This window comes from Sporosarcina sp. P37, assembly GCF_002109365.1.
GTDB lineage: Bacteria > Bacillota > Bacilli > Bacillales_A > Planococcaceae > Sporosarcina.
In genome coordinates this window covers 1367208-1424878 of the sequence record NZ_CP015349.1, presented here as the reverse complement: position 1 = coordinate 1424878, position 57671 = coordinate 1367208, and the positions used below count along the sequence as shown (strand labels likewise).

Below are 57671 nucleotides of genomic sequence, written 5' to 3'. Positions count from 1 at the left end.
AATGCAGTAGCAGTAAAAGCGCCAGGCTTCGGCGATCGCCGTAAAGCAATGCTCGAAGATATTGCAATTCTGACTGGCGGCCAAGTAATTACAGAAGATCTTGGACTTGATCTGAAATCTGCTGACCTTACATCACTTGGACGCGCTGCGAAAATCGTAGTAACGAAAGACCACACGACAATTGTAGAAGGAAGCGGCGATGCGAATGCAATCGAATCACGCGTTGGGCAGATCCGTTCACAGTTGGAAGAAACAACTTCTGAATTCGACAAAGAGAAATTGCAGGAGCGCTTGGCGAAATTGGCTGGCGGCGTAGCAGTGATCAAAGTCGGAGCAGCAACTGAAACTGAACTGAAAGAGCGCAAACTTCGCATCGAAGACGCATTGAACTCTACACGTGCAGCAGTTGAAGAAGGAATCGTATCCGGTGGCGGTACGGCACTGGTTAATGTATACAAGCAAGTAGAAACATTATTGGAATCTACTGAAGGCGACGTAGCAACAGGCATCAAGATTGTACTTCGTGCACTCGAAGAGCCAGTACGTCAAATCGCAACAAACGCGGGCCTTGAAGGTTCTATCGTAGTAGACCGTCTGAAGCGCGAAGAAGTCGGCGTCGGCTTTAACGCAGCAGAAGGCACATGGGTCAACATGGTAGAAGCAGGAATCGTGGATCCAACAAAAGTAACACGTTCTGCACTGCAAAACGCAGCATCTGTAGCGGCTATGTTCCTGACTACTGAAGCTGTAGTAGCAGACCTGCCAGAACCAGCAGGCGGCGGCGGAATGCCTGACATGGGCGGTATGGGTGGAATGGGCGGTATGATGTAAGTCAAGCCGTTCTAACTATAAAGCGTCAACTCCAATTGTGGGGTTGGCTTTTTTATCGTTCATTCCACTTCAAGCGCTCCTTAACACAATAGAAGCAGTAGTCCAAAATAAAAACTACCCATAAAAAGAAAATGTAAAACTTTTGAAACTTTTCTCCATTTCTTCCGTCTGTACGCTGCCACATACAGACGGCAGCCTGCCTACAACTGGGGTGAGTTAGAGCAGAAGGGGAGAAATAACATGAAAAGAATACTTATGACCGTGCTCAGCGCATTGCTGATTGCATGCAGCTTGCCGCTATCAAGCGCGGCAGCAGACAAGCAGCTGTTCAAAGATGTACCGCCGGCAAAGCATTTCGCACAAGCGGTGAATGAGCTGGCAGAGCGTACTATTATCGGAGGATATCCGGATGGCACGTTCAAGCCAAGCCGTTCAATTACAAGAGGGCAGGCCGCGGCAATCATTGCGAAGATGATCAAGCTTGATATGGACAGTGTAAAGAATCCTCATTTTAAAGATGTGTCCACAGCGAACGGCTATTATAAAGCGATCGCTGCGATGGCGGAAAAAGGGATTATCGGCGGTTATGGGGACGGACGATACGGGCCGAATGATCCGATCAAACGAGGGCAGATGGCTTCCATTTTAGTGAAGGCGTTTGATTTGCCGCGTGACGGGGATATCAGCAATCCATTCAAGGACGTTGCGCCGAATACATCCCATGCGGCCAATATTATGATCATTTACAAGCTGGGCATTACAACAGGAACGACGCCTTCCACATTTAGCCCGAATGCGGCGATTACGAGAGGGCAAGCCGCGAAGATGATAAAAGCGACGGAAGATGCAAGACCGTCAAATGTCGTAACGCTTGAACCAAGTGATTTAGGATGGGAATTGATCCAGTCCATTACGGACAATGAAATGAATTCTGGATTATTCAAAGCGGTCTTGATTAAAGGAAAAGAAGGTTATACGAAAGATAAAGTGCAGCTGATTCCGTTGAAGGAAGGGATAGGGGCGATCGTTTTCCACGGAAGAGCTTCCAAAACTGCGGATTTGGAACATGACAAGAATTATGTGCATGTCAAAAAAGAAGACGGCGAGCTGAAACTGACGCTGGAAGAGACGGAGGATGTGCTGCCGACGATAGCACGGTTAAGTATGTTCGGCGGGTCAGGACAAGGCGATGATGTTCCGGGAGATGTACGGAATGTATCCCTGTCTGCGATGGACGGGAAGCTAATGAATGACAGCATGGCATTTAAAGTATGCGATAATTACTTCATCTGCATCGAGATTGACAACCCGGGCGAATATATTGCCGCAGTCCGCTTTGCGGACGGGAAGGAAGTTCGTTACGGAATCGAAGCCAAGGCCGCCGGAGACAAAATCTACTATACAATGCGCACGTTGAGGGAGCAGCCGACATTTTCATATGGAGAAAACGATAAATACACTATAGGAAAGTACAGCATCTCGCCTGAAAATTATGAACAGATTGCGGATGTGACGAGAGAGCCGGGCACAAATATGTTCCACTTCACCGGCAAAAAGGCAGGGAAATTTGAGATTACGTACGAGCACCCGATACACCTAGACAGATATTGTGAAGGCCCCAATGACACAGGTGAATGTTTTATGCCTGTGTATACAGGCATATTTATACATGTGACACAAATTGGGTCGATCATCAATGTATGGGGTTCGGCAGCAGCAGAGCCGGATCATTAAGAATAGTCAGTGACAATGAAATCAAAAACGGTTCCGATCATGTAAAAAATGATTAGAACCGTTTTTTGAAATGGCAGGTGAATACTGTAATCATTGAAAGTACTAATTAATTAACCCAGTGGCGGAGTACTTGTGTGAACATTTCATAAAGCTCTTACACAAGCGATGCATTACAGGACACATTGTGTTCTGCATAAGGCAACTCCAAGTTGTCCCGTAAGGTAGACCCTTCGTATTTTGTCCGGAAAATTCCGCGCTGCTGAAGGAGGGGAACTACTTTGTGAACAAATGCTTCCAGTTCGCTTGGCAAATTTGCGATGATCATGAAGCCGTCTGCTCCATTTTGTTTATACCACTCTTCAACTAGACTGGCGACTTGCTCCGGGGTTCCCATGAACGGCGTGCGCGGTGTGGCTTCTCTTAAGGCTACTTGGCGCAAGGTTAAGTTTTGCCTGCGTGCATCGGACTTAATACGATCTGTATCGCTTCTGAAACTATTTTTTCCGATCGATCCCAGTTCAGGGAAAGGTTCGTCCAATGGATATTGAGAAAAGTCATGGTGCTCAAACAGACGGCCTAAAAAAGCGAGTGCCTGCTCAATTGTCACCAGCCCGGCGAGTTCCTGGAATTTTCGTTCCGCTTCCTCTGCCGTATCTCCAATAATCGGACTGATTCCTTGCAGCACCATCACATCATCGGGATTACGCCCAACGGCAGCTGTTTGCTCTTTTACGTCTCTGTAATATTGCTGCGCTTCTTCTAAATCAGGCATAATGGCGAAAACTGCGTCTGCTTCTTGTGCGGAAAACGCAATGCCTGCTTTTGAAGAGCCCGCCTGAAAAATTACTGGCTGCCCTTGCGGCGAACGTCCGATATTTAACGGTCCCTGTACGGAAAAGAACTCGCCTTCATAATTCAATGTATGCAATTTATTTGAATCGAAAAATTGCCCGGTCTGTTTATTGCGGATAAATGCATCATCTTCCCAGGAATTCCATAAGCCTTTCATGACTTTGACGAACTCGGCGGCCATCCGGTAACGCGTGGCGTGATCTGGATGATCGGAAACTTCTTTGCTGAAATTTAATGCCGTCTTTTCTAGTCCTGACGTCACCGCATTCCATCCTGCGCGTCCGCCGCTCAGCATATCCAGTGAAGCAAACTGCCGTGCTGCAGAAAAAGGTTCGCTGTAAGTAGTCGATAACGTGCTGACTAATCCGATATTTGATGTCACCGCTGCCAGTGCAGACAGGATCGTCAGCGGTTCAAAACGATTTACATAATGTGGATTCGATTTTTCATTGATGTACAGAGCATCGGCGATGAAAACAAAATCAAATTTCCCGCGTTCTGACGTTTGGGCCTGCTGTTTATAAAATTCAAAGCTTACACTTGCATCTGATGGCATAGCAGGGTGCCGCCAGTCTGAAATCTTCTCCCCGACACCGTGGATCATCGTTCCTATTTTCAACTTCTTCCTCACATCCATCGCCCTCTCCCAAATCTTTTAAATGGTTATATCTCAACTATTCGTTATCTCAAATTATCCTGCGTGTCATGCCTGGTGTCAAGACAGTGTTTTATACACTCGTGTTCAGCGCAATGACTGTGCTTTTCTGACTTCATACAAACACTCCTGAGTAAGGCTAAAGGACAAGACGTTGACATTTATGCCAGCTCCGATTTCATATAAGACGCTGACTGATGTTAATCGATTGTTATATTATTTTTCAAAAATATATGTGAATACTCCGCTCATTGAAAGAACATAATAATAAATGATTGACTTATATGTTTGAAAGTAACATAATTATGTTTATAGAGAACAAATTATTGATGCTGATGAACATTGTGCGCAGGAGGTCATGGAATTGTCTCCAAAAGAACGAAGATCGAAAATAATGGAATCGCTTGCAACGGAAGGAAGAGTGGATATCATCCGGCTTTCCGAAGTGTTGAATGTAACGCCTATGACGATACGAAGGGATTTCGATGTGCTGGAGAAGCAGAACAAGCTGATTCGCACACATGGCGGCGCTGTTCCGTCACAAGCGCTGATTCACGAAAAGACGTTTGAACTAAAATCGAACATTTCTGTCCGGGAAAAGAAGATGATTGCAAAGCGCGCTGTCTCTTTTGTGACTGAAGGGATGACTGTGCTTATTGATTCAGGAACGACGACGCTTGAAATTGCACGGTTATTGAAAAATCACGAACATCTGACAGTGATTACGAATGATATTAAAATAGCAGCTGAGCTTATGGGCAGCAAATTAGAAGTAATTATTCTCGGCGGCCGTTTGCAGACGGAGACGGGGACACTGTACGGTTCGCTGACAGAAAACATTTTAAAATCAATTCATGTCGATCTGTTCTTTTTGGGTGCAAATGCAATCCACAGTTCGTTTGGGATTACTACACCTACAATTGATAAGTCTTCTCTGAAGCGGACGATGATCAGAACAGCCACGGAAACGATACTGGTCGCAGATTCAACAAAGTTTAATCAGAAAGCATTATCAAAAGTCTGTGATCTTGAAGATGTATCCACGATTATTACAGATGGGCAGTTATCTGAAGAACTGATGGAGAAATACGGCGAATTGGTGGAAATTATTATTGCAAAGTAGGTGAGTATATGAAGATCGGAATAATCGCAGATGATTTAACGGGTGCGAACGCTACAGGCGTCCGTCTTGCAGAAGTAGGATTTAAAAGCGCCACGATTATTTTTGGTGCTCAGGTGCCGAAATCGGATAAGTTCACATCGATTTGTGTAGATACAGACAGCAGGTATGTAGATGCTGCGGTTGCAAAAGAGCGGGTTCAAGATACGTTTAAGCAGCTTCGGTTGTGGGGAGCTGATGTAATCGCCAAGCGGATTGACAGTACGATCCGGGGCAATATAGGTTCTGAGATTGACGCATTGCTTACCAGTACCGGCGAAGAAAGCGTCGCTATTGTCGTGGCTTCTTATCCTGACTCAGGACGGGTAACGTCAGGCGGCTATTTGTTAGTGGAAGGCGTGCCGGTTCAAGAAACTGACGTAGCAAAAGATCCGATGAACCCAATCACTAAATCATTTGTGCCCGCAGTGATTGCAGAGCAGAGCCAGCATGAAATCGGACATATTGGGTTAGGCGATGTCTTACAGGGAAGAGCTAAAATTACTGCTTCTTTGACGGAGCAAATCAATGCCGGCAAGAGAATCATTGTCATCGACGCAGTGACGAATGAAGAAATCAGCAATATCGCCGAATCCATGGCAATGATGGAAGAGCGTACGTTATTCCCGGTGGATCCTGGCCCGCTGTCCGCAGCGTTTGCGCGTGTACTGGCCAGACGAAGCCTGTACGAGAACAGATATATTGTCACCGTGGGAAGTGTTACGAGTCTTACAGGGCGGCAATTGCGCTATTTAATGGATAAAACAAATTCTTCACCTGTTTACGTCGATGCCTCCCAATTGGCAACGATGACAGATAAATGGGACGCGGAAGTGAAGCGTGCAACGGATGAAGGGATCAAGAAGCTGAAAGATCAGGAAATATTAATCGTGACGACATTATCTCCAACCTCACAAATCCTGTCGCTGGCAGATATCGCAAGAGAAGAACACACGACTGAAGAAATGCTTGCGAAGCGTATTACGTCGGGTCTTGCGAAAGTAACACATACCATCGTACAAAATGGTGATATGAAAATCGATGGGACGTTTTCCAGTGGCGGTGATGTGACGGCAGCGTTATTTACCATTAGCGGTGCTGAAGCAATTCAGCTGGATGAAGAAGTAATACCGCTCGCTGCTTATGGAAAGTTCATCGGGGGGACGTTTGACGGGATCCCGGTAGTAACAAAAGGCGGCATGGTCGGTGAAAAGCAGTCGATCTATAAATGCCTGATTTATCTGCAGACAAAAAATGATGAAGGACGTGTGTAATATGACAAACGAACGTAAAATTATAGCAATTCCAATGGGTGACGCAGCAGGAATCGGCCCGGAAATTACCGTAAAGTCATTGGCGAAGCAAGAGATTTATGAAATGTGTAATCCGCTCGTCGTCGGCGATGCAGACGTGATTAAAAAAGCGATCGGCGTAACAGAAACCGGTTTAGAAGTGAACGTTGTTTCAGATCCGAAGGAAGGGAAATATGAATTCGGAACAGTAGACGTGTTAGATATGAACAATATTGATATCGATGCATTGGAGCCAGGAAAAGTTCAGGCGCAATGCGGACAAGCGGCATTTGAATTCATCAAGAAGTCAGTGGCACTTGCAATGGCAGACGAAGTGGCGGCAATCGCTACAACGCCTATCAATAAGGAATCATTAAAAGCAGCAAATGTTCCGTATATCGGTCACACGGAAATGCTGGAAGACTTGGGCGGAGCACCTGATCCATTAACGATGTTCCAAGTAAACGGCATGAGAATCTTCTTCTTGACGCGTCACGTGTCATTAAAAGATGCGATTTCTCAAATGACGAAAGAGCGTGTTCGTGATTACTTGAGCCGCTGTGATCAGGCATTGCAGCGTCTGGGTGTGGAAGATCGCAAGCTGGCAGTCGCTGGTCTGAATCCGCATAGTGGTGAAGGCGGTCTGTTCGGCATGGAGGAAGTAAACGAAATCGCACCGGGTGTCGAAGCAGCTAAAGCAGACGGCATTGATGCATACGGTCCCGTTCCGGCAGATTCTGTATTCTTCCAGGCACTGAATGGCAAATATGATGCAGTCCTTTCGCTTTATCATGACCAAGGGCATATTGCAGCGAAAATGACAGATTTCCACCGTACGATTTCTATCACGAATGGACTTCCGTTCCTGCGTACTTCTGTTGACCACGGAACAGCATTTGATATTGCGTGGAAAAACATTGCAGCAAGCGTGAGTATGGAAGAATGTATTAAACTGGCAGCTGAATATGCGCCGAAATTCACAAGAGAATCTCTATAATATAAACCGTTGAAAGAGGGGAAACCCTCTTTCAATAACTTTACTAAATCAGAAATTGGGGGGATACAGATGACACCCGAAATGCAAATGATTGTAGGACTCGTAGTCGGTGTAGCTGCATTAATATTTCTAGTGTTAAAAACGAAAATCCACGCATTTTTAGCTTTGATTATTGCTGCGTCGCTGACAGGCTTAATCGGCGGGATGAATCCGATCGAGGTTTCTTCTACTATATCTAAAGGTTTCGGAAGCACGCTTGGGTCTATCGGTATTGTTGTCGGATTTGGGGTAATGATTGGAAGAATTCTGGAAGTGTCAGGAGCTGCAGAACGTCTGGCGTATAGTCTGATCCGTGCTGTAGGGAAACGCAAAGAAGAATGGGCAATGGCGATTGCCGGATATATTGTCTCAATTCCTATATTCGTGGACTCCGCGTTTGTCATTTTAAACCCGCTTGTGAAAGCGTTGTCAAGAAAGACAGGGAAATCTGTCATCACTCTTGGTGTAGCGCTGGCCGTCGGTTTAGTTGCAACGCATCATGCGGTACCGCCGACACCGGGTCCGCTTGGCGTGGCAGGTATATTCGGCGTTGATATCGGTCTGATGATCGCTTGGGGTCTAGTATTCTCCATTCCCATTGTCATTTCTGGTGTGCTGTACGCTAAATGGGTAGGTAAACGAATTTATCAGATCCCGACAGAAGACGGTCTCGATTTTGAAAGACCTGATGAGCATATGGCCTATCAGGAACTTGTGCGTCTGACGGATGAACGGAATAAGGAGCTGCCTTCATTGTTCCGCTCTATGATTCCAATTTTATTGCCGATTGTTCTTATATTTTTAAATACAACATTCGTAGCCATGGATTTGACAGGCGGCTGGATTGACTATCTATTATTCTTAGGTCAGCCGATTATCGCGGTCGGTTTATCATTAGTCTCTGCCATCTATTTATTGGCAGGCCACTTAACGAGAGAAGAAGCACTTGGCCGTATGGAAGAAGGAATGGTGACGGCTGGTATTATCCTGCTTGTAACAGGAGCAGGCGGTGCGCTTGGACAAGTCCTTCGTGACAGCGGAGCGGGCGACTACATCGCACAGCAAGTGGCATTGCTTCCTTTGCCGGCGGTACTTGTTCCATTCTTCATCGCGACACTTGTTCGTTTAATCCAAGGAAGCGGAACAGTAGCAATGATTACAGCCGCATCCATTTCTGCACCGATTGTCGTAAATCTGGATGTTAACCTGGCTCTGGCTGCGCAAGCCGCTGCACTCGGTGCGATGATTTTCTCCTACTTCAATGACAGCATGTTCTGGGTTGTCAACCGGATGCTTGGCGTGAAGGAAGTGAAGGAGCAAGTCATGGTCTGGTCGATTCCAACGACCATTGCATGGGCAGTTTCATTAGTAAGTATTTTGATTGCTAATATGTTTGTAGGATAACCAGCGGCCGCAAGTATTTTGAATACAGTTTGCGGATGTTTTCCTGAACGAAAATAAAGAGGTCTTTCATTAAGTTATCGAACTTATGGAAGGCTTCTTTTTTGTTCGCTGTTATGTAATTTCGCGTGTATCATTGCATGATATGTAAAACTCTTATGAAATTATTGATGTGATTTGTATGTTTAATACATAGTTAAATATTCAAAATGCGATATTATTAGAAAGATACTCCAAGTAATTTGACTATTTTAAATTGTTTGACGCGACTTTATGAGTAAACGATAATGTGAAGAGGAATCCAGTGATGAAATTTCTTACGGTTATTCCGGCAAAGAATGAGAGGAGGAGAAGAAAGTGCTTTATGTAAAAATAGGACCGGTTGAAATTATGAGCGATAATGGAGGTCGTATTCCCTTATCCACTTCCTTGATTATCGCTGGAAATGAAGATTCTACTCTCATCGACTGCGGGTCAGGCACTAAAACGTTTGATTATATACAAAAAAATCATACAGTCCATACGATTTATTTGACACACCATCATATTGATCACGTGTGGGGAGCGCAATTGTTTCCGGACGCAGAAAAGCTGATTAACAAATATGATATAGAAAAAGTTACTGATTATCATGAACTCGCAAAATCAGAAGGTTTATATGCGGTATATGGAAAAGAAGGTGTAGATAAATGGATACAAGACCTTAAAGAAAAAACATACGGCAATACCGTTGTGGACCCCAAAATATTGCACGCTTCTGGAACGCATGAATACAACCAGGTGATTACTATGTCAGGGACAGACGTTATGTTTATTCATGCGCCCGGCCATACGCAGGGTTATTGCACGCCGTACGTCATGGATTATGGCATTTTACTGACCGGAGATATTGATCTGACTTCTTTCGGTCCGTATTACGGTGATGCAGAGAGTGATATCGATCAATTTATCCAATCAGCCAGAAAGACACTTGAGACAGATGCCAAATACTTTGTCACTTCGCATCATAAAGGAATCTTTTTACGTGAAGAGTATGAACGGGAATTAGAAAAATATCTATCCATCATCGAAAGAAAAGAAGAAAAAATTAAGCATCTGTTGAAAAATGGGTGTTCACCCGGTGATCTGATTCATCAAGAAGTTTTTTATTATAAAAATCAGTCTGCGCACAGTCCCGTGCGAAAGAAAACCGAGATCATCAGCATAGTTAAACATTTGAAACGGCTCATCGATCATGGGGAGCCTTTTGCAGATTACTTGGCAGATTTTATTCGAGCCAATAATTTACATGAAGAGTATCTGGAATACTCCAATGAACCGTGCAGGGGCAGATGTTAAAATCTAAGCAAATATAGGATGTACGGATGAATACAACTGTACGGGAAATGGCAATTACCTGATTCCGAGTATACAAAATGCGGGATTGGATCCGGCGAAGCTGGAAGATCTCAAAGAGTATGACACCAATCGGAATCAAACAAAAGCCAAGGCCTGGAAAGATATTTGGGGGGCAGGGCAGGGAGTTGGCTCAGTAAAGAACATTCAGCCCGTTGCCGATGTAATCAGTGAAATGAAAAAGGAATATGAACAGGCTGCAGTATCGCTGCTGGCGAAAAATAAGTAAAGCGGCAGTGAAATGCATACTAATATACTGTGTTTTGTGAAAAGATAGCGCCATGCAGGAAGTAACTGCATGGCGCTCCCTTTTTATCATGGGTAAAATTATGAAAAAGAATTGACTAACTGATGGATCGTTAAGGCTATTTGCAGATTTAATCGATTTTGTGCGTTAGACAGATCCAGCTGAATAATTTCTTCTACCCGTTCAATTCTGTATCGGAGTGTATTATAGTGAACGTGCAATTGTGTTGCAGATGCCTGATAGGCGGATTCGTTGTCTAAGAATACTTGTAGCGACAAGAGCAAGTCGGATTTATTCTGTCCTTCATAGTGAAGTAATTTACCTAAATATTTATCTTTAAATTCTATGATTGAAGCATAGTCAGCAGATTCAAATAGAAGACCGACAACACCGAGATCATTATAATATAAAACTCTTTTATTTCCTCCAATTAACTCTACAAATTGTGAGGCTCTTTTGGCTTCGTTATATCCAGTAGTATAGTCGGAAACTTCCGTAACAGCATTACTGACGCCTATTGAAATATCTACAGTGGGATAATGATCTTCAAAATAAGAAAAAATATTACTAGTCAGCTGATCTGTTTCCCCCACGGGTGCTATGATGATTAATTTTGTCCCATGGATGGTGCATAAATGCATTTTTGAAAAGCCGAGCTCATATTGAAGTTTCTCTGCAATCTGTGTGAGTCGCTTGGAGCCGATGTGTTCAGTATCCAAACGGTTTTTTGGATTCAGCATGATGACTTGACGGGGATGCTGAAAAGAAATTTTGAGATATCTGCCTCTTCTAATCAAATCTTCTTCAGTTTCCAAACCTAACAGTAAATCATGTACAAAATCGAGCCGCAGACGGTTTTCAACTTCCATACTGGTGTGTTCTTGAGTGAATTTTAAGGAAAGAATATTTTTCGCCTGTTCTATGGCGACCAAATCTAAGTGATCCCGTTCATTATAAACCTTAGGAATGAGTAAATACGCTGCGGCTTTCTCGTGAAGAAGAATGGGAATGAGGCTGTAAGAGTGCTCTTTGTTTACATGCAGCACCGCAGGCGACACATAAGGTTCTTTTTCTGAACAAAATGCATTACGCAGAAAAGGAAGGTCAAACACCTGCTCCAGTGGCAGCTTGCTGACAGATGGAGACATATGAACATCTATTACATCACCAAGCTCGCCTGTTAATAGTACGGGCTCACTCAGAAAAGCAGACAGCTTGGCGATGACTCCTGAATACCCTTCGTTAAAGGCTTCCTGAAAGAGTTCCTTGTGCATGCTGGATACACGCAGCTCATTTGCATATAATCTGGCATTATTTATGGCGATTGCAGTTTGATTGCAATATGTGCTCAAGACATCCAATAAAAAAGGGGATGAGTGATTAGGATAATCTTTGGCGATGATAAAAATGCCGATCAGCTCCTTATTGACAACGAGCGGTGCGCAAATTAATGAACGAATATTTTCTTTACGATGTAAAAGTGAAATGAGCGGATCATTCAAATTCTTTTCAAGTTCGACGTCAGGCAGCACATATATTTTTTCTGTTTGTATAACTGTACCGCAAATCCCGGCAGTTGCCGATTGCCTGAAATTCTGCAATACTTCGTCAGTAGAACCTGAAAGTGCTGTGACTTGTATCATTTTTTCACTGGCGTCAATTTGTGCGATCAATGCGATATTAGCCTTTGAAATAGTTCTGAGGCGGTCCGTGCTCAATTTTAAAATTTTATCAAGTGGTGCCAGGGAAGACACCTCGGTATTAATTTGCTGGATAATTTCCAATGTCTTCGTTGAGAATTTTAAGTCATGTTCCCGTTTCTTTGTGTCTTCTATAATGGACAGGCTCGTTTCTATCATTTCAAGTGAATTACCCGATAGTTTTGCGTGGATCATACTTCTGAATGTATTCCAAGTTTCGCTGTGATAGGGCTTTTCAGCAAGGGCAGATAGTTCATGCAAAATATCTTTATAGTCGGAAATGCCGTTGTATAACATCATTGAACACACTCCTTTGTTCACTGGGCAATTGCTTTCATTGATTGGATGCATTCACCGGAAAAGTCAAGATTGCACTGCGTGATGAAGAACCTTATCTTTTCTGCCGTGTAAGAAGTAATAAAGTGCAATGGACAAAAGTATAACGGAGACCATCAGTAAATAAACGCCGCGGTACCCTGTCAGCGTGACAAGAGATCCTGTTAAATAAGGGCCAAGTCCCAAGCCTAGATCAAAGAAGATGAAATAGGTAGATGTAGCAAGGCCCAAGCGGTGTACAGGCACTTTTTTTATGGCGATAGCTTGTGAAATCGACTGGAAGTTACCGTATCCTAACCCGATAAGCACGGCAGCCAATAGTATAGAAAAACCATGCTGCGCCTGACTGAACAGCAGCATCCCGATTGCATAAAGTATAAGACAAGGGTAGATAATAATATTAGCGCCCTTCAGATCCAGTATCCTCCCCGTGAAAGGTCTGGATATTAATATTACCGCGGCATAGATGATGAAAAAGATACTTCCAGACTTCACCAGTCCAATTTCTTCAGTGTAGAAAGAAATAAAGGACATAATGCCTGAATAGCTAAACCCTACAATCATTGCGACAAATGAAATGGGAATAGATGCAAATTCCAAATAGTTGCTGATGCCAGACCGTTTTTCATGATGCTCATCAGTTTTATGGGCAGTGCTTACTGCAGTCGTCTTCACCAGTAATGCAATCAGTAAACAGCTGCCTGCCAGAACTAGATTTAATGACAGGATGACATGGTAATTGCTGAACAATTGTAAAAAGAGAATACCCAGAAATGGACCGACGGCTGTTGCTAAAATAGAACTTAAACTATAGTAGCCGATACCTTCGCCCCGGCGGGAAACCGGAATGATTTGTGCAACAATCGTGCCTGTGGCAGTGCTGGCAATGCCTAAAGCGAATCCATGCACCAGCCGGGTTGTCAGTAATAACGGAACATTAATTGCAACGAAATACAGCGAGGTCGTAACGATAAAAGCGATCAGCCCAATGAACAGAATTTTCCTGCTGCCGATTGACTCAATGAACCTGCCTGTGATTAACCGCCCCATCAGTATGCCTATAATAAAAATACCTGAAATTAAACCGGCCAGACTGGTTGAAGCGTCAAGATTTTCGACCGCGTACGATGCGATCGTTGCAAGCAAAAGGAATAAAACTGTCGTCAATAATAAATTGATAACAGACACGATAATGAAGTTCTTAGTCCATAACTTTTCTTCCGCCATAACAATCCTCCTATTTTACTAAGTTGTTTTTTACTTTCTCCAATATGCGGCTGACTTCCATTTGTTCCTTGATACTGATTCCTTCCAAAGCATTCAGCTGAAATTGTTCAATAGTAATTTCAACGTCCGCAGACACTTGCCGGCCAAGTTCGGTCAATTGGATCTTTTTTTCACGTTTATCTTTTCCAGGAATCACTTCTACATAATGAAGTTCAATTAATTTTTGCACTGTCCGTGTAATGGTTGGCTTTTCAACATGCTGATAAGCTGCAATGTCAACGAGTGTGCGTGGTCCTGTGGAGATAATGTATTTCATTACAGCCCATTGTGCGGTAAACAGCTGATGCCTTCCCAAGCAGTCATTAGCTGCATTGATATAAGGACGATACATTGATCTGTATTGATGGAAGAATAGCTGATGTGGTGTCACGTAATGACTCTCCTTCAATAGTTAGTTAGTGAAAGTAACTATATAATATTACTAAATGAAAGTCCAGAAGTATTGTGCATAAAATCTGTAAGAAAGTTCCCGTGTTCCAGAATATTTTTTTCTGAAAGAACACAAGAATAAATATTATTTTTCATTGGTGAAAAATGAATAAGTTATAAAAATGCTTATTTAACAACGTTTTGAAAGCAATATTAACTTAATTCTTTGTTTTCTGAATACTATTGACAATTACTTTTTTTGCATGTAAAATGATGTTCAGAAGTTAAGAAAGATGTTTACATGTTCTGAAGACTAACTTTAGATGCTGTTGATTAACTATCGGTAATTTTCCTTTACTAGTAAAGAAATTACAGACGCCAGCCCTTTAGAACATTACTCTCCTTTCTTCAGCAAAACTTATTGAAATAGAATGATCGTACAATTTTGGAAATGGGCGAGGTGAATATGAATGGCATATGAAAAATATGAAGCTATTAGTGTACATGTCGAGAATGGCGTTTGCACAGTGACATTAAACAGACCGGAAATTAAAAATGCTCTTGTGCAAGAAATGCGGGACGAGCTGATGGAGTTCTTTTCTGTGGTCGGAAGTGATGACGACGTAAAGACGATTGTCTTAACTGGAAAAGAAAGCGTTTTCTCGGCCGGCGGGGATTTAAAAGCTTTACAGAATTTAAATTCGACACAAGTAAGAAACCGGCTAAAAACGAGTCAGGGACTGATCAGGTCCATTCTAAACTTGGAAAAACCGGTTATTGCAGTAGTGAATGGTGTTGCAACCGGAGCGGGCTTTAGTCTGGCGGTGGCATGCGATATCATCTACGCAGCTAAATCTGCAGTATTTATTCAAGGGTTTATAAAAATTGGTGTTGTGCCAGACATGGGATCTCTGTACTTCCTTCCGCGTCTGATCGGCCGTCATCGCGCAATGGAAATGATGCTGCTGGGTGAAAAAGTGCAGGCTGAACAAATGCAGAAGTTAGGCGTTGTGAATGCAGTGCATGAAGATGACAGCGTTCTGGATGAGGCGTTAATTACAGCCCGAAAATTGGCTGCAAGCCCCAGATTAGCAATGGGTCTTACGAAAAGACTGACGAACAGCAGTGTGTTATCTGATATTGAAGACACATTTGAGCTGGAAGCTTTCGCGCAAGGTATGTGTTTTGAATCAGATGATTTTAAAGAAGGCGTGCAGTCGTTCTTTGAAAAGAGAAAACCTGTATTTAAGTAATTGATGGCTAGGCACTTATATAGATAAAACATAGTGAAAGTAAAATTGTAGGTAAAAAATACATTAGTGGAGATGATGAAATGAGCACAGTATCCATGACGAAAAGCGGAAAGGCTAAGCGCCCGTTTTTCACTACGGAGCATGAAATGTTCCGTGAAACATTACAGAAATACCTTGAGAGAGAAGCGGTGCCGCACTATGATCAATGGGAAAAAGATCGTCTCGTTCCGCGTTCGTTCTGGGAGGGACTTGGAGAAAATGGTTTCTTATGCCCTGAGGTTGGAGAGGAATACGGCGGGCTGGGTCTGGACTTCGGATTCTCTAGTATTCTAGGAGAAGAGTTATCGAGAGTCGGTGCCGGAATTCTTGGAGTATCTACACATAGTAATATTGTTGTTCCGTACATCGATTCATTTGGAAGTGAGCAGCAAAGGAAAAAATTCTTGCCGAAGTTTGTTACAGGGGAAAGCATTGCGGCCATCGCGATGACTGAGCCGGGAACAGGTTCAGACTTGGCTAACATCAAAACGACGGCAGTAAGAGACGGCGATCATTATATCCTAAATGGTGAAAAAACGTTTATTACGAATGGTATTCATGCGGACGTAGTCATAGTGGCCTGTAAAACAGATACAAAAATCAAGCCTGCTCACCGCGGTATAAGCTTATTAATCGTTGAGAGAGGTATGCCAGGATTCTCACGCGGGAAAAAGCTGGATAAAATCGGAATGCACAGCCAGGACACTTCGGAATTGATTTTTGAAGATGTGCGCGTGCCGGTTGAAAATCTGCTTGGTGAAGAAGGCAGAGGATTTTCATACTTAATGCAAAAACTGCAGCAGGAGAGAATTGTATCTGCGAACAATGCGCTGGTGGCTGCAGAAGATATGCTTGAGTTAACTATTGACTATGTGACAAAGCGCGAAGCTTTTGGAGCACCGCTCAGCAAACTTCAAAATACCCAATTTAAAATTGCGGAGATTGCAACGCAAGTGCAGATTGGCAGAACCTTCATAGATACTTTGATTGTCAAACAAATCAATGAAGAAGAAATGGTGACAGAAGTATCCATGGCGAAGTGGTGGATCACAGATATGGCGAAACGAATTTCAGGAGAATGTATGCAGCTCCATGGTGGATATGGCTATATGGAAGAGTATAAGATTGCCAGACGTTATCGCGACATTCCGATTACAACGGTCTATGCAGGAAGTAATGAAATTATGAAAGTGATTATTGCAAAACAATTAGGTTTGTAATGATATGTGAAATGAAAGGGCTTACAAATAAAAAATAGAAGAGAGAAGGGTTTTATATGACAAATTTAACAGGCAAAGTAGCAATCGTAACAGGATCAGGAAGAGGAATTGGGCGTGACATCGCACTGCTGCTTGCAAAAGAAGGAGCAAGTGTAGTCGTCAACGATTTAGGTGCAAGTTCTGTCGGTGAAGGTGAAGATTCCAAAGTAGCTGATGAGGTAGTAAAAGAAATTACTGATGCGGGCGGAAAAGCAGTTGCAAACTATGATTCCGTAGCAGAATACGATAGCGCAAATAATATTGTTCAGACAGCTCTTGATGCGTTTGGACGAATCGATATTGTTGTAAATAATGCCGGAATTTTAAGAGACCGTATGGTGTTTAAAATGAGCGAAAGTGAATGGGATTCTGTCCTTCAAGTTCACTTAAAAGGCTGCTTCAACATGATCAGTGCAGCTTCTACTCACTTTAAAGAGCAGAAAAGCGGACGTTTTATCAACTTCACTTCAACTTCAGGATTGATCGGTAATATCGGGCAGTCAAACTATGCTGCTGCGAAGCTGGGGATTGTTGGTCTGTCTAAAGTAACAGCGCTGGATATGGCTAGATATAATGTAACTTCTAACTGTATTTCACCATTTGCATGGAGCCGCCTGATTGGAACTATTCCGACAGATACAGAGGCAGAAGAGGCACGTGTTAAGAAATTAAAGCAATTGTCACCTGCTCATATCGCGCCGCTTGTAGCATTCTTAGCTTCAGAAGATGCGTCAGACGTTTCGGGTCAAATTTTCGGTGTCAGAGGAAAAGAAATTATGGTATTCTCGCAGCCGCGTCCGGTGCGCTCTGTTTATAATGCTGAAGGATGGTCAGTTGAAAGCCTGAGTGACATCAAAGGCGCTCTTCAGTCAAGCTTCACTCCTTTAGAAGTCAGTTCAGATGTATTCCCGTACGAGCCGCTCGTTTAATGATGTGTGATTTTTAAATATATATTTTATGCTTTGCTAGATAAATTGAATGAATATCACTGTGAGAGAGGAGAGATTTGATTTGAACGATGTGGCGTCTAACTTGGAACGATTGAAAAGTATTAAACTGGAATCGTATACGTATACCATTGAAAAAGCGAAGATTCGGGAACTTGCAATTGCGATTGGGGATCAGCGGGACAGTTATCTAAACGGGGAGGCATTACCACCGACTTTTGCCGCGGTAGTTGAATATTGGGGCGGTCAGTCATCTGCTTCAGCACTTCTTGGCTTGGATGTTGCCAGAGTGCTGCATGGCGAGCAGGAATATGAATATGTAGGTGAAATGAATCCTGGGGATGAAATCACAGTTAACGCCATTATTGAAGATGCGTATTCAAAAGCAGCGATGACTTTTATTGTTATGAAGAAAGAATTTGTTAATCAGCATGGTGAATTAGTGTTAATTAGCCGGGCGACTATTATTGAAAAGCACTAGGAGGGAAAACGATGAACATTGGCTATCAATTTGCAACACTTGAAAAAGAGGAAATCACACATACCCAAATCGTTCGCTATGCAGGAGCGTCGGGAGATTTCAACCCAATTCACACTGTCGTTCCTTTTGCTCAAAAAGCCGGAATGGATGACGTAATTGCACACGGATTAATGGTTATGGGCTTTATCGGTCAGGCAATTGGTGACTGGGTGCCGGTAAAAGATCTGGCTAAATTTGGCGTGCGGTTCAAAGCTATAACAAAACCGGGAGAAAAGATTAATGTTACCGGCAGCGTTCTGGATGAAACAGAAGATCGCTGGATTTGTGAAGCTAAGGCAAGTAACGAAGCCGGAGAAGTCAAAGTTCAGGCCAAGTTTGAAGTTCGCAAGAAATAATCAGTCGGTGGAATCGGTTGTGGCCCAAAAAGGTTGACAGGACCTTTTTGGGAACAAACCATTCCGAGGATTATCTTTATTCAGCAGAAGCCCCCCTTTTTACAATAGATATAAAAGCGGCGTCCCGGAATGGTCTTTGTTGTAAGAGCAACAAAGTCAATAACTCCTTGGAACTGCTTACTCTTCTGCTGAATGAAGATAACCCTCAACATGACAGTCAGCGTAACCGTGCAGTATACCGCTTCACAAATAAAGGAGGAGAAAGTAATGATGAAAAATATGTTTAAACCTTTGGTATTATCTGCAGTGTTGCTCACAGCAGCAGGGTGCGGAAATTCGGATGGGCTGAAAAATGAAACGGGAAGTGCAGATGATGCATCAGCCAAACCAATCACATTAAAGCTAGCGGCATCGCAGCCAGTAACACACACTTTACACGATGGAGTTTTTGTTCCGTTTATGGAAAAGGTAACGGAATTAACCGACGGGCAAGTTGAATTTGATTTTTATCCCTCCGAGCAATTGGGGAAAGCTGGTGATCTGTATGACTTAACCAGTAATGGTGTAACGGATATGAGCTTTATAGTCTCAACTTATACCCCGAGCCTAATGCCGATAACCGGCAGTTTACTGGGTATCCCAGGCTTGTACGATAACTCTTATGAGGGAACGAAGGCTTTACATATGCTGAATAAAGATAGTGCGGTATTGGAATCTGATTTCTTGAATAATGGTGTTAGACCGCTAGTGAGCAGCGCGCTTCTTCCGAATGAGTTTTGGACAAAAGGCAAAGAAATTGTATTACCGAAGGACATTAAAGGGATAAAGGCCAGAGTAACTGGTGATGCCCTAAATAAATCAATTTCTGCCCTGGAAGGCACACCAATCAATTTGACTGCCTCAGAATTCTACGAGGCTTTTGATAGAGGAGTATACGACTCACTCGTCTTGAATGCTACTTCTATGAATGACTATGGTTTTTCAGAACTGGCCAAGTATGGAACGGACGGCATTTCCTTTGGCGGACTGGCTACTGGGCTGATCATTAATGAAAACGTATATCAAAAATTACCTGAAGATATAAAAGAGATCTTTTTGCAAGTTGGAGATGAAGTGACTGAAGATTACGCGAAGTTTCTGGACGAAGAAAATGATGCGGTGAAAGAAGAACTGAGAGCAGCAGGAATAACTGTAAGAGAATTAACTTCTGAGGAAGCTGAACAATGGAAGCAATTTTATAGTGAAATGGAAGCAGCGTTAATAAGCGAACATACAGAAGCTAATTACAGTGAAATAGTGAATAAATTTAAAGAAGAAGTTAAAAAGCATAAATAATATCTTTGTTCATGTCGCTGATCTGAAAAAAGAGGGGGATTGTTTCCGTGAAAGGTAAAACGGTAATTGTGACAGGCGGCAGCAGCGGTCTGGGTAAAGCAATGGCGTTCAAGTTTGCAAAAGAAGGTGCAAATGTTGTCATCACCGGCAGAAATGCGGAGCGATTGAATGAAGCAAAAGAAGAAATTCAGCAATCGGGAGGATCCGTCTTTCCGTTTCAAATGGACGTCAGGGAGACAGCTCATGTAGAGGAAATGGTTCGCAAAACAACAGAAAATTTTGGCCAGATTGACTTTCTGGTGAATAACGCCGCAGGTAACTTTGTCTGTCAGGCCGAAGATCTATCGTACAACGGCTGGAGATCGGTCATTGATATTGTTTTGAACGGGACTTGGTACTGCTCGCAGGCGGTCGGAAAAGAATGGATTGCGACAGGCCAAAAAGGAAGCATTCTTAACATTATAGCCACCTATGCGTGGGGAGCAGGACCGAGAATGATCCATTCAGCATCTGCTAAAGCCGGTGTGCTGGCGATGACTAGAACGCTTGCCGTGGAATGGGGCAGCAGATACGGGATTAGAGTAAATGGCATTGCGCCTGGCCCGATTGGTGATACAGAGGGTGTTTCCCGGCTGATCGAAAATCAGAACGTGGCAGACAGCGCTATGAACGCCATCCCGCTGAAGCGCTTCGGCACGAAAGAAGAAATTGCGGATTTGGCCGAATTCTTATTAAGCGAGAAATCAGCGTTCATTAACGGAGAATGTATAACGATTGACGGCGGCAAGTGGTTGAATAATGAACAGTATAAACTGTGAGTAAAGTATCTAGTACCATCAGTAACTGCATAGCTGAATGGAGGAAGATTTCATGAGCAGACCATTAGAAGGTATGAAAGTAATCGATATTACTTCAAATATATCAGGCCCCAGCCTGACGATGATACTGGGCGATCTGGGCGCAGAAGTCATTAAAATTGAAAGACCGGTGAGCGGCGACGATTCACGGAATATGGGTCCGATGTGGGAAGGTGAAGGCGTCTACTATCTTCAGATAAATCGTAACAAGCGATCTATTATTATTGATTTGAAAACAGATGAAGGCCGGGAACTGGTAAAAGATTTAGTTAAAGAGGCTGATGTTTTTGTAGAAAACTTCCGGCTGGGTAAAACCGAAGATATGGGGCTCAGCTACGAAGATTTGCAGTCTATTAACCCGGAAATAATTTACTGTTCTTTAACAGCCTATGGACAAACAGGCCCGGACAGTCATAAACCGGGTTATGATGCAATCGTTCAAGCGGGAACAGGCATTATGAGCATCAATGGACCTGCCGGGGGAGAACCTGCGAGAGCCGCAGTATCTATTTTGGATCAGGGAAGCGCTATGTGGGGAGTTATAGGAATATTATCCGCATTGCTTCACAGAAACAAAACAGGTGTTGGCCAGAAAGTGGAAACTTCTTTGTTTGAGACGGGTGTTTTCTGGACGAACTATCATTTGATGTCCTATATGGCTGACGGCCGGGAACCGGTTAAATTAGGTGCAGGGCATGCGGCTTTCGCTCCGTATGGTGCATTTAGAACAGCTACATCAGAGATTATGATAGGTATTTCCAATGAATCTCTATTTAAAAAATTATGTATAGTTCTCGGTAAAGAAGAGTGGGCAAGTGATCCAAGATTCAGTTCCAATAAAAATAGATTGGAAAATCGAGAGGAATTATCGAGAGAGATTGAAAGTGTTCTCGTTAAGAAAGATGCGGATTTCTGGATGAAGAAAATTGATGAAGCTGGTGTTCCAAGTTCAATTATACAGAAAATCTCACACATGGTTGATCATCCGCAAACTCAAAGCACCGGGATGCTGCAGCCGGTCGATCACCCATTAATCGATAATATGAGATTAATTCGATTGCCGATCAGTTTATCGGAGACGCCGATTGAAATCAAAAAGGCACCGCCGTTATTAGGTGAAGATACTAGGACAATTTTAAAAGACAGCGGGCTGTCTGAAGATAAGATTGACGAACTTATTGCAAAAGGTATTGTTCATAATATTGACCAAGAACTGGCGAAGAAAATGAAAAATGCAAGCGCGATAGAGGTTGAGTGAAATAATCATGTAGGGGGGCCAGGTATGATGGAACTTCCAAAAACGGTCAGAATAAATGAAGTAGTCTTGCGTGACGGACTGCAGCTTGAGAAAAAAATCATAAGTGTGGAAGAAAAAAATCGCTTATTTACAAAATTACAAAGTGCCGGTATAAAATCGTTTGAATTTGGTTCATTTGTTCATCCAAAAAGGGTGCCGCAGATGGCGAACAGCGGTGAACTGTTCACGAACATTGCGGATGGGGACAATTCGACAGACTTAATCGCGTTAGTGCCGAATTTAAAAGGCGCTGAAATCGCAAAGAGCTTTGGTGTGAAACAAGTCAATTTTGTATTCTCAGCGAGTGATACACATAATCAGCAAAACGTACAAAGCACTACGCTGGAATCGTTAGAAGAACTAAAACTCATCGATAAATTTTGTGCATCGAATAACTTATTGCTCGACGTTACAATTGCCACTACGTTCGGGTGCCCGTTTGAAGGAGATATTCCAATTGAACGGATCCTGACAATCTTGGAAAGTGTATCTGAATGTCAGACGAATCATTTAACATTGGCGGATACGACCGGAATGGCCAATCCGAAACAAGTCAGTGACGTGCTGCGTGAAGTATTCGCTGCGCATCCTGACCTGGACGTGAACTTGCACTTCCATAATACAAGGGGAATGGGATTAGCTAATATTTTAGCAGCGGTCCAATCCGGAGTAACCAGTTTTGATACGGCGCTTGGCGGACTGGGCGGATGTCCTTTCGCACCGGGTGCAACAGGCAATGTTTGCACGGAGGACGTTGTTCATATGCTGCATAGCATGAATATCGAAACAGCGATTGATTTAGATCAGCTGCTGGAAGCATCCAAGCTGTTGGAGGAAGTGATCGGACACCCGAATTCCAGCTATATTTTAAAAGCAGGACCTTATAATAGAAGATACTCAATTCCTGCAGTGTAAAGATGACCGCAATTTAAAAGGAGTGATTGAAAAATGGTTCAAACGAAAATGGTTGATTGGAAAACGATCGTATTGGATGAATCCCATGCGGAAGAATTCGTTTATATTATTACACTAAACCGGCCTGATGCGATGAATTCACTAAATACATTGATGGCCGAAGAGTTAATAGAATGTGTCACAATGCTTAAAGAGAAAGATGACGTCAGAGCATTAATTATTACAGGCAGCGGAACGAGATGTTTCTGTCCCGGAGCCGACTTAAAAGAGCGCAAAACTATGGATAATGTTCAATGGAAGCGTCAGCATGATATTTTTGAAGATGCATATGAGCTGATCAGAACATTCCCGTACCCTGTCATTGCCGCGGTTAACGGCTATGCATTAGGCGGCGGAATGGAAATGATTTTAAGCTGTGATCTTCGATATGTAGCTGAGCATGCGAAGATGGGTCTGCCTGAAGCGAAGCTGGGCATTATTCCTGGGGTTGGCGGAACGCAGCTGCTGCCAAGATCTGTCCCGGTGGCGATTGCAAAAGAACTTTTATTTACCGGCAAGCAGCTGGATGCTCAAAAAGCGCTTGAAATAGGTTTGGCTAATGATGTCTTTTCGATGGAAGAGTTACTGGAGAAGACGATTGAGACAGCTAAAACGATTGCCAAAAACGCGCCATTATCTCTTCAGTCAATAAAGAAGGCTGTGGATACAGGGCTGCAGACAGATATTAATACAGCATTATCAATTGAGCTCGATCAATATTACAAATGTGCATTTTCTGAAGACCGTCTCGAAGGTGTCTATGCGTTTAATGAAAAAAGAGATCCTGTTTGGACAGGAAAATAAATACTAAACATTTGGAGGAATCATCATATGGTAAAAGTTAAAAGTACAAACGACGAAATTGAACTGATCAGAAAAAGTGTGCGGACGTTATGCAGCAAGTTTCCGGAAGATTACTGGGCGAAACTTGATAAAAATAATGACTACCCAAGTGAATTTATTCAAGCATTGACAGATGAAGGCTGGCTGTCCGTGCTAATCCCGGAAGAATACGGCGGTGCTGGTCTGGGCATGGTGGAAGCCAGTGCAATTCTCGAGGAAATTAACAGATCAGGCGGAAATGCCGGAGCGGGGCATGCGCAAATGTATACGATGGGTGCGCTGCTGAGTCATGGAAGCGAAGAACAGAAACAGCGGTACTTGCCTAAAATTGCAACAGGTGAATTGCGTCTGCAGGCATTCGGCATAACTGAGCCGACAGCAGGAAGCGATACGACCAGCATCACTACAACTGCTGTTCGCAAAGGTGACAAGTATATCGTCAACGGTCAGAAGATTTGGATATCAAGATCTAAATATTCGGATTTAATGCTGTTATTGGCAAGAACCACGCCGAAAGATCAGGTGACAAAGAAGACTGATGGATTAAGCCTGTTCATATTAGACATGAACGATCAGAAAGACAATATTACTATTCGTGACATCGATACGATGATTAACCATGCGACAACAGAGATTTTCCTTGAAAATGTAGAGATTCCTGCAGAAAACCTGATTGGTGTAGAAGGCAAAGGATTCGTCTACGTGCTAAGCGGCATGAATGCTGAACGTATTTTGATCGCATCAGAGAGTATTGGTGACGGGTATTACTTCATCGATAAAGCCGTACAATACGCGAATGAAAGAGTTGTGTTTGATCGTCCTATCGGAAAAAACCAGGGAATCCAATTTCCAATTGCACAATCTTACATGGATGTCGAAGCAGCAAAACTTATGCGGGATAAGGCTGCAGAAATGTTTGATTCAGGAGAAAAAGGCGGTGCAGAGGCAAATATGGCGAAGTACTTGGCCTCAAATGCAGCATGGAAAGCGGCTAATGCTGCAATGGACACATACGGCGGCTATGGTTTTGCAGCGGAATACCATATTGAAAGAAAGTTCAGAGAGGCGCGGTTGTTCATGATTGCACCGATCTCTAATAACTTAGTAGTCAGCTTCGTGGCGCAGCACGTACTTGGGCTTCCAAGGTCCTTCTGATTATCTGTACCTATTGAATGAAGTATTATTCCAGAACGAATGAAAAGAGGGATATCAATGAGTTTAAGTGAAAAGTTAGCAAAGTATTCTTCTTCGCTTACCTATGAAGACTTGCCGGAAGACGTAGTTGCGTTTGCCAAGTTATGTATACTGGATTATTTCGGTTCTGCGCTGGCAGGAGTGAATAAACCGCCTGTTCAAATGATCAGTGACACGGTCAATGTGATGGGCGGGAACCCGCAGGCGACGCTCCTGACGGGAGGAAAGTCTTCTGTGATGAATGCTGCTTTAGTAAATGGAGCAGCGAGTCATATCGTCGAACTGGATGACATTCATAAATCATCGATTATTCATGCGGCTACTGTTGTTGTTCCTGCAGCATTGGCGGTTGCAGAATGGAAAGAATTAAGCGGAAAAGATCTAATTCTTTCTGTTGTGCTAGGATATGAAGTTTGCTTTAGAGTGGGAGAAGCCGTATCGCCATCCCATTATTACTACTGGCACAATACTGCGACTTGCGGGACTTTCGGTTCTGCGGCCGCAGTAGCCAAGCTTCTTCAATTAGATGATGAGGCTTATGTGAATGCACTTGGAAACGCGGGCAGTCAAGCGGCAGGTCTTTGGGAGTTTATTGAAGATGGAGCTATGACCAAGCAGCTGCATCCGGGCAAAGCTGCGATGAATGGCTTGCTGGCCAGTGTACTTGCAGAAAAAGGCTTTACGGGTGCTAAGAAGATCCTGGAAGGAAAACGAGGCTTCTTCAACGCAATGAGCGATGAGTATGATTCGGAAAAAATCACGCTGAATCTTGGCAAAGAACATAAAATAGTCGAAAATTCATTTAAAATCCACGCATCTTGCCGCCATACTCACGCTGCTATTGATATGGCGATTGAAATATTTAAGGAAAATGAGTTTTCAGTTGAAGATATTTCAAAAGTGGAAGTCGGCGCATATAAATCCACAATGGATATTACGGATAATAATAATCCGAAAACCCAATACGAATCAAAATTCAGCATTCAGTATTGTACAGCCTTGGCATTAGTTAAAGGAAGTGCAAACTTGAATGATTTCAATGAAGATGATTTATGGAATCCGGAAATTAGGGAAGTCATGGGTAAAGTAGAGGCAGTTCTGGATCCGGAAGTGGATAAAGATTACCCGGTGAAATGGGGAGCCAAAGTAAAACTGCACCTGAAAAATGGCGAAGTGTTTGAGAAACAATCCTATTATCCAAAAGGTGATCCCGAAAATCCTGTCAGCACGGAAGATCTGCAGCGTAAATTCTGTAATTTGGCTACGCCTTTATCAGAAGACAAAAGTAAGTCATTCTCTGAAGTTCTTCTATCCTTGGAGAGTGTTGCCAATGTATCTGATATGATGTCAGATCTGAGTAACTCTATCGGTGTTCCATCTGAAGGATACGTTGTGAATGAAGGAAGATAATGTTCAGGCGGCTAAAGATTTAATACAAAAGAAACTGGATGCTTTTTCTCCCAAGGAATTGAAGGAAATAAATTATATTCTTTCAACGTATGCGAAAACTGCTGAAGCGAGCGCTGGCGGGGAAGTTCCGATGCACTTTTTTGGACGCCTTGCCGGACTCACGCGCTTAGATGCATATAGGGTTGAAATGGATTTGGGTTTACACAATGTAAATACGTATGGGGTTGCTCAGGGCGGCGCGGTGTTCACTTTAGCAGATGTGGCGATTGGATTCCTGCTCTTAGAAGAGCTGCCGGAAGGTCAAAAAGTTTTTACATTGGAACTAAAAATAAATTTCATCAAAAAAGGTAAAGGTGTCCGTCTCATAGCCACCCCAAAGATAATTAGTGCGGGTAAAACAATTGTTGTAGCAGAGTGTAATGTGGAAGATGAATTTGGGGTTATTGTTGCGAAAGCGTTAGGGACATTTTTCTTGAGCCGATAGAGTGCATGAATGATAAGTGAATCATCCAACTTAAGATCATCTTCTGCCAGTCGTCTTCCTGTTTCCTCAATTGAAATAGGGGAGACGACTTTATTGTAAATGTTTCTCAGAGAGTCTAAAGAAATTTCTAACATAAAGTAACGAGAAGTCATTCATAATCATACCATCCGTTCCATTATATAACGTGGCTGCCAAGTTTATTGGGACAGCGAATCCGATATACCCAAATGGTAGTTAATAGGGAAATATAATTTAGGGAATGGTGAACGCAAGCATAATTAGATAAGTGAAGTAATCAGATGAACCTCCACGGCAACGATCTGCCAGCTGAAGTACTGCTGCCTTTAAATTATACTAAAATACCATAAAAACATACTATTATTAATATTCCGATTATTATTGACAATACATTATTTTGCATGTAAAATTAAAATAATATTAATTATCAACGTTTTGGTAGTTTCGTTTTAAATAATCAGTAATATTTTTTCCTTGGTGAAAATATCATTAATTATTGGACAGCAGACAAGCAACATCCAAACGAATCATCATGCAGCTGCTTATAAGCAGTTATCGGATACTGTCGAATAAGTATTTTTAATTGCTCTCTGTCAGTTTGGAGTGCTGGTAGCAGCCTTCAAATGTAAACGTTTACACACAGTTTGTTTTCAAAGACTTGAAATCTGACCAGACAGACGTAAACATACGATCCAGAAGATTTATCTGCTTTGACTTACCAAATAAGAATTATAGGAGATGAGACAATGAACAAGAAATTTATTACGGCAATACTCGCTTCTTTTTTATTACTTGTTTTAACGGCATGCGGGAATTCGGCTGAAAGCAGCGATGATGCTGCGAAAAAAGACAAAGTCACATTGAAATTTGCTACCGCGCAGTCTGATACACATTCTTTAACATCTGAAGTGTTTAAACCAATGATGGAAGAAATCACGGAGCGTACAGACGGGCAGGTCGAATTTGACTTTTATCCTGCTGAACAATTAGGAAAGGCCGCAGATCTGTATGATTTAACAAGTGATGGCGTTGCAGATATATCATTCTATATTTCTACTTACTATCCTGACAAAATGCCGATCACCAGTTCACTAATAGGAATTCCAGGTTTGTATTCTACGAGCTATGAAGGGTCAGTAACATATCATGAAATTGCCCAGAAAGATCCTGTATTACAATCTGATTTCATTAAAAATGGTGTTAGACCAATCTTAACTTATAATGCACCGGCTGGCGAGTTATGGACGAGAGGGAAAGAAGTATTCGTACCGGAAGATGTAAAAGGCATGAAAATCAGAACGACAGGCGAAGTGTTAAATAAAGCAACAGTGGCTCTTGATGCGACACCGGTAAATATTACACTGTCAGAAATGTATGAGGCGTTTGATAGAGGTGTTTACGACGGGATTAACTTAAATGCCCAATCGTTAAATGACCATGGTATGGGTGAATTGGTTAAGTACGGTACAAAGGGTGTTAATTTCGGAGGTTCCGGAACAGGTCTTATTATTAACGAGAATGTCTTCCAGAGTCTTTCTGAAGACGTTCAAAAAGTAATTTTGGAAGTAGGGGAAAAGTATACAAAGAGTAATGCTGAAAGAACGGACGAATACGTTGAAAGTATTTTCAAAGAGTACAAAGATAAGGGAATTGTTATACATGAAATAACTGAAGATGAGAAAGCAAAATGGTCCAAGTTCTTTGAAAGCGTTGAACAGGATTGGTTAAAAGAAAAAGATAATCCTGAATTTGAGGAAACGCTAAAAGCATTTAAAGAGAAGTCGAAAGAAAATAAGTAAAATGTCAGTCATGCTTAAACGGTTTGTTCACGGGCACTCCGTTTAAGCAAAGATTACAAAGCAAATACAGCCCTGCTATCATCATCCAACTGCTTCATGTGAATCTTTTTGCACGGTAACGATACAAATCTTTTAGACAGGGGGGTAAGTTATGACGTTTTTAAGTAATCTGCTAACGAGATTGGATAAATTAATTACTTATGTATCCGCAGCTACCATTTTCATCATGATGATGTGGATTGTAATGGATGTTGTATTACGATCTGTTTTCAATTCCCCCATCACAGGAACTATTGAAATTACAGGTGAATACTTGCTGCTGATCATTGTATATCTGTCAATCAGTTATGCCTATAAAGAAGGAAGCCACGTTTCTGTAGACTTCATAGTTGAGAAGTTTCCAAAACCATTACGCAGTGTGTTAAAAGTTATTACTAATCTATTGGCCATCACAACATTTTCGTTGCTGGGATATGCAAATTATCTGAAAGGAATGGATTATTTTGCAAATGATGTGCGCACAACTAGCTTACTTCATTATCCATTGGCTCCCGCTTTACTAATTATTTCAATAGGGGTCTTCTTGCTTGTCATAAACTTACTTCTGGAATCTATAGCGATTATTAGAGGAAAGGTTGAGGTGTAAGAAGATCAGCCAGCACGCAGTTAGATTAAACAAGTTGAAAAAGAGGTGATTAAATGGTTTTAGGAATATTGATATTGGTATTAATCATCCTTTTACTTACGGGAATGCCAATCGCATTTGTATTGCTGACGATAGGATCGGCAGGAATTATTACTCTACAAGGATTCGATACATTACAGGGAATTTTGGCAACCACTGCTTATCGAAGTGTCAATAGTTTCGTATACAGCGCGATACCTTTGTTTGTATTAATGGCCCATTTTATCTCTAAAAGTAAAATAGCAGATGAGTTGTTTGACAGTGTTATCAAGTGGGTTGGCCATGTTCCTGGCGGGGCCGGGATTGCCACAGTGTTGGCGAGTGCGGGATTTGGAACGTTGTCAGGTTCCAGTGTAGCTGCGACAGCAGCAATGTCCCAAATTGCTATTCCGCAAATGATGAAGGCGAATTATTCCGATTCCTTTTCAGCTGGTCTAGTAGCGACATCCACCGGTGTATTGGCAGCAATGATTCCTCCGAGTGTACCGCTCATTCTGTATGGTATTCAAACGGAAAACTCGATTGGTAAATTGCTCGTTGCAGGTATTTTGCCCGGTTTGCTGATCGCATTTCTTTTATGCTTGTTCATCGTAGTTATATCTTTCAAAAATAAAAGTAAAACACCCAGGGCTGCCTGGAAAGAACGGTTTGTTTCCTTAAAGAATATCTGGCCGATGGTTATATTAGTCATCTTCGTCCTCTATGTTATCTATTCGGGGACAGGGACAGCTACCGAAGCAGCAGCTTTTGGAGCGTTTGGTGCACTTGTCATTGGATTGGTTATGAAAAGGCTGAATTTCCAACTGATTTTTGAAGCCCTTATGCACACGACAAAACAAACGACCATGATATTTACAATTATTATAGGTGCCCATGTCTTTTCTTATTATATAGCAATGACCAGGATCGGAAATACGATGGTTACTGCGATTGAAGATAGCGGTTTCCCGACTTGGGGAATTCTGCTGCTGATAATTATCCTTTATCTGATCATGGGAATGTTTATGGATTTGATTGGTACTATGTTGCTGACAATCCCGCTAGTTTATCCGCTAATTGTCGGTTTAGGTTATGATCCGATTTGGTTTGGAATAGTACTTGTGCTGTTATTGGAGATTGGTCTGGTGACGCCGCCGGTAGGTATTAACTTGTTCATTACAAGTGAGCAGTCAGGTATTTCTACCGGAAAGGTATTAGGCGGTGCTGTTCCGTTTATCGGTGTACTATTAGTTGCTTTGCTCGTCATCATATTATTCCCGCAGATTGCTTTGTACTTGCCGTCGCTTATGTAAATGCCCGGCGAATGGAAGAAAGACATTTAGCTCAAGTAAGATACACGATAATTGATAACTGTGTCAGAAGTGGAGGGTGTCTGGATGTTAGAAGGAATAAAAGTTATTGACTTTACGCAATACTTGCCGGGGCCGCATGCGACATTACGGCTGGCGGATATGGGAGCCGAAGTTATTAAAGTGGAATCCCCTGCTGGTGATCCGGCACGTTATCCTGCTGAAAAAGACGGTGGAGATAAATATCTCTTCCGCGCCCAAAACAGAAATAAAGAGAGTATCACACTTAATTTGAAAGAGGCTGCTGATCAGCAGATTGCCAAGGATTTAATAGCAGATGCCGATGTAGTAATTGAAGGCTTCCGGCCGGGAGTTACCAGCCGCTTAGGAATCAGCTATGAAGAAGTTATCACGTGTAAACCTGACATTGTCTACTGTTCATTAACCGGATACGGACAGGTGAGCCCGTTAAGTCATCTGGGGAGCCATGATATAAACTATATGGCCCTAAGCGGTGTGCTGTCTCAATTTAAGGACCGTGAAAAGAGACCTGTTCAGCCCACTACCACAATGGCGGATTTAGTAGGCGCAATGGCAGCGAGTGAGTCAATCGTTGCCGCACTCTTAAAAAGAGAACGGACAGGAAACGGGTCTTATATTGATTTAGCAATAGCAGATGTAATGGTTACCTTGATGACCAATCATGTGTTGATCGAATCAGCCACCGGAGAACAGCATGGGATGCCGAGATTAAATGGTGCTCATGTGTGCTATACCCTTTATGAAACTAAAGACGGCAGGTTTATCAGTCTGGCCGCACTGGAACCGAAGTTTTGGGAGAACTTCTGCCTGGCGGTAGAGAAAGAGTCGTGGCTTGGGTCCAGTTTTACCCCGCCGTCAAAAGAAAATCCCGTGTATCAAGAGATGGTGTCATTATTTCTCAGCCGGGATTTTGAAGAATGGATTCATTTATCCCAAACAGTAGATTGCTGTATTACGCCAGTGTTAGAGGCAGGAGAATTAGCAGACTATCCATATTATAAAGCAAGAAATTTAATTCAAACACAGGATGGATTAAATCATGTTGCGACTCGGTATTATCCGGATCAGTCTGAAACTATACAATATAAACCATCACCAAAGCACGGCAATCATCAGAATGGCTTGTTGCAGGAATTGAAAAGTAGTTTAAAATAAAAAATAGGAATAGAGGGAATTACTATGAAATTTGAAACTAAGGTTGGTTATTCAGAAACAGATAAAGTATTTGTTCATGGGCATAATCTGGTAGATGATCTAATTGGAGAAATCACATTAGCGGATATGGCGTTCTTGGGTGCAAAACACAGAAAGCCAAATGCAAACGAATCAAAAATGTTAAATGCACTTATGGTTGCTGTTTGTGAACATGGTTTTACACCAAGCTCGATCTCTACACGTTTAACTTACCTGGGTGCTCCGGAAGCAGTGCAGGCTGCAGTTGCTGCCGGACTTTTAGGAGCAGGTTCAGTTTATCTTGGAGCAATGGAACAAGTTGCAGAAATGCTTCAGGATGGAATGGAAAGAGCCGGCAACGATAAAAGTCCAAAGGAACTGGCAACGTGGATTTTAGATGACCGTGCTGAAAGAGGTATTCAATTGCCTGGATTTGGTCATCCTATTCACCGGCCGGTAGATCCAAGAACAGTGAAATTATTTGAACTGGCTAAGGAACTTGGTTTCTATAAAAAGAACTCTGAAACAATTAACGAAATCAGTTTGCAGTTTAATGAAAGAAAAGGAAAATCTATTACGCTGAATGCCGTAGGTGCGATTGGAGCGATCATGGCGGATATGGAATTTGATTACCGCGTGATGAAATCCTTTGCGGTTGCAGCAAGAGCCGTAGGATTAGTGGCACATATTGTAGAAGAGATTGAGGTAGGCAGAAAAGATAGCGTAGGACAAAAAATATTTGATTATATCGAAACTAATGCAGATTATAAAGTGGGTGTTGAAAAATAAGTTTTACAATCCAATGTTGCATTAGGAGGATTATACAATCCTTGTTGTAATCTGATTAAGGGGTAATAAATATGAAAAACTTGGAAAAACCGGCTAGAAAGTATTCTGTACCTGCTGTAAACACGGCTTTTAGAATCATCACATTATTAAGCAGGAAAAAGTATCAAAAGAGTACACTTACCCAAATTGCTAATGCATTGGATTTAAATCCGACGACGTGTTTCAGGATATTGCAGGAGCTCCAAGAACAGTCCATCGTAAAATATGATGAACAATCTAAGCGCTATATACTGGGTCCTTACCTGGTGGTATTGGGTGAGCGGGCAAAAGAGTTCCAATATGACTTGTCCATCATTGACCCTTATCTTGAAAAAATCACTAGAGAAACCGGACTGACTTCTCTATTGGTTTCCAAGGTCCGGAGTGACAGAACGGCAATAGTGTCTAAAGTTGAGGATGAGAATTTCGGCGTAAAGATATCTGTAGGACGTCATTTCGATTTACTGGACGGGGCATACGGAAAATGTATTATGGCTTATGCCAATGAGGCAGATGCCGAGTACTACTTCAATTCCAACGAACGGATAATCAACACTTCGCCAGAAGACTTTCAGGCATTAAAAAATGAACTGATTGAAGTGAAGAAAAATGGGTTCGCGATATCATATGATGAAACAATAAGAGGGATCTTCGGGGTCGCGGCTCCGATAATGAATTTCAACAATCAGGTGGATCTTTCTATCGCGGTAGTCGGAATGTGTGCCCAATATAAAGTAGATGAACTCCAGCCAATAGTAGATGTAATAACGGAGTACTCTAAAAAAATCACGCTTGAAATAAACAAAAGATATAAAGAAATGTAAGTCAGGAACAGATTGACCAACGGAGGGATAAAATGAATATTTACGTACTGGTGAAGAGGACATTTGACACGGAAGAAAGAATTGCGATTAAGAACGGTGAAATTGCAGAAGACGGTGCAGAATTTATTATTAATCCTTACGATGAATATGCCATTGAAGAAGCGATCGAGGTGCGTGATGCTAACGGCGGCGAAGTGACAGTAGTCACAATTGGCGGCGAGGATTCAGAAAAGCAGCTTCGGACAGCGCTGGCAATGGGTGCAGACAAAGCGGTACTCATTAACACGGAAGACGATTTGGATGAATCAGATGAATTTACAGCTGCCAAGATTATCGCTGAATACTTGAAAGATAAAGATGCAGATCTGATTTTAGCAGGTAACGTGGCAATTGACGGCGGTTCAGGACAGATCGGGCCCCGTGTTGCAGAGTTATTGAATATAAACTATGTGACAACTATTACAGATTTGGAAATCGATGGTTCAGCCGTTAAAATTGTGCGTGATGTTGAAGGGGATTCAGAGAAAATTGAAACAACACTTCCGCTTCTGGTAACCGCGCAACAGGGGCTGAATGAACCGCGATACCCATCGCTTCCGGGAATTATGAAAGCGAAAAAGAAACCGCTTGAAGAGCTGGAATTAGATGACTTGGATTTGGAAGAAGATGATGTAGAAGCTAAGACAGAAACGATTGAAGTTTTTCTGCCTGCAGCCAAAGCGGCTGGACGTATACTTGAAGGCGAGCTTGCCGATCAAGTAAGTGAGCTTGCAGATCTATTACGCAATGAAGCAAAAGTAATTTAATTGAATAAGAAGTAATCACAATAGATTACTCTTTACTGGAGGGACTATAAATGACGAAAAAAGTGTTAGTACTTGGAGAAGTGCGGGAAGGTGCACTTCGTAATGTTTCATTTGAAGTAATAGCGGCGGCGAAAAAGATTTCCGGCGGCGGAGAGGTAGTTGCGGTTCTTCTGGGGGAGAACGTGCAATCATTTACAGAAGAAATGATTCACTATGGCGCGGACCGTGTAGTAACGGTAGAACATGCTAATTTACAGCAATATACTTCAGACGGGTTTTCACAAGGGTTTATGGCGGTTTATGAACAAGAAAGCCCTGAAGCAATTGTTTTTGGACATACAGCATTGGGGAAAGACTTATCTCCTAAGATTGCAAGTAAACTGGCAAGCGGACTCATTTCGGACGTAACTTCTATTGAAGGAGAAGGCGATGAGGCAGTATTCATTCGACCGATTTATTCAGGTAAAGCATTTGAGAAAGTGAGAAATAAGGACAGTTTATTATTTATTACGATCCGCCCGAACAATATCGCCCCGCTTGAACACGACAGCAGCCGTTCAGGTGAAGTCTCTTCTGTTGAAGTCGACGTAACTAACCTGCGTACAATTATTGCTGACGTCGTTCGTAAATCGACAGAAGGCGTGGATATGTCTGAAGCGAAAGTAGTCGTGGCAGGCGGGCGCGGTGTGAAGAGTGCGGAAGGTTTCAATCCCTTGAAAGAACTAGCTGATCTATTGGGCGGTGCAGTCGGTGCGTCCCGTGGTGCATGTGATGCGGACTACTGTGACTACTCATTGCAAATTGGGCAAACAGGTAAAGTCATCACGCCTGATTTGTATATCGGTGTAGGTATTTCCGGCGCTATTCAGCATATGGCAGGTATGTCGAACTCGAAAATTATTGTCGCAATTAATAAAGATCCGGAAGCTGAGATTTTCAAAGTAGCTGACTATGGCATTGTTGGAGATTTATTTGAAGTGGTGCCATTGATGATCGAAGAATTTAAGAAAGCAAAAGTCGGCGCGTAAGAGAAACTGATTGTTTATAAGCTATGTAAACAAAGCCGTCTATGCCGATCTTTTCAAAGTCGCATAGACGGCTTTGTCATGGTCTATTATATGTTAAGCGCATGGGCCTCCGCGTTGAAGAACGGACACCCTTCGTTTGAAATGGTATCAGTTTTATCCAGATGGAAGGCGCAGCGCTCTAATTCAAGACAATCATTAGTTAATAGAAAGGGGAGAATCAAATGATCATCACAAAATCTCTGATGTATAATGCGAAACATATTCCCGAACGATTGGCTATTTTAGATGAAGGATACAGCTGTACTTACGGCGAGCTGGCAAGCAGAACTGCGCAGTTAAAAGAAGCCCTAAAAGGTCTGGGTGTCTCTAAGGGAGATAAGGTCGGCATTTTTCTGTTGAACACCTTTCGATACGTCGAGCTGATTTACGCGATTACCGCGATAGGCGCCATTGCGGTCCCGTTAAATACGAGACTGTCGCGACGCGAGCTTGCGTACATAGTGGAAGATTCCGGAATGGGCGTCTTGTTTTTCCATCCCGAATACCTCGAACATATACCAGAGCTGGAACAGGCCGCAAAAAGTCAGCTGAAATCGATCATCGTCTCCGATGACGAAACACATGGCTATGCAAGTTACGAGGAACTCATTGCGGGCGAAAGCGCATCAGTGCTGACGTACGATGAGATCAGTGAAGATGATATCGCGTGTATTTTCTACACAGGCGGTACGACAGGCCCTGCCACGGGTGTGATGTTATCGCACCGAAATCAAGTCAGCAATTATTATCATACAACCACAAAGTTCAACTATAACGAATGGACAAATTACCTGCATGCGGCCCCGATGTTCCATTTGGCGGACTGCGGAAAAACGATTGGCGTGACGTGGGGCGGCGGAACACACAGCTTTTTGAAAACGTTTACAGTGAAAGGGTTCCTCGAAGCCGTCCAAACCTACAGACCGACTGTCATTTCACTCGTTCCCACCATGATCAATATGGTAATGAATGATCCAGATTTTACACAGTATGATGTGAGCAGTATTCAAAAGATAAACTATGGCTCTTCTGCCATGTCCCCAGACTTATTTAAAAAAGTGAGGGCTGCGTTTCCCGGTGTAGCGTTTTATCAGTCTTACGGCATGACAGAAGCGTCGCCAGTGTTAACGATCTTGGAACCTGAAGACCATGTGGTGAGCGAAGATGCAAAAGCGCAAAGACGTTTATCGTCGGTCGGCAAAGGTATACCTGGCGTGGAAGTTCGTGTGGTAGATGACGAAGGGGCTGACGTCGCGGTCGGGGAAATTGGAGAAGTGATTGCCCGTGGCCCGAATATCATGAGAGGGTACTGGAATGCGCCGGAGAAAACGGCGAATACTATTAAAGCCGGCTGGTATCATTCCGGTGATATGGCAATGATAGATGAAGATCACTATATATATATCGTAGACCGCAAGAAAGATATGATTATTACAGGCGGCGAGAATGTCTATTCCATTGAAGTGGAAAATGTCTTATCCAGTCATCCGGCTGTGCTCGAAGCAGCAGTGATTGGTATTCCCGATTCCAAATGGGGCGAAGCAATCAAGGCAGTCGTTGTAGTCAGAGATACGCACGAACTGACGGAAGCAGAGATGATCGAATACAGCAAACCGCTGCTGGCTAATTACAAAGTTCCTAAATCCGTAGACTTTATGGAAGCGCTGCCAAAGAACGGAGCCGGGAAGATTCTGAAAAGAGAACTGCGTGAAAAGTATTGGAAAGACTGCAAGTTGAACGTTAACTGATGATAAAGAAACGTAATGAGTAAGGAAAATAGCATAGTACTGACAGATAAAGAGCGGCTGTGTGATATCAGATGCATACCATTGTGTGAGCGTTTATTCTCACAGTCAAGAAGCCTGACAAGGAGGGAAAACGATGAGTACTGCGATGAAGCTTGTAGAAGTAAAAGATGAATTTATCCAAAGTCCTTATGTACAGCATTTAGGAATTCAAATAACAAAATTTGAAGAGGGTGATGTGCAGGCGAAATTAGATGTGCATGACAGTCTGCTCAATTTCGTAGGGACAGTAAATGGGGGTGTGATCGCCTCTGTGCATGATATTATCCAAAGTATGCAGCTCCGTTCTGTTATTAAAAAGAGGTGTGTGACCATCAATTTAAATATAAACTATATAGCTCCCATTATGACAGAAACAATATATGCCGAGGCCAGGATCACTTCAAAAACCTACAAAACCGCCTTTATGGAAGGTGTCATAAAAGATGCTGACGGAAATATTATATCAACAGCTGCAGGCGTTTTTAAGATCATACACGAAAAGAATTAGTCTCGCTAATTGCACACGAAGTTCATTTAATCAATTTACGTAAAGGGGACAAAAGTTATGGAGAAGATATGGCATGAAATTTATTCGGATGACATCCCAAGAGAGCTAAAGTTACCCGAGATGACCATTTACGAGATGCTGCAAAAATCTGCAAAAGAATTCCCAGAGCACAAATCGTTTATATATAACGATATTCACTTGTCTTACAGAGATTTAAAAAACAGTTGCGATAAATTGGCTGCGGCATTATACAGCAAAGGTTTCAGAAAAGGTGACCGCATTGCAGTGATGCTGCCAAATCGTATGGAATATATAGTAGCCTATTTTGCGATCCAGCGGCTGGGCTGTATTATGGTTCAAGTTAATGTAATGTACCAGGCTTCAGAATTGCATCCGATTTTAAGTGATTCGCAGGCTTCAGGCATGATTTGTGAAAATGTTCAAAAGGAAAAAATTGATGCGCTGGGACTGGGTGATCAGTTAGTTTGGATCATCGTAGACAACGAACAAACGGAAGAGAGTAGCTTCGCTCGCTTGCTGGAAGAACAGCATGGTCCGCTTCCCGACGTAGAAATAAACCCTAAAGAAGACGTGGCGGTATTGCAATACACAGGAGGAACCACCGGCAAATCTAAAGGCGCTATGCTGACACATTATAATATTGTCAGTAATGCCTATCAAAATATCGTGTTTAATTGTTTGGAAAGAAATAAAGAAATCATTCTTGGAAATTCCCCGTTATTCCACATCATGGGTTTGAGTTATATAAATATAACTGTGTTTTCCGCAGGTACCTTTATTATCGTTGATAGATTTAAAGTAGAAAAAGTGTTGAATTTAATAAAAGAACATAAACCGACGATTTTCGTAGGCGCACCTACGATGTACGTAGCTTTATTGCAATATGAAAATCTGACAAAAGATGATTTGAAGAGCTTAAGAATATGTTCTTGCGGAACATCTCCGCTGCCGAATGAAGTGATCAGTAAATTCGAAGAACTGTCGGGAACAAAAATTATCGAAGGATATGGCCTAACAGAGGCTATCGTGACCCATAGAAATCCTGTTTCTGATAAGCGGAAAGCCGGAAGTGTAGGGGTTCCGCTGCCGAACACCGACTGTAAAATCGTAGATGCTGAAACCGGAACGGAAGAGATGGAAGTTGGGCAATCGGGTGAGATCCTTATTAAAGGGCCACAAGTCATGAAAGGGTATTGGAATAATCAAGTAGAAACAAATTTGTCCATTCGCAATGGCTGGCTGTACACAGGTGATATCGGATACATGGATGAAGATGGCCGTTTTTATATAGCAGGCCGGAAGAAAGAGCTAATCATTGCAAGCGGATACAATATTTATCCGATAGAAGTAGAAGAGGTCCTGTACGAACACCCGGCAGTTATGGAGGTTTGTGTTTATGGCATTCCCGATTCATATAGGGGAGAAACTGTAAAAGCAACTATTGTTTTAAGGAAAGGCATGACTTGCACTGAAGAAGAACTGAAAGAATGGTGTTCTGATAAATTAGCCACTTATAAAGTGCCGAGATTTTATGAGTTTAGAGATGAATTGCCAAAAACTGCAGTCGGGAAAATCTTGAGACGCAAGCTGGTTGAAGATCACAGTAATGAAAAAAAGGAATCAAGTCTGTATTAATTACCGTGTAATCATAGGAATACAGAATGATTCGTGTAATATGCTGGAGTTTCCAGACTAAACGGCGGAAAAGAGGAATTTCTAATGAAAAGAAAAATTAAAGTAATTGGTGCGGATATGGTTAAGTTTGTTAAACCTGGTAAGCAGGAGCCTTATGAAATTATGGCATCTAAAGCTATCCGGGGTGCAATAAAAGACGCTGGAATCGACTTTGAAGAAATTGAAAGCGCTTTTGCAAGTTACAGTTACGGGGACAGCACATCAGGACAAACAGCTCTTTATAAAGTTGGAATGACAGGTATTCCCGTATTCAACGTGAATAATAACTGTTCATCAGGATCAACAGCATTATATTTAGCACGGCAGGCAGTAGAAAACGGGGTGGTTGAATGCGCACTGGCCTTCGGTTTTGAAGAGATGCAGCCGGGAGCACTAGGAACCGTTTATGGAGATAAAACATCACCTATTCAATCATTTGTAGACCGTTTAGAAGAATTACATCCCGGTGTTTCGCCGGATGCCCCACGAGCTGCCAGATTATTTGGTGCTGGAGGAAATGAATATATAGAAAAGTACGGTGCGAACCCTGATATATTCGCAAAAGTGGCCGTCAAAACACGGAGTCATGCAATTCACAATCCATACTCCATGTTTGATAAGCCTTTGACTGTGGAAGAAGTCCAAAATTCGCCGATGATTTTCGAACCGTATTTGACGCGTTACTGTGCATGTCCGCCGTCATGCGGTGCTGCAGCAGTCATAGTGTGCAGCGAAGAGTTTGCCCAGAAGCATGGACATAAGGACGCGGTTGAAATTATTGCTCAGTCAATGGCCACGGATAATGAGACGACATTTACTACTGGAGCTATGAACTTAGTTGGTCAGGATATGACACGAAGAGCTGCGAATGCAGTGTATGAGCAGGCAGGATTGGGAGCTGAAGAAGTAGATGTAGTGGAACTGCATGATTGCTTTACGCCGAATGAAGTAATCACATATGAAGGACTAGGTTTGTGCGGTGAAGGCGAAGCGGAAGCATTCATTAACAATAAAGATAATACGTATGGAGGGAAATATGTAGTTAATCCGTCGGGGGGACTGATGTCTAAAGGACACCCGATTGGAGCTACAGGTTTAGCGCAGTGCACTGAACTGGTTTGGCATTTGCGCGGAACAGCCGGAAAACGTCAAGTGGAAAATGCAAGAGTCGGATTACAGCATAACTTGGGTCTCGGCGGAGCTGTAGTAGTGACGATGTACCGTAAACCTTAATCACCCAGTTGTCTCATACAAACAGTCCATTCTGCAATAGGATAGAATCCTATTGCAGAAAATACGGGAAGTATAGAAATAGGAAAATATGCAGACTTTGCCGTACTGGATCAAGATCCGACCCGTATTGACCCAATGAAAATTAAAGATATATCAGTAATCTCTACATTTATTAACGGTAAGAATGTATATAAAAAAGACAGAGTTGAATGTAGCCGTTCAGGCGGGGTAAAGCATACCAATTAAGCTCTGAAATGGCCGCGTGCCATGTAGATTTGCTAATTAATGACAGTGATCGCTGAAAACAGTATGTTCTTTTGACTGAAACAGCAAGATGACATACTTTTATTCATCATTTATATAGATAAGAATAGGAGAGAGGACAATGGGGCCATTATTAATCGCCAACTGGATATTATTCATTGGGATTACTTTATATGCACTTTCGTTATTTACGTATTTAATTAAGACTCGGACTCAATTTGTCCGATTAGGCAGAAAAGAAGAATTCGATCATAATGTGAAGGAACGCCTTCAAAAGATCTGGGTCTATGTGTTCGGACAAAAGAAATTATTAAAAGATAAAAAAAGCGGTACAATTCATGTATTGTTTTTCTATGGCTTTCTGCTTGTGCAGTTTGGCGCGATAGATCTGATTTGGAAAGGGCTAAAACCAGGGTCTCACCTTCCGCTGGGATCTATATATAACGGTTTTACATTCTTTCAGGAAATTGTAGTATTTCTAATTCTGGTTGCAGTAGTCTGGGCATTTCACCGCCGATATATCGAGAAGCTCGTCAGGCTGAAAAGAGGGTGGAAATCAGGTCTTGTTCTCATCTTCATTGGCGGTCTGATGCTTTCGACAATTATGGCGAATGGGATGAATATGATTTGGCAAGGAAATCCTGCATCAGTGACAGAGCCAATGGCGTCGCTGGTCGCTACAGTGTTTGGATTTATGTCTCCAACTGCAGCTGCAGCCGTGTTTTTTGTTAACTGGTGGATTCATCTGCTTATTTTATTGACGTTCCTTGTCTATGTTCCGCAATCCAAACATGCTCACTTGATTGCCGGACCGGTAAATACGTATTTCCATCGGCTGGATCATGCGGGCAGACTAAAGCCGATTGATTTTGAAGCGATGGAGAATGCAGAAAGTGAAGAAGACATGCCTGCGCTCGGTGTAGGGAAAATTACTGATTTCAATCAATTACAGATGATTGACTTTTACGCTTGTGTAGAGTGCGGACGCTGTACGAATATGTGTCCTGCAGCAGGCACAGGGAAAATGCTGTCTCCCATGGACCTGATCACGAAGCTGCGCGATCACTTGACGGAAACAGGTGCTTTAGTGACAAAGCAAAAACCGTGGGTGCCTGCATTTGCGTTTACTAATTCCAAAGCTAATCAAATTGCTGTCGCGGCTGGCCTGGAAGGGGCTGTGGCGGAAGATATCTATAGCCCGTCACTGATTGGCGATGTGATTACGGAGGAAGAAATTTGGGCTTGTACTACTTGCAGAAACTGTGAAGATCAATGTCCAGTTATGAACGAGCACGTCGACAAAATAATCGATCTGCGCCGTCATCTTGTAATGACAGAAGGTAAGATGAACCCGGATGCAAAACGGGCGATGACAAACATAGAGCGTCAAGGCAATCCTTGGGGACTCAACCGAAAAGAGAAGGAAAAATGGAGAGAGGCACGTCCTGATCTTTATGTTCCTACAGTAAAGGAATTGAATAAAGCAGGAGAAGAGTTTGAATATCTGTTATGGGTAGGTTCAATGGGAGCTTTCGATAACCGCGCGCAAAAGATTATAGAATCATTCGTGCATCTTATGAACAAAGCTAACATCAAATTCGCTATCCTTGGAAATAAAGAAAAGAACTCCGGCGATACACCAAGACGTCTGGGGAACGAATTCTTGTTCCAGGAGTTGGCGGAAGCGAATATTAAAGAATTTGAAAAGGCCGGTATTACTAAAATCGTCACCGTTGATCCGCATGCCTATAATATCTTTAAAAATGAATATCCGGATTTTGGATTCCAGGCAGAAGTGATTCATCATACCGAAATGCTATATGACTTGGTGAAAGAAGGGGTCTTACAGCCAGTTCATCCAATTAATGAAACGATAACATTCCATGATTCATGTTACTTAGGGCGTTATAATGACGTGTATGACCCGCCGCGTGAGATCTTGAAGGCCATTCCAGGCGTAAATCTGGTTGAAATGAAGCGAAACCGTGAAAATGGAATGTGCTGTGGAGCAGGCGGAGGAATGATGTGGATGGAGGAAGATACAGGCCAGCGTGTAAACGTAGCAAGAACGGAGCAGGCACTTGAAGTAAATCCCGGTATCATCTCTTCTGGCTGTCCTTATTGTTTAACCATGATGTCTGATGGAACAAAGGCCATTGAAGTTGAAGATTCTGTCGGAACATATGATATAGCGGAGTTGCTTGAACGATCTATTTTTGGAGATGTTTCAGAACCTGAAGTTATGGAAGAAAAAGAATTAATTATGCAGTAAGCAGCAGTTAGAAAATTCCGATGCAGATAGTAAAATAAGCTGCTTCGTCACGAGAATCGGACGAAGCAGCTTATTTGTTGTCGTTACATAGCCAACTGTCAAATCGTTTCGGCCGTCATATTCTTTATCGAATGAAATAAATCCCGCGGGAACACCATATAGTGTATCGCTCAGACCTAAGACTGACATACAGTTCATTCATTGGATGGACTCAACTTTACTGAGTATCGTCTATGATAGTGTAAAGGGGTGCTTGCATGCGGAATATACTGATCATTATAATGGCTGCCGGGTTGTTAGGCGCAGTCGGATTTTGGGTGTATAACTGGGGGAGTGCAGATCGGGTTTCCGGCGCATTTTCGATTGAAAAGGACGGGGCAAAGTCACTGGATGTTGACATCCGCTTTGGCGCCGGCAATCTTCTGATTGAAGGCGGTGCGACGGAATGGGTGGATGGTGACATTGATACGAGTATAAAGAAGTGGTATCCAACCGTAACTTATAAGAATAAAAGAAATGTAGGCTATGTAGAAATTCAACAGAAAATGAAAGGACTTTCAGCGCTGCGGAAGAAACGAAATAACTGAAATCTTCAACTGACTAATGAAGTGCCTGTGAATCTTGACGTGGAAATAGGAGTATCCGATTCCGAGCTGAAGATGGCAGGAATTCTCTTAAAACATTTATCAGTGGATGCGGGTGTCGGTGATACAGCTATAGATCTTAGCGGGGAATGGAAAGAAAGCTTTGATGCAGACATCGACTTGGGAGTAGGCGACGCGAAAATTTATTTGCCGAAAGATACAGGAGTTAAAATATCCGTTTCAAAAGGGCTTGGCAGTATCGGAACGAAAGGTTTCATTTCCAAGGGGAAAGGTGTCTATGTGAATGAAGCGTACAATCATTCGGATACCGCTATTCATTTGAACGTCGATGTCGGCGTAGGCAGTGCAGATTTTTTGCTTGTTGAGTAGGGAAGAATTTAGCGGTGACTGACATAATTGCAAAACGTTGCACAAAACTTTATAGAGTGAAATAACTGCGTGAAGCCAATGTTCTTGCAACTTGGGTTCGCGCAGTTTTATTTTTGCGGTTATTATTGGGCTCGCCAGTTTTTTGCTGCCTGCTTTCTAGATGATAATTATATTCTAATAATTAAAAATAATTGTTTGCAAACTGAAAATGAAAAGCAGACTCTATAATCAAAACATGTACATTGTCGACAATCAGACAAAGAGTCGAGAGTAAGGAGTGATGGCATGAATAAAGATTTGTCGAAGTTTTCATTAAAGCATCGAATAGCACAAGAGATTCGGAATTTAATATACGAAGGAAAGCTAGTCCCGGGGGAGAAAATTACTGAGAATCGTTTAGCACAGGATTTAGGGGTCAGCCGGACTTCTGTCCGGGAGGCAATTTTGCTGCTGGAACTAGAAGGGCTTTTAATTTCGTCGCCTTATAAAGACACAAGGGTCGCCACGATCTCACAGGAGGAAGTGGTAGAACTTCTTCTCCCTATGCGTGTTCAAATTGAAACATATGCATTGAAAAAAGGGTTTGAAAATTGGGGAGAAAAATATAAAGAAACATTTAAAAGAATTGTAGAAGATATGAGGAAGGCTGCTAATTACGAGGATTTACTGACTTTTATCGAATTAGATATCCAGCTGCATGAATTAATTGTAACCGCTTCCGAAATGGAAAATGTAATCAGAGTTTGGGAAAGCATCGTGCACAGAATCCGTTTACATTTTGTTTATCAAAACAGCAAGTCAGGGACATTGGAAAAATGGCTGACAGAACATGAAGAACTGGTAGATATCCTGATTACAGCTGAAGATATAAATGTGGCAGCGGAGGCCTTACAAAAGCATATTATTGATACGAATATTCCTGATGTCTATTTGCTGAATTAAAGAAGAATAGGAGAAGATTATATGAAGAAGCTTGAAATAGCCGACGTGCAAGTCTATGTCGTGGAGACGCCGGAAGCGAAATACAAAACATCCTCCCATTACTCTGATCTGACGATTACAAATACAATTGTAAGAATACGGACAAAGGATGGCTACGAGGGATGCGGAGGAGCGATATCCTGGACAGAAGGTAATGCCGATTTAAGTCTGGCAGAATCAATCCGTCACTTACTGCCCTTTTTGATTGGCAAATCAGCTTTACAGCGGGAGGAAATCTATCAATTGCTGGCCAGCCGATGTGTTCAAATGACACCGCAGGCACTGTCGCCTATTGATATCGCACTATGGGATCTTGCCGCAAGATATGCGCAAATGCCGCTGTATCAGATGCTTGGAGGGGCAAGGGATAAGATTCTGTCCTATGCCAGTACGCCTTTTCTGCCGAGCATAGAAGACTATATCGAACATGTGCATGACCTTAAAATGCAAGGCTACCGATACATTAAGTTTCATACATGGTGCAAAGCGGAGGAAGATTTGGCGCTGGTCTATGCAATCGAGAAAGAATTCCAAGGGTCCGGATTAAAGTTTATGTTGGATGTGGAAAGTTCTTATACGAGACAGGAAGCGCTCAAAGTGGCAATTGAATTGGAGCGTCTTGGGTATGTTTGGTTCGAGGCTCCATTGCCGGATACAGATTTGAAGGGTTATCAGGAGTTAAGAACGAAGGTGAATATTCCGATTATCCCGGCAGGAAATACACTGCTGCATCTGAATCAAATTGAGCAGGGAATTCAACAGGACAGCTGGTCTAGCGTGCGAGTTGATGCCACGTTGGCGGGCGGTGTCACGCAAACGAAAAAAATCATGGCACTTGCTGAGGCGAATTCTATGACGGCGGAATTGCAATCATGGGGTTATACACTTTCCCAAGCTGCCAATCTGCACCTGATGCTGGCTGCACCAAATTGTTTATTCTTTGAGCAGGCCGTGCCTGTCGAACCATTGGAATTTGGCGCGAAAAATCCTATCCGAACAGACGAAAAAGGATATGTACATGCCCCTGAAGGTAATGGACTTGGGATTGAAATGGATTGGCCGCTGATTGAGAGGACTGCGATTCATCAGATTACATGTATGCATAATGAATAAATCCGGAAGCAGTACAGCAGGGCAAAATTAGCCCTGCAGTGCCGTTCATCATGGGCGAGAGCACTGCTGTCTGTAGGTTTGTACATTACATAAAAGCCGGTAATAGTGTATGTTGAAGTTCATTTGAAAAAGGCGGTAATCACCAATGAAAATAACAGATATAGAAGTAATTGAACTGCGCGTCCCTCCGATTGATCAGGAGTGCACATGGGGAGAGGACGCTCTTCTTGTCCGGGTGATCACGGACACTGGACTAGTCGGTATTGGAGAAAGTGACACGTCTCCCATGGTTGCCCGAGCAATCATTGAAGCACCCAGCTCTAATTTATACAGTACTGGCTTGAAGTCCTTGCTGATTGGGGAAAATCCTTTGGAAATCCAAAAGCTTTGGGACAAGATGTACTGGGGTTCTAATTACTTGGGGAGAAGAGGAGCGGGTATCCATGCTATCAGTGCAATTGATATTGCACTATGGGATATTGCTTCTCAGTTTTATCAAGTGCCAATTTACATGCTGCTTGGCGGAAAGTATCGGGATACTATTAAGGCGTACGGGACGTTTATACCGGACGACATTCCCGCTCAAAACAAAAAGATTGTGAGAAAGTTAATTGAGCAGGGCTACACAAGCTTAAAGTTTGGCGGCGGAATTCTTGGCGATGATGACGATACGGATGTTGAAATTGTAAAGGCTGTCCGGGAAGAGGCGGGCGATGATTTTGAACTTCAGATCGACCTGGCTTCTAAATGGGACACATACGGAAGGTCTGCAAGAATGTTTAAGCGCCTGGAGAAGTTCAATCTTCATTGGATTGAAGAACCGATACTGGCAGATGATATGAAAGGCTATAAAAAACTGTCCGGTTTAACGGGCGCCCAAACTGCCGGCGGCGAATCATTAACTACCCGCTATGAGTTTGCGGACTTCCTGAAATATGCACAGCCAGATATCATACAACCGGATATAACCCGCTGCGGCGGAATCAGCGAGATGAGAAAAATCTCTGAACTCGCTTCGATGAATGGCACTAAACTTGTGCCGCATGGTTTCAGCACTGGCATTTTGCTGGCAGCAACTATTCAATTTCTGGCTGCTTCTAAAGACGGTGATTTACTGGAGTATTCTCAAAGCGACAGTCCGCTCTTCACTAGTTTAACAGGTAGCTTGCCCGCTCTTGAAAACGGTAACATTCGTGTTCCGGATTGTATTGGCCTGGGCGTGGAATTGGATGAGGAATTGATTTCGAAGTACCGCATAAATTCATAACATACTATAAAAAATGGGGAATGTATATGACGAAGAAAATAGATACGCTGCTGATCACTTTGAGTTTGGCTCTTGTATTAAGTATTGTAGGTTTCTTGTACGTAAAGCCTGAAGAGTCTCAGCAGGCAGCCAATAGTATTTTTGGCTCGTTGACTGAATGGTTCGGTTCCAGCACGCTGATCTTTACGTTTTTGGGTATCCTGTTACTTGGGTTTGTGGCTGTCAGTAAATACGGGAATATTCGTTTAGGCAACACAGTGCCTGAATATACTAATTTTAAATGGATCTCTATGATGATTGCCTGCGGATTAGGTTCAGCTACAGTGTACTGGGCATTTATCGAATGGGCTTATTATATTGATACACCGGGCCTCGGTATTGAGCCCGGATCACAGCGGGCGTTTGAAATGGCTTTGCCTTACAATATGTTCCATTGGGGAGTCAGTGCTTGGACACTGTATGCATTAGTCGGTCTGCCGATATGTTACCACCTTTATGTACGAAAAAACAAAGGGCTTAGCTTGAGCGCAATTGTCAGCTCTATTACTGGCATCAAGCAAAAGGGTGTCATCGGAAGAATTGTAGATATTATGTTCATCTTCATTTGTTTTGGCGGTCTAAGTATTACATTGGGTGTTTCCGTACCCTTAGTATCTGCAGTATTAAGTAATGTACTGGGTCTTACACCTTCATTTAAGATGAATTTGCTATTAATTCTAATGATTTCGGTTATCTATTCATTAAGTTCCTATATTGGTTTACAAAAAGGAATGGCACGGATTTCTGACATGACGACCAAACTGGCTATACTGTTTTGTATTGGTATTATTATTGTAGGCCCGGGATTGTTTATTATTGCAAACAGTACGAATGCGCTTGGACAGATGATGCAAAACTTCGTGCAGATGAGCTTGTTCACTGATCCAATCGGCAAGTCAGGATTTCCGCAGTCTTGGACCATTTTCTACTGGCTGTATTGGATAACGTATGCACCGTTTACTGGAATATTCATTGCGAAAGTATCGAAAGGCCGCACATTACGTTCGGTCATTCTGAATACGCTGATCAGCGGCAGTGTAGGCTGTTTCTTCTTTTTCGGCGTCATCGGCAGCCTGTCTATTGACCGTCAGATGAGCGGTAAAGTCGATATGGTTGGAATGCTAGCTGGCGGAAATGATAACGCCGCCATTATTGAAGTTCTAAAAACATTGCCGCTCAGTGGTGTTTTCATGGTATTGTTTGCAGTCGTTTCTGTTCTGTTTTTGGCTTCGACTCTGGATGGAGCCGCGTTTACTATGGCATCTACAGCTACGCCGGGTCTCGGTGAAAATGAAGAGCCGCATCCGCTGCACCGATTATTTTGGTGTGTAATGCTTGCAGTTGTACCTCTGACAATGATATTTATAGGCGCAGATTTAAATACAATAAAAACAAGTGCCATCATTACTGGTGTTCCTGTTGTCCTCATTATGGCAATAATGGCCGTTGGCTGGGTGCGCTGGATGGTGAAGGACTTTGGGAGTATGTCAGCAGAAAATATCTCAAAGTTTCATACGGAGACAGGTGAAGTAGCAGAAGATGCTCCTAAGACGATTGGGGAGGAAGTAAAGAGTATTCGGTAAAATGTAATCAGATCTGTGTCAAGTGATCGTAATTGCAAACCATTGTAAAATTGCAATAAAAAAAAGCAAGCCTCCTGATCAATCTAATTTGATGAGGAGGTTTATTCTTTGATCTGGTTGCTTCAAAGCATCAGCGATCACTTAGTTACAAAATGTGGCGGTTCATTTCGGCAGTTACCATATACTGTACTTTACAATCATCTTTTGAATTGCAAAAACGTGAGTGAATAGGATGTTTAGAGTTTTCAAACAATTCATTTCTTTATTTCATTCTATATGTTACAATGCATATTAAAATAGTATGGATTAAGGAGAATGGTATATATGTCGACAAAAAATAGTACACTTGTAAAAATGGGCGCTTCAGCTGCATGGAAAGAAGGCATTCGTTCAACGCATACGATTCGTCACTTTGAAGAATTTTCGATGGATGAGCCGGCGGAATTGGGCGGTACGGATACTGGCGGTACACCGCTTGAATATATGGCGGCTACATTAAATGGATGCAAGGCAGTGATGGTTCCGTTAATTGCTAAGGAGCAAGGTTTTACTTTTACAGCTCTTCATTTCGATACAACCGGGATTGTTGATGTCAGGGGGCTGATGGGGGAAGAAAATGTTAAGACATACTTCCAAAAGATCCGTTTTACGCTGGAGATCGAAACGAAAGAACCGGAGGAAGCGATTGAGCGCTTGAAAGCAGAAGTTGAAAGACGGTGTCCGGTGTATAATTTGTTTGCGGACGCAGGCATACCTGTGGAGGCGAACTGGATAAAGAAATAATGGAGGATTAAACGGTTGGAGACACATCACCTTAAAGCCAGCATCCTTACAATTGCAGGAGCGGTCTGCTGGGGGCTGATCGGTTTATTTATAGCCCCGCTGTATACGCAGGGCTTTACGGCCTGGGATGTCGTAGCGGTTCGGGGAATTTTCAGCTTTGTATTTTTATTTATGATAATGATCCTGTTTTACCGAAATCAGCTGCGGACACGGATGAAAGATCATTTGTTTTTTGCAAGTGCAGGTATTTTCAGTCTGGCGCTGTTCAATTATTTTTACTTTGAAGTATTTTCGCGTTCAAGCCTGTCTCTTGCGGTGACGTTATTGTACACGGGCCCGTTATTTGTGACAATCCTTTCACGCATTTTCTTCAAGGAACCGCTGACTGCACGCAAAGGTCTGGCACTTGTATTTGCCATAGCAGGCTGTGCTTTTGTAGTGGGCCTGCTGCCGTTCGGATCTGAGAGTATATCAGGAAGTACGTTGCTGATGGGCATACTATCGGGTCTTTGCTACGCGCTGTACAGTATTTTTACAAAACCGGTTACAAAAAGGTATTCTGCATTGACGATTACGACATATACGTTCTTTTATATGGGTCTGTTTATGTCACTGACGAGTGATGTCTGGCGAATGGCTGATAAATTCCAGCAAGCGGGTGTCTGGATCTCCGCGTTGCTGCTGGCGTTAGTCTCTACAGTGGCGGCATATGTATTATACACATCCGGGCTGAAGTATTTAGAAGCGGGGAAGGCATCCATTCTGGCAACTATTGAACCGATTATTGCCGTTCTTGCGGGTGTGTTATTTCTCGGAGATCACCTGGGAGCATGGCAGGCCGCGGGCATCGCACTGGTACTGTATTCTGCCGTGCTGGTGGCGGGCGGAAGGAAGAAGTCAAAGCAGGGAAGTCCTGAAGAAAAATATCATACGCTTTAAAGACTGCCGCCTGTGCAGAAAATCATTCGCATCTGTTCATATCTATGAACGGGAAATGATTTTCGCACAGGCGTTTTTTATGGTTTGAATTTCTGTATTTCATCAGACACGATAAAGGCCAGGTCATAATTTCCGAACATCTGCAGAACGTCCAGCATTGTTTCGTTATCGATGTGCAGTTCTTCAAAACCGTCATCACTTTCCATGACATCCTTTAACGCTTGATTTGCCCCTTGTTCGGGATACGCTTTATTGTATAGAACTTGCGGATCCAGCTTATGATTGGCACACCACTGTACAAACAGGCGAATCATCAGCGTCTCATCATCTTTATATTTTTGGATGATTTGTTCATCGATACTTTTAAATTCCAACATGCAGACCCCCCAATGAAAATCATTTCTTTAAGTATAAACGATAGAACACCTTTCGGAAAATGAAGCGACGCGGCATGACTGGTTATATACATCTGTGTCTAATTGCAAGTATTGTCGAAATATACGCACAAAGCTTGGGTTTACGGCGAAGTTTGGTACAATGGGGAGTACAATCGCCGTTTGACAATATGGCGTGTCACATTATCCGGGAGGTTTTAAATATGGCAGAAGATCGTTACCAGCGAGGTTTGGAAAAATTAATGGAGCTTACGCTATCAGGTGAAGATAATCCATCGGGCGAGATGGAAATTGGCGACAGCTTTAAAGATGTTGCGCCGGATTTAACTAAGTATGTCGTGGAATTTGCGTTCGGTGATATTTATTCGCGTCCAGGGCTCGACAATAAACAAAAGGTCCTCACGACCATTACTGCTCTTGTCGCACAGGGCAAGCCGCAAATTGAAATGCACATCAAGACAGGGCTTGATGTCGGTTTGACGCCTGATGAGATCATAGGCTGCATCATGCACCTGATCCCGTATACAGGGTTCCCAAGTGTGCTGAATGCGCTGACGGCTGCTCAAAAAGTGTTTGCGGAACGCGGCGTATCCATTACGAAAAACGATGATAACTAACATGTTTACTCATTAAGAGATAAGGCACTGGTCACCGGATTGTAAAGGTGATCAGTGTCGTTTTCTGTTTCGGGATCATTCGCCGTAATGGCCGGCTGTCCGTCATCTTTCACTGGTAGCCATAATTTCAACACCCGCCATTGCCTGTGCTGCCAGTTTGTCAGCCTCGTGATTTGCTTTCCTGGAAACCAGCTCATATTTCGGCTGGAGTCCAAGGGCGTTCATCTTCGCTTCAACCTTATCCGCCCAATTGTATAAATCCTCTTCAATGACCGGCCACTCTTCGCTTAAATGATGAATCGCAACTCGCGAATCTCCAAGTACCCGGACAGGTAAATGATGGACTCCCAGCATCTCCAACTCTTGCAAGCAAAGATGAAGTGCGGCATATTCTGCTTCATTATTTGATGTCAGTCCCTGAACGAATGCATTTTTCCGGACTCTGTATGACTTTCCGTTTTGGTCATAATAGATGACACAGCCAAGCCCGGCAGTTTTCTGGTCCCAGTCATATCCACCGTCAAAGTAGATCGTGATATTATGCGGATCTGTCTCAATGCCTTTTAAGTAGCCTTTTAATTCCTTCAGCGTCCAGGAACTGTCATACTGATCTACAAATTGCACTTGCTTCGCACGGCCCGTTTTTTCTATGTCTTCAACAATTATTACAGCCTCTTGCGCAGGCATTTCTTCGGACGTAAACACTGTTGCCTTACCTTTTGGTGTTTTATATGTCCATTCAATGATTACTTCCATAGTAATTCCTCCAATATTTAGTTTTTATTAGCAGCGCCTGAATTTTAGTAGGTATTAGGTCATAATTAATTTATTATCTTTTACCTTATCATAACGGATTTATTTATCTGTTTTGCGCTTTTTGTTATATTTCATCTATGTTTAGAGTGCTTTATAAAAAAAATAAAGCGTAACACTGCTGATGAAAGCCTGTAATTTTCGCTTTTGCTTTCTCGTCAAGGTATATGTATAGTATATAACCGTTCATCAGACGAATAAATAAACTATCTTTGAAAGGAGAAACATGAGAAAAATATCAAATGTATTTTACATTACGATTGCATTAATCATCGTCACGGTCGGTTACGGTGTGTTTGCATCGGAAAGTTTTGAGGAAATTACAGTGAATGCGAAGAATTTTGTCGCCTCTTCTTTTGGATGGTACTACCTCCTTTTGCTTTCCGCACTCTTATTATTAAGCATCTTTCTGATTTTTAGTCCGTACGGAAAGATTCGACTTGGTAAAGATACCGACAGACCTGCATTTTCTACAGTTACTTGGATTGCTATGCTGTTTTCAGCAGGAATGGGGATCGGGCTGGTTTTCTACGGAGCAGCTGAACCGCTGTCGCATTTCATTAATCCCGCAACAGAAGATCCAAATACGGATGAAGCATTTAAGGAAGGGCTGCGCGCATCATTTTACCACTGGGGACTTCATGTGTGGGCAATGTATGGAATCATTGCTTTATCACTTGCGTATTTCCAGTTTCGTAAAGATTCACCTGGTTTAATTTCAGCAACATTGAAACCGATCTTTGGCAAGAAAATGGATGGCCCATGGGGGATTCTGGTAGACGTTCTTGCAGTCTTTGCTACCGCTTTCGGTGTGGCAACAACTCTCGGTTTCGGTGCTGTTCAAATTAATGCAGGGCTGAATTATCTGTTTGGGTTTGAAATCGGAACGTTCTCCCAATTTATCATTATTGCTGTTGTTACGGTTCTGTTCATCATATCTGCGTGGTCAGGACTAAGTAAAGGCATCAAGTATTTATCCAACACAAATCTGGTGCTTGCTGTTCTGCTTCTTGCGTTCGTAGTTATTTTAGGACCGACACTGCTGATCATGAATATGTTCACTGAATCTCTTGGGGGCTACGCAGGAAATTTGATCCAAATGAGTCTTCGTACGGCACCGCTCAATGAAGAGCACCAGCAATGGCTGTTCGATTGGACAATTTTCTACTGGGCTTGGTGGATTTCATGGGCGCCATTCGTCAGCATGTTCATCGCACGTGTTTCAAAAGGACGTACGATCCGTGAGTTCATGGTTGGCGTACTTTTAGCTCCAACATTACTTTGTGCATTCTGGTTCTCCGCATTCGGTACGACTGCAGTTGATATGCAGCGCAGCGGAATTGCGGATATCGCAAGTTCTTCGACAGAGCTGGTAGTCTTTGAAATGTTCCATGAGTTGCCGTGGTCATTTATCATTTCCGTTATAGCTATTCTGCTGATCGCATCATTCTTTGTGACTAGTGCGGACTCGGCAACATTTGTGCTGGGGATGCAATCGACATATGGATCGCTGACGCCGCCTGCGAGTGTGAAAATTATTTGGGGTATACTTCAATCATCCATTGCATTGATCTTGTTGTCAGTCGGAGGCCTGTCCGCTTTACAAAATACGATCATTATCGCTGCCCTGCCATTTTCATTCGTCATGCTGCTTATGGTCATATCGCTGATGAAGGCGCTGGGCAGTGAAAAAATAAGACGCAGATAGAGCGAGTACACCCAATTCTTTATGCAAAATATACGAAACCGCTGCTCATCTGACAGCAGCGGTTTTACTTCTGTCAAATAAACGCCAGGATGATTGTTACAGCTGCTTTTTTCAATGCTTACTAAAAGATAGTGGAATTCACCATCATTTCTTTTGTATAATAGAAAGACTGGCCTGTGCACAGTTTATGTATGTTCAGGAAAGCTGAAGTATTCATACACATAGGCAAGTTATGAAGAGAGGATTTGAACGTAACGATGAGCACTAATTTCTGGCGTGATTTACCGTGGCCGTTTTTTATATTAGCACCGATGGAAGATGTAACGGATGTCGTGTTTCGCCATGTTGTAAGTAAAGCGGCACGGCCGGATGTCTTCTTCACCGAGTTTACGAATACAGAAAGCTTTTGCCATCCGGAAGGTATTTTCAGTGTGCGCGGCCGTTTGGCATTCACGGAAGATGAACAGCCGATTGTCGCACATATATGGGGGGATAAGCCTGAGCATTTTCGCGAGATGAGCATAGGGATGGCGGAACTTGGGTTTAAAGGGTTGGATATTAACATGGGCTGTCCTGTGCCGAATGTGGCGACAAAAGGCAAGGGGAGCGGTCTGATCAATCGTCCCGACACGGCAGCCGCCATCATACAGGCAGCGAAGGCAGGGGGATTGCCTGTCAGTGTGAAAACCCGCCTTGGCTACACAGATATTGAAGAGTGGCGCACATGGCTCAGACATGTGCTGGAGCAAGATATCGCCAATCTGTCAATCCATCTGCGCACCCGCAAAGAGATGAGCAACGGGAATGCGCATTGGGAGTTAATTCCTGAAATCAAGAAACTTCGCGATGAAATAGCACCTGATACGCTGCTGACTATTAACGGAGACATTCTCGATCGCCAAATGGGTCTCGAGCTTGTAGAAAAGTATGGCGTAGATGGGGTTATGATTGGCCGCGGAATATTCCACAATCCATTTGCATTTGAAACAGAGAAGAGAGAGCATGATCATAAAGAACTGCTGGATCTTTTGCGTATTCACCTGGATCTTTTTGATAAATATTCGACAGAGCTTGAACCGCGGTTATTTAAACCGCTGCGCCGATTTTTTAAGATTTATATTAAAGGGTTCCGCGGTGCGGCTGAACTCAGAAATGAACTGATGAGCACGAATACGACTGATGAAGTGCGTGCATTGTTAAATAGTGTGGATCTGGACTGACCTTCTTTTTGAAATGACAGCAGTTATTTGTACACTCACAACAAAAGCCTCCTTGTGATTCCGGAATATAACGGGATCACAAGGAGGCTTTTTATTTACTTCATGTAAGATGAGCGTCTTCTTACTTAAATAAACCGAGCTTTTCGATGCGGCGCACGGCTTCTTCCAGACGTTCTTCACTCTCTAATAAACCGACGCGAATATATCCTTCGCCGTGCGCGCCAAACCCGTTTCCAGGAGATACCGCAACATCTGCTTTATCCAGCAATAAATTAGCAAAGGTTTCGCTTGTAAATCCGTCGGGAACTGGAAGCCAGGCGAAAAATGAACCAGTAGGCGCTGTTACATCCCAGCCGATGCGTTCGCACTCTGTGAGCAATACTGTCAGGCGGCTCTGATAAAGCGCCACTAACTCTTCTACGCATTGCTGCGGGCCTGTTAAAGCCTCGATTGCCGCCCGCTGAACCGCAGGGAAGATGCTTGTAAATAAGTGGTCCTGCAACAGATTTAATGCTTCCACTATTTCAGGATTACCGACCGCAAAGCCGACGCGCCAGCCTGCCATATTATACATTTTAGAGAGGGACAGCATTTCAATGCCAACATCCTTTGCTCCTTCAGTTTGTAAAAAACTGATTGGCTTCTTGCCTTCAAAACCAATTCCTCCATACGCAAAATCCTGTAAAACAGCAATTTGATTTTCTTTGGCGAAAGCCACCGTCTTTTCATAAAATTCAGGTGTTGCTGTCACGCCTGTAGGATTACTCGGATAATTCAAGTACATCAGTTTAGCATCTTTTTTCTGCTCGTCAGTTAATTCTTCATAATCAGGAAGAAAATCATTTTCCTTGCGCAGCGGCATCGTTTCAAATCGGATATCCGCTAAACTGACTCCCGATAAATAGTCAGGGTACCCCGGATCGGGCAGGAGTAATAATTCGCCTGCATTCATAATAGCCAGCGGCAGTTCTACGACGCCAATTTTCGTGCCTCCGAGTACCGCAACTTCTGTTTCAGGATCAATTGTGACGTTATATTCCCGCTGATAGTATTCTGCCACCGCTTGTTTCAGCGCAAGTGTTCCTCTAAATGGAGAATAGCCATGTGTGGCCGGATCTTCAACAGCTTCCTGCAGCGCTTTAATAATATGTGTAGGTGTTGGCTGATCAGGGTTTCCGCGTCCCAGATTAATAACGTCTCTGCCTTCAGCCTGTGCCTTTTCTACTTTTTCCAGTAATAACGTAAAGAAATGCGGAGGGAGCTTTTGTAACCGATTGGACAAAGCCATAGTCTATTCCTTCTTTCTCTGATGAGGTATTTGCGTTAAGTATACATAGATCATACTAGACTTTACAATAGAAGGATTGTAATTCAATGCCGGATAATGCAATGAATCGATGGAGAAAAAATAATACTGATAGAAAAAGTCGGATTTTATGAAAATATAGCGTGAATCAGCTTGACAGTTTAATTAATTCAGACTAGTATATATTTTACGCATAGAATTTAATAGAAATCTCTTATCGAGAGCGACTGAGGGAAAAGGCCCGATGAAGTCCAGCAACCCCTTGAATGAAACAAGGAAGGTGCCAAATCCTGCAGAATGGTTTTCCATCTGAGAGATAAGCTGAGAATAGTTCAGTACTTCTTTCATTTAGAAAATGAAAGAAGTTTTTTAATATAAAAGATTAATTTCAGCTGCATGTACTTAGTAACTGCTGGGATACAGAAAGAAGGGAGAACATGATTCAAATACAACATTTGTCTAAGGCGTATCAGACAAAAGATAAAGTGGTAAAAGGTGTAGATGATGTATCACTGGACATCGGGACCGGGGAAATATTTGGCATTGTCGGATATTCCGGAGCGGGAAAAAGTTCTCTCATACGCTGTTTGAATTTGTTGGA

General features: G+C 42.8%; 56 protein-coding genes and 1 riboswitch (2 of these 57 cut by a window edge). Of the genes, 47 read left to right on the top strand and 9 right to left on the bottom strand.

Going from position 1 to position 57671, the window contains the following annotated elements; all coding sequences use genetic code 11:
• A protein-coding gene (groL, locus tag SporoP37_RS07375; protein WP_085430640.1) for a chaperonin GroEL crosses the window boundary here: on the top strand, positions 1-831 show its 3' portion. It extends 807 nt beyond the left edge of the window; the window shows 831 of its 1638 coding nt (coding positions 808-1638); its start codon lies beyond the left edge, outside the window; its stop codon occupies positions 829-831.
• Between the two features lie 240 nt (positions 832-1071).
• Positions 1072-2565: an S-layer homology domain-containing protein gene (locus tag SporoP37_RS07370; protein ID WP_085430639.1), complete on the top strand. Its 1494-nt coding sequence runs from the start codon at positions 1072-1074 to the stop codon at positions 2563-2565.
• Between the two features lie 154 nt (positions 2566-2719).
• Here the strand turns inward: SporoP37_RS07370 and SporoP37_RS07365 are convergent, their stop codons facing one another.
• A complete protein-coding gene (locus SporoP37_RS07365) occupies positions 2720-4054 on the bottom strand; it encodes an LLM class flavin-dependent oxidoreductase (RefSeq protein WP_198160058.1) in 1335 nt (444 codons plus the stop codon).
• A gap of 376 nt (positions 4055-4430) precedes the next feature.
• Here SporoP37_RS07365 and SporoP37_RS07360 point away from each other — a divergent pair, with 376 nt between their 5' ends.
• The 6 genes from SporoP37_RS07360 to SporoP37_RS07335 all read left to right on the top strand — a co-directional run bounded on the left by SporoP37_RS07360 (position 4431) and on the right by SporoP37_RS07335 (position 10584).
• Complete coding sequence (locus SporoP37_RS07360; protein WP_232329827.1) at positions 4431-5195, top strand: DeoR/GlpR family DNA-binding transcription regulator; 765 nt, start codon at positions 4431-4433, stop codon at positions 5193-5195.
• An 8-nt stretch (positions 5196-5203) separates the two neighbouring features.
• Positions 5204-6505 (top strand): four-carbon acid sugar kinase family protein, encoded by a 1302-nt coding sequence (locus SporoP37_RS07355; RefSeq protein WP_081243051.1) that lies wholly within the window; start codon positions 5204-5206, stop codon positions 6503-6505.
• 1 nt (position 6506) lies between these two features.
• On the top strand, positions 6507-7520 hold the full coding sequence (pdxA, locus tag SporoP37_RS07350; protein ID WP_081243050.1) for a 4-hydroxythreonine-4-phosphate dehydrogenase PdxA: 1014 nt from the start codon (positions 6507-6509) through the stop codon (positions 7518-7520).
• 69 nt (positions 7521-7589) lie between these two features.
• Positions 7590-8963, top strand: a complete 1374-nt coding sequence (locus tag SporoP37_RS07345; RefSeq protein ID WP_081243049.1) for a GntP family permease — start codon at positions 7590-7592, stop codon at positions 8961-8963.
• A 354-nt stretch (positions 8964-9317) separates the two neighbouring features.
• A complete protein-coding gene (locus SporoP37_RS07340) occupies positions 9318-10298 on the top strand; it encodes an MBL fold metallo-hydrolase (protein WP_081243048.1) in 981 nt (326 codons plus the stop codon).
• Between the two features lie 85 nt (positions 10299-10383).
• Positions 10384-10584, top strand: coding sequence for a hypothetical protein (locus SporoP37_RS07335; RefSeq protein ID WP_081243047.1), 201 nt, complete (start codon positions 10384-10386; stop codon positions 10582-10584).
• Between the two features lie 98 nt (positions 10585-10682).
• Here SporoP37_RS07335 and SporoP37_RS07330 read toward each other — a convergent pair whose 3' ends face one another.
• From SporoP37_RS07330 to SporoP37_RS07320, 3 genes are all read right to left on the bottom strand, one after another.
• Positions 10683-12602 carry a helix-turn-helix domain-containing protein gene (locus tag SporoP37_RS07330; RefSeq protein ID WP_158233622.1) on the bottom strand — a complete coding sequence of 640 codons (1920 nt, stop codon included), beginning with the start codon at positions 12600-12602 and terminating at the stop codon, positions 10683-10685.
• A 63-nt stretch (positions 12603-12665) separates the two neighbouring features.
• Positions 12666-13865, bottom strand: coding sequence for an MFS transporter (locus tag SporoP37_RS07325; RefSeq protein WP_081243044.1), 1200 nt, complete (start codon positions 13863-13865; stop codon positions 12666-12668).
• A gap of 10 nt (positions 13866-13875) precedes the next feature.
• Positions 13876-14295 (bottom strand): MarR family winged helix-turn-helix transcriptional regulator, encoded by a 420-nt coding sequence (locus SporoP37_RS07320; RefSeq protein WP_232329826.1) that lies wholly within the window; start codon positions 14293-14295, stop codon positions 13876-13878.
• A gap of 469 nt (positions 14296-14764) precedes the next feature.
• Between SporoP37_RS07320 and SporoP37_RS07315 the strand changes: the two genes are divergently transcribed.
• From SporoP37_RS07315 to SporoP37_RS07190, 27 genes are all read left to right on the top strand, one after another.
• On the top strand, positions 14765-15547 hold the full coding sequence (locus SporoP37_RS07315; protein WP_081243043.1) for an enoyl-CoA hydratase/isomerase family protein: 783 nt from the start codon (positions 14765-14767) through the stop codon (positions 15545-15547).
• 80 nt (positions 15548-15627) lie between these two features.
• Positions 15628-16806: an acyl-CoA dehydrogenase family protein gene (locus SporoP37_RS07310; protein WP_081243042.1), complete on the top strand. Its 1179-nt coding sequence runs from the start codon at positions 15628-15630 to the stop codon at positions 16804-16806.
• A gap of 56 nt (positions 16807-16862) precedes the next feature.
• Complete coding sequence (locus tag SporoP37_RS07305; protein WP_081243041.1) at positions 16863-17774, top strand: SDR family NAD(P)-dependent oxidoreductase; 912 nt, start codon at positions 16863-16865, stop codon at positions 17772-17774.
• Positions 17775-17865: 91 nt separating this feature from the next.
• The gene (locus SporoP37_RS07300; RefSeq protein WP_081244782.1) at positions 17866-18273 is read left to right on the top strand and encodes an FAS1-like dehydratase domain-containing protein; all 408 of its coding nucleotides are present in this window, start codon (positions 17866-17868) and stop codon (positions 18271-18273) included.
• An 11-nt stretch (positions 18274-18284) separates the two neighbouring features.
• Complete coding sequence (locus SporoP37_RS07295; protein ID WP_081243040.1) at positions 18285-18668, top strand: MaoC/PaaZ C-terminal domain-containing protein; 384 nt, start codon at positions 18285-18287, stop codon at positions 18666-18668.
• A 267-nt stretch (positions 18669-18935) separates the two neighbouring features.
• Positions 18936-20003 (top strand): TRAP transporter substrate-binding protein DctP, encoded by a 1068-nt coding sequence (gene dctP / locus SporoP37_RS07290; protein WP_158233621.1) that lies wholly within the window; start codon positions 18936-18938, stop codon positions 20001-20003.
• Between the two features lie 47 nt (positions 20004-20050).
• Positions 20051-20821, top strand: coding sequence for a 2,4-dienoyl-CoA reductase (gene fadH / locus SporoP37_RS07285; RefSeq protein ID WP_085430635.1), 771 nt, complete (start codon positions 20051-20053; stop codon positions 20819-20821).
• 52 nt (positions 20822-20873) lie between these two features.
• Positions 20874-22118, top strand: coding sequence for a CaiB/BaiF CoA transferase family protein (locus tag SporoP37_RS07280; RefSeq protein ID WP_085430634.1), 1245 nt, complete (start codon positions 20874-20876; stop codon positions 22116-22118).
• 24 nt (positions 22119-22142) lie between these two features.
• Positions 22143-23072 (top strand): hydroxymethylglutaryl-CoA lyase, encoded by a 930-nt coding sequence (locus SporoP37_RS07275; RefSeq protein WP_081243036.1) that lies wholly within the window; start codon positions 22143-22145, stop codon positions 23070-23072.
• A gap of 33 nt (positions 23073-23105) precedes the next feature.
• Positions 23106-23915 (top strand): enoyl-CoA hydratase/isomerase family protein, encoded by an 810-nt coding sequence (locus SporoP37_RS07270; RefSeq protein WP_232329825.1) that lies wholly within the window; start codon positions 23106-23108, stop codon positions 23913-23915.
• A gap of 27 nt (positions 23916-23942) precedes the next feature.
• Positions 23943-25109 carry an acyl-CoA dehydrogenase family protein gene (locus SporoP37_RS07265; protein ID WP_085430633.1) on the top strand — a complete coding sequence of 389 codons (1167 nt, stop codon included), beginning with the start codon at positions 23943-23945 and terminating at the stop codon, positions 25107-25109.
• A gap of 57 nt (positions 25110-25166) precedes the next feature.
• Positions 25167-26558, top strand: a complete 1392-nt coding sequence (locus SporoP37_RS07260; RefSeq protein ID WP_081243034.1) for an MmgE/PrpD family protein — start codon at positions 25167-25169, stop codon at positions 26556-26558.
• Positions 26545-27042, top strand: a complete 498-nt coding sequence (locus SporoP37_RS07255; protein WP_081243033.1) for a PaaI family thioesterase — start codon at positions 26545-26547, stop codon at positions 27040-27042. Before SporoP37_RS07260 ends, SporoP37_RS07255 begins: the two co-directional genes overlap by 14 nt.
• A 764-nt stretch (positions 27043-27806) precedes the next feature.
• Positions 27807-28859 carry a TRAP transporter substrate-binding protein gene (gene dctP / locus SporoP37_RS07250; protein ID WP_081243032.1) on the top strand — a complete coding sequence of 351 codons (1053 nt, stop codon included), beginning with the start codon at positions 27807-27809 and terminating at the stop codon, positions 28857-28859.
• Positions 28860-29010: 151 nt separating this feature from the next.
• Complete coding sequence (locus tag SporoP37_RS07245) at positions 29011-29505, top strand: TRAP transporter small permease (RefSeq protein ID WP_081243031.1); 495 nt, start codon at positions 29011-29013, stop codon at positions 29503-29505.
• Between the two features lie 53 nt (positions 29506-29558).
• A complete protein-coding gene (locus tag SporoP37_RS07240; protein WP_085430632.1) occupies positions 29559-30836 on the top strand; it encodes a TRAP transporter large permease in 1278 nt (425 codons plus the stop codon).
• 84 nt (positions 30837-30920) lie between these two features.
• Positions 30921-32030, top strand: coding sequence for a CaiB/BaiF CoA transferase family protein (locus SporoP37_RS07235; RefSeq protein ID WP_081243029.1), 1110 nt, complete (start codon positions 30921-30923; stop codon positions 32028-32030).
• A 24-nt stretch (positions 32031-32054) separates the two neighbouring features.
• Positions 32055-32837: a citryl-CoA lyase gene (locus SporoP37_RS07230; RefSeq protein ID WP_081243028.1), complete on the top strand. Its 783-nt coding sequence runs from the start codon at positions 32055-32057 to the stop codon at positions 32835-32837.
• Between the two features lie 71 nt (positions 32838-32908).
• Positions 32909-33700 carry an IclR family transcriptional regulator gene (locus SporoP37_RS07225; protein WP_081243027.1) on the top strand — a complete coding sequence of 264 codons (792 nt, stop codon included), beginning with the start codon at positions 32909-32911 and terminating at the stop codon, positions 33698-33700.
• A gap of 32 nt (positions 33701-33732) precedes the next feature.
• A complete protein-coding gene (locus SporoP37_RS07220) occupies positions 33733-34506 on the top strand; it encodes an electron transfer flavoprotein subunit beta/FixA family protein (RefSeq protein WP_081243026.1) in 774 nt (257 codons plus the stop codon).
• Positions 34507-34556: 50 nt separating this feature from the next.
• Positions 34557-35534: an electron transfer flavoprotein subunit alpha/FixB family protein gene (locus SporoP37_RS07215; protein ID WP_085430631.1), complete on the top strand. Its 978-nt coding sequence runs from the start codon at positions 34557-34559 to the stop codon at positions 35532-35534.
• 221 nt (positions 35535-35755) lie between these two features.
• On the top strand, positions 35756-37321 hold the full coding sequence (locus SporoP37_RS07210; RefSeq protein ID WP_085430630.1) for a long-chain-fatty-acid--CoA ligase: 1566 nt from the start codon (positions 35756-35758) through the stop codon (positions 37319-37321).
• A gap of 133 nt (positions 37322-37454) precedes the next feature.
• Positions 37455-37868 (top strand): PaaI family thioesterase, encoded by a 414-nt coding sequence (locus SporoP37_RS07205; RefSeq protein WP_081243021.1) that lies wholly within the window; start codon positions 37455-37457, stop codon positions 37866-37868.
• A gap of 57 nt (positions 37869-37925) precedes the next feature.
• Positions 37926-39524 (top strand): long-chain-fatty-acid--CoA ligase, encoded by a 1599-nt coding sequence (locus SporoP37_RS07200; protein ID WP_085430629.1) that lies wholly within the window; start codon positions 37926-37928, stop codon positions 39522-39524.
• Positions 39525-39608: 84 nt separating this feature from the next.
• The gene (locus tag SporoP37_RS07195) at positions 39609-40796 is read left to right on the top strand and encodes a lipid-transfer protein (protein WP_085430628.1); all 1188 of its coding nucleotides are present in this window, start codon (positions 39609-39611) and stop codon (positions 40794-40796) included.
• Positions 40797-40847: 51 nt separating this feature from the next.
• Positions 40848-41042 (top strand): amidohydrolase family protein, encoded by a 195-nt coding sequence (locus SporoP37_RS16910; protein WP_143565466.1) that lies wholly within the window; start codon positions 40848-40850, stop codon positions 41040-41042.
• Between the two features lie 139 nt (positions 41043-41181).
• The gene (locus tag SporoP37_RS07190; protein WP_085430627.1) at positions 41182-43332 is read left to right on the top strand and encodes a heterodisulfide reductase-related iron-sulfur binding cluster; all 2151 of its coding nucleotides are present in this window, start codon (positions 41182-41184) and stop codon (positions 43330-43332) included.
• On the opposite strand, the gene SporoP37_RS07185 is transcribed toward SporoP37_RS07190, so the two are convergent.
• Positions 43318-43521 carry a hypothetical protein gene (locus SporoP37_RS07185; RefSeq protein ID WP_081243017.1) on the bottom strand — a complete coding sequence of 68 codons (204 nt, stop codon included), beginning with the start codon at positions 43519-43521 and terminating at the stop codon, positions 43318-43320. The genes SporoP37_RS07190 and SporoP37_RS07185 overlap by 15 nt on opposite strands.
• Positions 43522-43613: 92 nt before the next feature.
• Here SporoP37_RS07185 and SporoP37_RS07180 point away from each other — a divergent pair, with 92 nt between their 5' ends.
• From SporoP37_RS07180 to SporoP37_RS07145, 8 genes are all read left to right on the top strand, one after another.
• The gene (locus SporoP37_RS07180; protein ID WP_198160057.1) at positions 43614-43919 is read left to right on the top strand and encodes a toast rack family protein; all 306 of its coding nucleotides are present in this window, start codon (positions 43614-43616) and stop codon (positions 43917-43919) included.
• 27 nt (positions 43920-43946) lie between these two features.
• Positions 43947-44306, top strand: coding sequence for a LiaF domain-containing protein (locus tag SporoP37_RS07175; RefSeq protein WP_099662750.1), 360 nt, complete (start codon positions 43947-43949; stop codon positions 44304-44306).
• A gap of 285 nt (positions 44307-44591) precedes the next feature.
• Positions 44592-45248, top strand: coding sequence for a GntR family transcriptional regulator (locus tag SporoP37_RS07170; protein WP_081243015.1), 657 nt, complete (start codon positions 44592-44594; stop codon positions 45246-45248).
• A gap of 21 nt (positions 45249-45269) precedes the next feature.
• Positions 45270-46400: a mandelate racemase/muconate lactonizing enzyme family protein gene (locus SporoP37_RS07165; RefSeq protein WP_081243014.1), complete on the top strand. Its 1131-nt coding sequence runs from the start codon at positions 45270-45272 to the stop codon at positions 46398-46400.
• 145 nt (positions 46401-46545) lie between these two features.
• Positions 46546-47667: a mandelate racemase/muconate lactonizing enzyme family protein gene (locus SporoP37_RS07160; protein WP_085430624.1), complete on the top strand. Its 1122-nt coding sequence runs from the start codon at positions 46546-46548 to the stop codon at positions 47665-47667.
• Positions 47668-47693: 26 nt separating this feature from the next.
• Complete coding sequence (locus tag SporoP37_RS07155; RefSeq protein ID WP_081243012.1) at positions 47694-49289, top strand: BCCT family transporter; 1596 nt, start codon at positions 47694-47696, stop codon at positions 49287-49289.
• A gap of 324 nt (positions 49290-49613) precedes the next feature.
• Complete coding sequence (locus SporoP37_RS07150) at positions 49614-50072, top strand: OsmC family protein (RefSeq protein ID WP_085430623.1); 459 nt, start codon at positions 49614-49616, stop codon at positions 50070-50072.
• Between the two features lie 15 nt (positions 50073-50087).
• Positions 50088-51011 (top strand): DMT family transporter, encoded by a 924-nt coding sequence (locus tag SporoP37_RS07145; protein WP_231293311.1) that lies wholly within the window; start codon positions 50088-50090, stop codon positions 51009-51011.
• Positions 51012-51088: 77 nt separating this feature from the next.
• Here the strand turns inward: SporoP37_RS07145 and SporoP37_RS07140 are convergent, their stop codons facing one another.
• Entirely contained in the window at positions 51089-51388 is a 300-nt protein-coding gene (locus tag SporoP37_RS07140; RefSeq protein ID WP_081243009.1) for a hypothetical protein, read from the bottom strand.
• A gap of 221 nt (positions 51389-51609) precedes the next feature.
• Here SporoP37_RS07140 and SporoP37_RS07135 point away from each other — a divergent pair, with 221 nt between their 5' ends.
• The gene (locus SporoP37_RS07135) at positions 51610-52023 is read left to right on the top strand and encodes a carboxymuconolactone decarboxylase family protein (protein ID WP_081243008.1); all 414 of its coding nucleotides are present in this window, start codon (positions 51610-51612) and stop codon (positions 52021-52023) included.
• A 5-nt stretch (positions 52024-52028) separates the two neighbouring features.
• Here the strand turns inward: SporoP37_RS07135 and SporoP37_RS17580 are convergent, their stop codons facing one another.
• Both SporoP37_RS17580 and SporoP37_RS07130 read right to left on the bottom strand, forming a co-directional pair.
• A complete protein-coding gene (locus SporoP37_RS17580; protein WP_257789304.1) occupies positions 52029-52154 on the bottom strand; it encodes a hypothetical protein in 126 nt (41 codons plus the stop codon).
• A complete protein-coding gene (locus SporoP37_RS07130) occupies positions 52126-52779 on the bottom strand; it encodes a reverse transcriptase-like protein (RefSeq protein WP_085430622.1) in 654 nt (217 codons plus the stop codon). Before SporoP37_RS07130 ends, SporoP37_RS17580 begins: the two co-directional genes overlap by 29 nt.
• A 283-nt stretch (positions 52780-53062) precedes the next feature.
• On the opposite strand from SporoP37_RS07130, the gene SporoP37_RS07125 reads away from it, so the two are divergent.
• A complete protein-coding gene (locus tag SporoP37_RS07125; RefSeq protein WP_081243006.1) occupies positions 53063-54544 on the top strand; it encodes a glycine betaine uptake BCCT transporter in 1482 nt (493 codons plus the stop codon).
• Positions 54545-54801: 257 nt separating this feature from the next.
• Positions 54802-55764 carry a tRNA dihydrouridine synthase gene (locus tag SporoP37_RS07120; RefSeq protein WP_085430621.1) on the top strand — a complete coding sequence of 321 codons (963 nt, stop codon included), beginning with the start codon at positions 54802-54804 and terminating at the stop codon, positions 55762-55764.
• A 121-nt stretch (positions 55765-55885) separates the two neighbouring features.
• On the opposite strand, the gene SporoP37_RS07115 is transcribed toward SporoP37_RS07120, so the two are convergent.
• Positions 55886-57052 (bottom strand): pyridoxal phosphate-dependent aminotransferase, encoded by a 1167-nt coding sequence (locus tag SporoP37_RS07115; protein ID WP_085430620.1) that lies wholly within the window; start codon positions 57050-57052, stop codon positions 55886-55888.
• 229 nt (positions 57053-57281) lie between these two features.
• A riboswitch (SAM riboswitch) is annotated at positions 57282-57393 on the top strand.
• Between the two features lie 114 nt (positions 57394-57507).
• Between SporoP37_RS07115 and SporoP37_RS07110 the strand changes: the two genes are divergently transcribed.
• Positions 57508-57671, top strand: the beginning of a protein-coding gene (locus tag SporoP37_RS07110) for a methionine ABC transporter ATP-binding protein (RefSeq protein WP_081243003.1). It continues 841 nt past the right edge of the window; 164 of the gene's 1005 nt are visible here — the first part of the coding sequence; its start codon is at positions 57508-57510; the stop codon falls past the right edge of the window.

Bases quoted from the DNA above. Each gene is read 5' to 3' on its own strand.
- SporoP37_RS07130 (WP_085430622.1), bottom strand. From the start codon at position 52,779: ATGGAAGTAATCATTGAATGGACATATAAAACACCAAAAGGTAAGGCA.
- SporoP37_RS07295 (WP_081243040.1), top strand. From the start codon at position 18,285: ATGAACATTGGCTATCAATTTGCAACACTTGAAAAAGAGGAAATCACA.
- SporoP37_RS07120 (WP_085430621.1), top strand. From the start codon at position 54,802: ATGAGCACTAATTTCTGGCGTGATTTACCGTGGCCGTTTTTTATATTA.
- SporoP37_RS07315 (WP_081243043.1), top strand. From the start codon at position 14,765: ATGGCATATGAAAAATATGAAGCTATTAGTGTACATGTCGAGAATGGC.
- SporoP37_RS07115 (WP_085430620.1), bottom strand. From the start codon at position 57,052: ATGGCTTTGTCCAATCGGTTACAAAAGCTCCCTCCGCATTTCTTTACG.
- SporoP37_RS07365 (WP_198160058.1), bottom strand. From the start codon at position 4,054: ATGGATGTGAGGAAGAAGTTGAAAATAGGAACGATGATCCACGGTGTC.
- dctP (WP_158233621.1), top strand. From the start codon at position 18,936: ATGATGAAAAATATGTTTAAACCTTTGGTATTATCTGCAGTGTTGCTC.
- SporoP37_RS07125 (WP_081243006.1), top strand. From the start codon at position 53,063: ATGAGAAAAATATCAAATGTATTTTACATTACGATTGCATTAATCATC.
- SporoP37_RS07180 (WP_198160057.1), top strand. From the start codon at position 43,614: ATGGCTGCCGGGTTGTTAGGCGCAGTCGGATTTTGGGTGTATAACTGG.
- SporoP37_RS07310 (WP_081243042.1), top strand. From the start codon at position 15,628: ATGAGCACAGTATCCATGACGAAAAGCGGAAAGGCTAAGCGCCCGTTT.
- SporoP37_RS07225 (WP_081243027.1), top strand. From the start codon at position 32,909: ATGAAAAACTTGGAAAAACCGGCTAGAAAGTATTCTGTACCTGCTGTA.
- SporoP37_RS07270 (WP_232329825.1), top strand. From the start codon at position 23,106: ATGGTTCAAACGAAAATGGTTGATTGGAAAACGATCGTATTGGATGAA.
- SporoP37_RS07135 (WP_081243008.1), top strand. From the start codon at position 51,610: ATGGCAGAAGATCGTTACCAGCGAGGTTTGGAAAAATTAATGGAGCTT.
- SporoP37_RS07355 (WP_081243051.1), top strand. From the start codon at position 5,204: ATGAAGATCGGAATAATCGCAGATGATTTAACGGGTGCGAACGCTACA.
- SporoP37_RS07160 (WP_085430624.1), top strand. From the start codon at position 46,546: ATGAAAATAACAGATATAGAAGTAATTGAACTGCGCGTCCCTCCGATT.
- SporoP37_RS07240 (WP_085430632.1), top strand. From the start codon at position 29,559: ATGGTTTTAGGAATATTGATATTGGTATTAATCATCCTTTTACTTACG.
- SporoP37_RS07280 (WP_085430634.1), top strand. From the start codon at position 20,874: ATGAGCAGACCATTAGAAGGTATGAAAGTAATCGATATTACTTCAAAT.
- SporoP37_RS07230 (WP_081243028.1), top strand. From the start codon at position 32,055: ATGAAATTTGAAACTAAGGTTGGTTATTCAGAAACAGATAAAGTATTT.
- SporoP37_RS07370 (WP_085430639.1), top strand. From the start codon at position 1,072: ATGAAAAGAATACTTATGACCGTGCTCAGCGCATTGCTGATTGCATGC.
- SporoP37_RS07190 (WP_085430627.1), top strand. From the start codon at position 41,182: ATGGGGCCATTATTAATCGCCAACTGGATATTATTCATTGGGATTACT.
- SporoP37_RS07220 (WP_081243026.1), top strand. From the start codon at position 33,733: ATGAATATTTACGTACTGGTGAAGAGGACATTTGACACGGAAGAAAGA.
- SporoP37_RS07195 (WP_085430628.1), top strand. From the start codon at position 39,609: ATGAAAAGAAAAATTAAAGTAATTGGTGCGGATATGGTTAAGTTTGTT.
- SporoP37_RS07215 (WP_085430631.1), top strand. From the start codon at position 34,557: ATGACGAAAAAAGTGTTAGTACTTGGAGAAGTGCGGGAAGGTGCACTT.
- SporoP37_RS07155 (WP_081243012.1), top strand. From the start codon at position 47,694: ATGACGAAGAAAATAGATACGCTGCTGATCACTTTGAGTTTGGCTCTT.
- SporoP37_RS07170 (WP_081243015.1), top strand. From the start codon at position 44,592: ATGAATAAAGATTTGTCGAAGTTTTCATTAAAGCATCGAATAGCACAA.
- SporoP37_RS07140 (WP_081243009.1), bottom strand. From the start codon at position 51,388: ATGTTGGAATTTAAAAGTATCGATGAACAAATCATCCAAAAATATAAA.
- SporoP37_RS07150 (WP_085430623.1), top strand. From the start codon at position 49,614: ATGTCGACAAAAAATAGTACACTTGTAAAAATGGGCGCTTCAGCTGCA.
- SporoP37_RS07165 (WP_081243014.1), top strand. From the start codon at position 45,270: ATGAAGAAGCTTGAAATAGCCGACGTGCAAGTCTATGTCGTGGAGACG.
- SporoP37_RS07260 (WP_081243034.1), top strand. From the start codon at position 25,167: ATGAGTTTAAGTGAAAAGTTAGCAAAGTATTCTTCTTCGCTTACCTAT.
- SporoP37_RS07245 (WP_081243031.1), top strand. From the start codon at position 29,011: ATGACGTTTTTAAGTAATCTGCTAACGAGATTGGATAAATTAATTACT.
- pdxA (WP_081243050.1), top strand. From the start codon at position 6,507: ATGACAAACGAACGTAAAATTATAGCAATTCCAATGGGTGACGCAGCA.
- SporoP37_RS07360 (WP_232329827.1), top strand. From the start codon at position 4,431: ATGGAATTGTCTCCAAAAGAACGAAGATCGAAAATAATGGAATCGCTT.
- SporoP37_RS07235 (WP_081243029.1), top strand. From the start codon at position 30,921: ATGTTAGAAGGAATAAAAGTTATTGACTTTACGCAATACTTGCCGGGG.
- SporoP37_RS07275 (WP_081243036.1), top strand. From the start codon at position 22,143: ATGATGGAACTTCCAAAAACGGTCAGAATAAATGAAGTAGTCTTGCGT.
- SporoP37_RS07210 (WP_085430630.1), top strand. From the start codon at position 35,756: ATGATCATCACAAAATCTCTGATGTATAATGCGAAACATATTCCCGAA.
- SporoP37_RS07305 (WP_081243041.1), top strand. From the start codon at position 16,863: ATGACAAATTTAACAGGCAAAGTAGCAATCGTAACAGGATCAGGAAGA.
- SporoP37_RS07330 (WP_158233622.1), bottom strand. From the start codon at position 12,602: ATGATGTTATACAACGGCATTTCCGACTATAAAGATATTTTGCATGAA.
- SporoP37_RS07205 (WP_081243021.1), top strand. From the start codon at position 37,455: ATGAGTACTGCGATGAAGCTTGTAGAAGTAAAAGATGAATTTATCCAA.
- SporoP37_RS07185 (WP_081243017.1), bottom strand. From the start codon at position 43,521: ATGTCAGTCTTAGGTCTGAGCGATACACTATATGGTGTTCCCGCGGGA.
- SporoP37_RS07265 (WP_085430633.1), top strand. From the start codon at position 23,943: ATGGTAAAAGTTAAAAGTACAAACGACGAAATTGAACTGATCAGAAAA.
- SporoP37_RS07325 (WP_081243044.1), bottom strand. From the start codon at position 13,865: ATGGCGGAAGAAAAGTTATGGACTAAGAACTTCATTATCGTGTCTGTT.
- SporoP37_RS07255 (WP_081243033.1), top strand. From the start codon at position 26,545: ATGAAGGAAGATAATGTTCAGGCGGCTAAAGATTTAATACAAAAGAAA.
- SporoP37_RS07200 (WP_085430629.1), top strand. From the start codon at position 37,926: ATGGAGAAGATATGGCATGAAATTTATTCGGATGACATCCCAAGAGAG.
- SporoP37_RS07345 (WP_081243049.1), top strand. From the start codon at position 7,590: ATGACACCCGAAATGCAAATGATTGTAGGACTCGTAGTCGGTGTAGCT.
- dctP (WP_081243032.1), top strand. From the start codon at position 27,807: ATGAACAAGAAATTTATTACGGCAATACTCGCTTCTTTTTTATTACTT.